At 30.9% G+C, this 45697-nt stretch carries 49 protein-coding genes and 1 pseudogene (1 of these 50 running past the window's edge); 5 read left to right on the top strand and 45 right to left on the bottom strand.

The window, feature by feature from the left end:
• A protein-coding gene (locus GOQ27_RS13325; RefSeq protein WP_203367365.1) for a TetR/AcrR family transcriptional regulator crosses the window boundary here: on the bottom strand, positions 1-532 show its 5' portion. It extends 59 nt beyond the left edge of the window; only the first 532 of its 591 coding nucleotides appear in the window; it begins with the start codon at positions 530-532; the stop codon falls past the left edge of the window.
• A 305-nt stretch (positions 533-837) separates the two neighbouring features.
• Between GOQ27_RS13325 and GOQ27_RS13330 the strand changes: the two genes are divergently transcribed.
• The gene (locus tag GOQ27_RS13330; protein WP_203367366.1) at positions 838-1188 is read left to right on the top strand and encodes a hypothetical protein; all 351 of its coding nucleotides are present in this window, start codon (positions 838-840) and stop codon (positions 1186-1188) included.
• Between the two features lie 617 nt (positions 1189-1805).
• Here GOQ27_RS13330 and GOQ27_RS13335 read toward each other — a convergent pair.
• From GOQ27_RS13335 to GOQ27_RS13435, 21 genes are all read right to left on the bottom strand, one after another.
• Entirely contained in the window at positions 1806-3335 is a 1530-nt protein-coding gene (locus GOQ27_RS13335; RefSeq protein ID WP_203367367.1) for a recombinase family protein, read from the bottom strand.
• Complete coding sequence (locus tag GOQ27_RS13340) at positions 3335-3508, bottom strand: hypothetical protein (protein ID WP_203367368.1); 174 nt, start codon at positions 3506-3508, stop codon at positions 3335-3337. The genes GOQ27_RS13335 and GOQ27_RS13340 overlap by 1 nt, the downstream gene beginning before the upstream one ends.
• Positions 3509-3700: 192 nt before the next feature.
• On the bottom strand, positions 3701-4279 hold the full coding sequence (locus GOQ27_RS13345; protein WP_203367369.1) for a recombinase family protein: 579 nt from the start codon (positions 4277-4279) through the stop codon (positions 3701-3703).
• Positions 4280-4383: 104 nt separating this feature from the next.
• Complete coding sequence (locus GOQ27_RS13350) at positions 4384-4887, bottom strand: hypothetical protein (protein ID WP_203367370.1); 504 nt, start codon at positions 4885-4887, stop codon at positions 4384-4386.
• 31 nt (positions 4888-4918) lie between these two features.
• Entirely contained in the window at positions 4919-5410 is a 492-nt protein-coding gene (locus GOQ27_RS13355) for a hypothetical protein (RefSeq protein ID WP_203367371.1), read from the bottom strand.
• A gap of 349 nt (positions 5411-5759) precedes the next feature.
• Complete coding sequence (locus GOQ27_RS13360; protein WP_203367372.1) at positions 5760-6098, bottom strand: hypothetical protein; 339 nt, start codon at positions 6096-6098, stop codon at positions 5760-5762.
• Positions 6099-6144: 46 nt separating this feature from the next.
• Positions 6145-6912, bottom strand: a complete 768-nt coding sequence (locus GOQ27_RS13365) for a YfjL-like protein (RefSeq protein ID WP_203367373.1) — start codon at positions 6910-6912, stop codon at positions 6145-6147.
• Between the two features lie 5 nt (positions 6913-6917).
• Complete coding sequence (locus tag GOQ27_RS13370; protein WP_203367374.1) at positions 6918-7418, bottom strand: zf-HC2 domain-containing protein; 501 nt, start codon at positions 7416-7418, stop codon at positions 6918-6920.
• A 26-nt stretch (positions 7419-7444) separates the two neighbouring features.
• On the bottom strand, positions 7445-7933 hold the full coding sequence (locus tag GOQ27_RS13375; RefSeq protein WP_203367375.1) for an RNA polymerase sigma factor: 489 nt from the start codon (positions 7931-7933) through the stop codon (positions 7445-7447).
• Positions 7934-8034: 101 nt separating this feature from the next.
• Positions 8035-8352 carry a hypothetical protein gene (locus GOQ27_RS13380; protein ID WP_203367376.1) on the bottom strand — a complete coding sequence of 106 codons (318 nt, stop codon included), beginning with the start codon at positions 8350-8352 and terminating at the stop codon, positions 8035-8037.
• Positions 8353-8370: 18 nt separating this feature from the next.
• Positions 8371-8655, bottom strand: coding sequence for a hypothetical protein (locus tag GOQ27_RS13385; RefSeq protein ID WP_203367377.1), 285 nt, complete (start codon positions 8653-8655; stop codon positions 8371-8373).
• Between the two features lie 186 nt (positions 8656-8841).
• Complete coding sequence (locus tag GOQ27_RS13390) at positions 8842-9126, bottom strand: class I SAM-dependent RNA methyltransferase (protein ID WP_203367378.1); 285 nt, start codon at positions 9124-9126, stop codon at positions 8842-8844.
• A 216-nt stretch (positions 9127-9342) separates the two neighbouring features.
• A complete protein-coding gene (locus tag GOQ27_RS13395; RefSeq protein WP_203367379.1) occupies positions 9343-10224 on the bottom strand; it encodes a VOC family protein in 882 nt (293 codons plus the stop codon).
• Between the two features lie 217 nt (positions 10225-10441).
• Entirely contained in the window at positions 10442-10879 is a 438-nt protein-coding gene (locus GOQ27_RS13400) for a VOC family protein (RefSeq protein ID WP_203367380.1), read from the bottom strand.
• 308 nt (positions 10880-11187) lie between these two features.
• A complete protein-coding gene (locus tag GOQ27_RS13405) occupies positions 11188-11742 on the bottom strand; it encodes a dihydrofolate reductase family protein (protein WP_203367381.1) in 555 nt (184 codons plus the stop codon).
• Between the two features lie 531 nt (positions 11743-12273).
• The gene (locus GOQ27_RS13410; protein ID WP_203367382.1) at positions 12274-12909 is read right to left on the bottom strand and encodes a Vat family streptogramin A O-acetyltransferase; all 636 of its coding nucleotides are present in this window, start codon (positions 12907-12909) and stop codon (positions 12274-12276) included.
• A gap of 52 nt (positions 12910-12961) precedes the next feature.
• Positions 12962-13342 (bottom strand): Vgb family protein, encoded by a 381-nt coding sequence (locus GOQ27_RS13415; protein ID WP_203367383.1) that lies wholly within the window; start codon positions 13340-13342, stop codon positions 12962-12964.
• A gap of 451 nt (positions 13343-13793) precedes the next feature.
• The gene (locus GOQ27_RS13420; protein WP_203367384.1) at positions 13794-14396 is read right to left on the bottom strand and encodes a GNAT family N-acetyltransferase; all 603 of its coding nucleotides are present in this window, start codon (positions 14394-14396) and stop codon (positions 13794-13796) included.
• Positions 14397-14464: 68 nt separating this feature from the next.
• Positions 14465-15067, bottom strand: coding sequence for a TetR/AcrR family transcriptional regulator (locus GOQ27_RS13425; protein WP_203367385.1), 603 nt, complete (start codon positions 15065-15067; stop codon positions 14465-14467).
• Between the two features lie 280 nt (positions 15068-15347).
• Entirely contained in the window at positions 15348-16724 is a 1377-nt protein-coding gene (gene fumC / locus GOQ27_RS13430; RefSeq protein WP_203367386.1) for a class II fumarate hydratase, read from the bottom strand.
• Between the two features lie 40 nt (positions 16725-16764).
• On the bottom strand, positions 16765-17934 hold the full coding sequence (locus GOQ27_RS13435; protein WP_203367387.1) for an NAD(P)-dependent malic enzyme: 1170 nt from the start codon (positions 17932-17934) through the stop codon (positions 16765-16767).
• A 363-nt stretch (positions 17935-18297) separates the two neighbouring features.
• Between GOQ27_RS13435 and GOQ27_RS13440 the strand changes: the two genes are divergently transcribed.
• Positions 18298-18864: an ATP-binding cassette domain-containing protein gene (locus tag GOQ27_RS13440; RefSeq protein ID WP_203367388.1), complete on the top strand. Its 567-nt coding sequence runs from the start codon at positions 18298-18300 to the stop codon at positions 18862-18864.
• A 72-nt stretch (positions 18865-18936) separates the two neighbouring features.
• Here the strand turns inward: GOQ27_RS13440 and GOQ27_RS13445 are convergent, their stop codons facing one another.
• Both GOQ27_RS13445 and GOQ27_RS13450 read right to left on the bottom strand, forming a co-directional pair.
• Entirely contained in the window at positions 18937-19086 is a 150-nt protein-coding gene (locus GOQ27_RS13445) for a hypothetical protein (protein WP_203367389.1), read from the bottom strand.
• Positions 19076-19717 (bottom strand): transposase, encoded by a 642-nt coding sequence (locus GOQ27_RS13450; protein WP_203367390.1) that lies wholly within the window; start codon positions 19715-19717, stop codon positions 19076-19078. The genes GOQ27_RS13445 and GOQ27_RS13450 overlap by 11 nt, the downstream gene beginning before the upstream one ends.
• A 581-nt stretch (positions 19718-20298) precedes the next feature.
• Between GOQ27_RS13450 and GOQ27_RS13455 the strand changes: the two genes are divergently transcribed.
• Positions 20299-20898 (top strand): PadR family transcriptional regulator, encoded by a 600-nt coding sequence (locus tag GOQ27_RS13455; protein ID WP_203367391.1) that lies wholly within the window; start codon positions 20299-20301, stop codon positions 20896-20898.
• Positions 20888-22141 (top strand): acyl-CoA thioesterase/bile acid-CoA:amino acid N-acyltransferase family protein, encoded by a 1254-nt coding sequence (locus GOQ27_RS13460; protein WP_203367392.1) that lies wholly within the window; start codon positions 20888-20890, stop codon positions 22139-22141. The genes GOQ27_RS13455 and GOQ27_RS13460 overlap by 11 nt, the downstream gene beginning before the upstream one ends.
• Positions 22142-22784: 643 nt before the next feature.
• On the opposite strand, the gene GOQ27_RS13465 is transcribed toward GOQ27_RS13460, so the two are convergent.
• The 16 genes and pseudogenes from GOQ27_RS13465 to GOQ27_RS13545 all read right to left on the bottom strand — a co-directional run bounded on the left by GOQ27_RS13465 (position 22785) and on the right by GOQ27_RS13545 (position 38550).
• Complete coding sequence (locus GOQ27_RS13465; RefSeq protein ID WP_203367393.1) at positions 22785-23408, bottom strand: hypothetical protein; 624 nt, start codon at positions 23406-23408, stop codon at positions 22785-22787.
• A gap of 34 nt (positions 23409-23442) precedes the next feature.
• Positions 23443-24159, bottom strand: a complete 717-nt coding sequence (locus GOQ27_RS13470; protein ID WP_484477131.1) for a DEAD/DEAH box helicase — start codon at positions 24157-24159, stop codon at positions 23443-23445.
• Between the two features lie 448 nt (positions 24160-24607).
• On the bottom strand, positions 24608-24775 hold the full coding sequence (locus GOQ27_RS13475) for a hypothetical protein (protein WP_203367394.1): 168 nt from the start codon (positions 24773-24775) through the stop codon (positions 24608-24610).
• A 39-nt stretch (positions 24776-24814) separates the two neighbouring features.
• Positions 24815-26005, bottom strand: a complete 1191-nt coding sequence (locus tag GOQ27_RS13480) for an ABC transporter permease (RefSeq protein WP_203367395.1) — start codon at positions 26003-26005, stop codon at positions 24815-24817.
• Positions 25992-27125, bottom strand: coding sequence for an ABC transporter permease (locus GOQ27_RS13485; protein WP_203367396.1), 1134 nt, complete (start codon positions 27123-27125; stop codon positions 25992-25994). The genes GOQ27_RS13480 and GOQ27_RS13485 overlap by 14 nt, the downstream gene beginning before the upstream one ends.
• A 32-nt stretch (positions 27126-27157) precedes the next feature.
• Positions 27158-28090, bottom strand: coding sequence for an ABC transporter ATP-binding protein (locus tag GOQ27_RS13490; protein ID WP_203367397.1), 933 nt, complete (start codon positions 28088-28090; stop codon positions 27158-27160).
• Positions 28091-28167: 77 nt separating this feature from the next.
• The gene (locus GOQ27_RS13495) at positions 28168-28590 is read right to left on the bottom strand and encodes a hypothetical protein (RefSeq protein ID WP_203367398.1); all 423 of its coding nucleotides are present in this window, start codon (positions 28588-28590) and stop codon (positions 28168-28170) included.
• Entirely contained in the window at positions 28580-28801 is a 222-nt protein-coding gene (locus tag GOQ27_RS13500) for a helix-turn-helix transcriptional regulator (RefSeq protein ID WP_484477130.1), read from the bottom strand. Before GOQ27_RS13500 ends, GOQ27_RS13495 begins: the two co-directional genes overlap by 11 nt.
• Before the next feature lie 593 nt (positions 28802-29394).
• Positions 29395-29913, bottom strand: a complete 519-nt coding sequence (locus tag GOQ27_RS13505) for a hypothetical protein (RefSeq protein ID WP_203367400.1) — start codon at positions 29911-29913, stop codon at positions 29395-29397.
• A 102-nt stretch (positions 29914-30015) separates the two neighbouring features.
• Positions 30016-31353, bottom strand: a pseudogene (locus GOQ27_RS17215) (serine hydrolase domain-containing protein).
• Positions 31354-31938: 585 nt separating this feature from the next.
• The gene (locus GOQ27_RS13520; RefSeq protein WP_203367403.1) at positions 31939-32859 is read right to left on the bottom strand and encodes a Fic family protein; all 921 of its coding nucleotides are present in this window, start codon (positions 32857-32859) and stop codon (positions 31939-31941) included.
• 493 nt (positions 32860-33352) lie between these two features.
• Positions 33353-33907 (bottom strand): flavodoxin domain-containing protein, encoded by a 555-nt coding sequence (locus GOQ27_RS13525; RefSeq protein WP_203367404.1) that lies wholly within the window; start codon positions 33905-33907, stop codon positions 33353-33355.
• A gap of 429 nt (positions 33908-34336) precedes the next feature.
• Positions 34337-35404: a serine hydrolase domain-containing protein gene (locus GOQ27_RS13530; RefSeq protein ID WP_203367405.1), complete on the bottom strand. Its 1068-nt coding sequence runs from the start codon at positions 35402-35404 to the stop codon at positions 34337-34339.
• A gap of 687 nt (positions 35405-36091) precedes the next feature.
• Positions 36092-37459: a 23S rRNA (uracil(1939)-C(5))-methyltransferase RlmD gene (gene rlmD, locus GOQ27_RS13535; RefSeq protein WP_203367406.1), complete on the bottom strand. Its 1368-nt coding sequence runs from the start codon at positions 37457-37459 to the stop codon at positions 36092-36094.
• A 131-nt stretch (positions 37460-37590) separates the two neighbouring features.
• Complete coding sequence (locus GOQ27_RS13540) at positions 37591-38067, bottom strand: pyridoxamine 5'-phosphate oxidase family protein (protein ID WP_203367407.1); 477 nt, start codon at positions 38065-38067, stop codon at positions 37591-37593.
• A 96-nt stretch (positions 38068-38163) separates the two neighbouring features.
• On the bottom strand, positions 38164-38550 hold the full coding sequence (locus GOQ27_RS13545) for an ATP-binding protein (protein WP_203367408.1): 387 nt from the start codon (positions 38548-38550) through the stop codon (positions 38164-38166).
• A 206-nt stretch (positions 38551-38756) separates the two neighbouring features.
• Here GOQ27_RS13545 and rd point away from each other — a divergent pair, with 206 nt between their 5' ends.
• Positions 38757-38918: a rubredoxin gene (rd, locus tag GOQ27_RS13550; protein WP_203367409.1), complete on the top strand. Its 162-nt coding sequence runs from the start codon at positions 38757-38759 to the stop codon at positions 38916-38918.
• 51 nt (positions 38919-38969) lie between these two features.
• Here rd and yihA read toward each other — a convergent pair whose 3' ends face one another.
• The 5 genes from yihA to tig all read right to left on the bottom strand — a co-directional run bounded on the left by yihA (position 38970) and on the right by tig (position 45314).
• Complete coding sequence (yihA, locus tag GOQ27_RS13555; protein ID WP_203367410.1) at positions 38970-39560, bottom strand: ribosome biogenesis GTP-binding protein YihA/YsxC; 591 nt, start codon at positions 39558-39560, stop codon at positions 38970-38972.
• Positions 39560-41887: an endopeptidase La gene (lon, locus tag GOQ27_RS13560; protein ID WP_203367411.1), complete on the bottom strand. Its 2328-nt coding sequence runs from the start codon at positions 41885-41887 to the stop codon at positions 39560-39562. The genes yihA and lon overlap by 1 nt, the downstream gene beginning before the upstream one ends.
• 223 nt (positions 41888-42110) lie before the next feature.
• Positions 42111-43388 carry an ATP-dependent Clp protease ATP-binding subunit ClpX gene (clpX, locus tag GOQ27_RS13565; RefSeq protein WP_203367412.1) on the bottom strand — a complete coding sequence of 426 codons (1278 nt, stop codon included), beginning with the start codon at positions 43386-43388 and terminating at the stop codon, positions 42111-42113.
• Between the two features lie 20 nt (positions 43389-43408).
• On the bottom strand, positions 43409-43993 hold the full coding sequence (clpP, locus tag GOQ27_RS13570; RefSeq protein ID WP_203367413.1) for an ATP-dependent Clp endopeptidase proteolytic subunit ClpP: 585 nt from the start codon (positions 43991-43993) through the stop codon (positions 43409-43411).
• A gap of 34 nt (positions 43994-44027) precedes the next feature.
• Complete coding sequence (tig, locus tag GOQ27_RS13575; protein ID WP_203367414.1) at positions 44028-45314, bottom strand: trigger factor; 1287 nt, start codon at positions 45312-45314, stop codon at positions 44028-44030.
• Between the last annotated feature and the right edge of the window lie 383 nt (positions 45315-45697).

Genomic DNA, 45697 nt, shown 5'->3' on the forward strand with positions numbered 1-45697 from the left:
ACCTTTGATCTCTTATAGATTGAAATTGAGAACTAGTAACTTTCTCTTTTAACATATTGATATAAAACAATACTGCTTCTGTACAGATTGATCTGTCAATACAACCTTCTTCTTGTCCCTGTGAAATTAATTTTTTGAAAAAAGGGAGTGTCGTTTCCTTATAAAAACGTTCTAAAAATTCTTTAACCACTGGCTCCTCAAAAAAAGTGGGGTTAATAGCAGCAAAAGAAAACTTTCTTTCATATTCATCGGTTTTAAACAAGATTTGCTCTATTTTTTCAACAAATGGAAGATCGCTTTCTAAAATCCTTTCAAAAATTTTTATACTATCTATTAACATTTCATTCAATACTGCCTTTATCAGTCCCTCTTTTGTATCGAAATATTTATATATAGTGACTTTTGATACATTGGCTTTTTTAGCTATTTCATCTACACTTACCTTTTCTGTCCCGTATTTAGTAAAAAGCACAAAGGCAGCCTCTGTAATATCCTTCGATTTGCGCTTTCTTCTTTGATTAACTCCATCCATTTTAAATCACCTCAAATATATAATACATAAAAATATGAACTTTTGCAAACAGTATAGTTCATTTAGTATTGACAATTAATAAATTAAATATTATAATGTACTAAAATAACTAAACTAGTTCATTTAGTTCATTTCATAAAAGGAAGAGAGTGATAAAAATGGATTTTTCAACTATACTTGATTGGGCTTTTGAACGACACTTAAATCCACTAAGCTGGTATATCCGTCCAATATTTTTGATTGTATTTTGCTATTTTCTTTATAAGAAAAGTTGGAAGGGCTCAATTATAACATTTTTATTGATGATGAGCAGCATGGTTTGGTTTCCCGCACCAGAAGTAATTAGTCCCCAAATGCAAGAAGTATTGGAATTCGAAAAGATGCTTTTAAGTAGTCCCTTTACAGCTATTGCAACTTTATTCGTTCTTATTGCTTTCATGCTTTCAATTGTAATTGTTTTTTGGAAGCATTCATTGAAAATTGGGGTCATAATCCTTAATCTTACTGTTATCGGAAAAGTCGTTTTTGCATATCTATTTACTGGTGACAGTGGAGCTGGAACTTTAGGAACTGCTTTTTGGGGATTAGTTTTAATTAATGGCATAGCTGCTATTATCTTTTACTATAACAAACGCAGAAAAAACCAAATTGAATAGGTATCCAAGCTATCTCACCGTTAATAATGCCGGGAAACTTTCTTGTTTCTCGGCATTATTCATTAATTTTCATACATTCCGCTAATTCATAGATTAATTCTTCCTCCATCCAAAAACAAATCCTCTGCAGGGACATAGGAACAAGGGGACAGGTTTATTGTCCCAATCAAATTCTATGAATTACACTTTTGGGTATGCCCGTTACTCTTTCCAATTGCCTATAGGATTGTAAGGAGTACTTCTCCTTTTGAGTCTATTGTATTTATATTTTCTTTCTCGACATAAACAAATCTGCAAAATCCTATACCTTAACGCAAGTATCAATAGTTCTGCGTAAAAGTTAACACCCCACTAAACAAAAAGTTACCTCAAACTTGTAGTCTTAAGTAACATAAAACACACTTAAATATTTACCTAAAATCTTTCTAACCTTTTAATTTTCAACCTATTTCTTCTCTATCAACACAACCGTCTCAAGCAGTTGTTTCACTCCTTCGCAAGCAGTGTTACGACTTCAACGTGGGGTGAGTGCTATATGTAGAAAACTATTTTTATTTATCTTATTTAATTAAATCATACCGAAAGAGCCTTGGAAATCCAAGACCCTTTGTAACCATCTACCCCATAAGTTCTTTCATGACCTTTTCTGAACCATTGAATTTGTAGTATATTTTTACTATACCATTATCTGATATAACTATCTTATCTACAAATCTATTCAGTACTTCACGATTTATACTGTCCAATCTTACTTTCTCATCTACTGATGCTTTGAGTTTACTTAAAAGATTTTCATCTATTTCCTCATCTAACTCTTTTAAGATCTCTAGCTTTCTTTGCTTTAATTTATTTAACTCATTACCTTTTGAACCTGTTATTAAATCATAATCTGACTTTGTTATTTCTTCAGCTATTAATTTTTCAAGTGCCTTAGATTTAAACTTTGCTATATTATCTATCTTACTTTCTATAACCCTTAATTCTTTTTCTGCTCTCAATCTATTCTTAGTTATTCTTTCTTTTATATTTGTATATAACCCTTTATTACTTAAGTTTTTAGATAGCTTTTTTAGGTCATCTTTGATTACATCTACAAGTTCGTCTTCTATAACTAATTTAGCACTACAAGCTTTTTTTCCATGTTTATCATGTTTATCATATCTACCACATATATAGCCATGTCGGTTCTCTTTGAAATGAAATCCCCCACCACAATCTTCACAATATATTAACCTCGTAAATAAGTTAACATTGAGATGTGGTCTACTACTTTTACTTTTATCATCTGGTGTCTTTCTTCTGCGTGAATCTATTAAAGACTGTACCGAATCAAAATCTTCTTTACTAATTATAGGTTCATGAGTGCCTAATACAATTGAATGTTCTTTTTCTGTGAGAACCTTTCTTTTTTTATTTACTGCACTTATAGTTTCTTCTCTGTTTTGGTCTAAATACCCTAAATAGTGGGGATTTTCTAATGTTTTTCTTACTGTTGAACCATGCCATAGTGGACTTGCATTTTTCTTTCCTAATACTTCTGATGGTGTTCTGATTCTATCATTGTATAATCCCCTTGCAATTGCATCAAATCCCTTACCCCCAAGATATTCTCTAAAAATCCTACGTACAATTTCTGGTGTTTCATTATCTGCTATATTTAATTTACCATCTATCTTTATATAACCATATGGTGCACTTCCATTATATTTTCCATTTTTAGCTCTTGTCTTTAGTGTCATCTTTATTCTTTGTGATGTTCTTTCTACTTCTTGTTCATATACCCAAGCATATAACCCAAACATTTGGGTATCTCCTTTTAAGGTATCAATAGCACCATCTAGTGTTATAAGATGTACACTGTTATTTTCCAATAATTCTTTTAACTTCATAGAAAGACCTTGGTTCCTTGCTAAACGACTTAGTTCCTTTGCTAGTATAATATCAAATTTACCTGCTTGAGCATCATCCAACATTAGTTGATAATTCTTTCTATTCTCAACTGTACCCGTCTTTTTATCTTCATAAAACTTGTATATCTCCCAGCCTTTTTCTTTGACATAATTCTCAAAGAACTGTTTCTGATAAAGAGGAGAGTCTTGCTGCCCCTCTTTATCACTTGATACTCTAACATAAACTGCTGCTCGCATTAAGCCACCTCCTTATCAGAAGGTTGCTCTTGCATCTCTACTGAAAGTTCTTCATCTAACACTGTATCAATTGTAGCTCTAAAATACGCAGTAAACATATCCTCCACTCTACAATTGCTGGTGTCAGTGAAGAATCTCTCCACTTTTAGAATTGTCTTAGCTTGTTTTTTCATTTCAGTTTCCTCCTAGATTATCGACTTCACTTAATCTAGAAGTAACTGTCTCTATTTTAGTAAAATTTCCTAATTACTTTAAATAATTAGGAAATCCAAAACCTTTTATTTAAGAAAACTTCTTAATATCAGAACAAATGGGAATCTTTAGCTATAAAATTTGCTCTAATACTGATATCAGAGCCTTTAGTATCAATCAATCCCTAATTTATTTTTTCTTTTAGCTCTTACTAAAGTACTTTTTGAAATACCCGTCATCTGTTCTACTTGTTTATATGTATGATGTTCTAATAACTGTAGAGCATGCTCTATCTGAATCTTGTTAAACTTTAATGGTCTACCCTCTTTAAAGTTTTTTGATTGCCTAGCTATCATCTTACCCTCTTGTGTTCTTTCTACAATCATATCTCTTTCAAATTCTGCAAAAGAAAAAAATATATTTCTTATTAATCTACTTGACGGTGTATTATCCATGATTCCAACATTCAGAATATGAACCTTTATGCCATCATCTATTAACATATTAACTAACTCACTACCTCTAGTAAGAGACCTTGCAATTCTATCTAGTTTTGTAACTATTAATATATCTCCCTCTTTTATCTCTGATAAAAGAATCTTTAAATTCGGTCTATCTAAATTCTTACCTGTTACACTATCACTATATACTACCTCTGCTCCATGTTCTTTAAGTATTTTTTCTTGACTTTCTAAGGAATTTCCATCCTTTACTTGACCGCTTGTACTGACCCTTGCATACCCATAAACCATTCCTTTTCCCCCTTACTTTTGACTATAACTTATGATTATCTTATTTCTTCTAACTTGTGTAATGGATTCATTAGCACCTAAACTTAAAAGTTCTGACACTAAATTTATCTATCTATCTTTTTTCTACTTGCCCCAAATGCTTTTAGCAGTCTATAAAACTGTGTTCTATGTACATTTAGTTCACTTAATGCCTCTACTTCTGATATACTTTTATCCATATATTTTTTTACTACTTCCAAGAATTCTGCTGGATACTTTTTATCCAATTTTTGCTTCCTACTAGTCATGTCAATAATGCTGCTTAGTAAATATCCCAAGGCTGGTACATCTTCAACATCTTCTGTACTAAATAGTCCATCTTTTGTTCTAATTACCATTCCTTTTTCTAAGGCTAAATTTATTGCTTCCTTTATTTCTTCTACTGATGTAAAGGCATTTTCTATACTCTCTATTTCAATTTCTTCCTTACTATCGCTTGCTCTTATTACATCAATCAAAGTCTTTCTTTCTCTTTCACCTGAAATCACAGTAATAGTTTCAACCTTACTACTATATTTAATAGCTTGTTCATATTCTGAGTAATTTCTAACTACTAGGAATCTCTTCATCCCTTCTACCCCCTTATATAACTTATCTACCTTATTTACCATAACTGAACTGACTCTTGATTAAAACTTCTGAAATTATTCTTATACTATCTTTTACATCCTCATAAACATTTTGAGAAAACCTAGACATATCTTCATATACTGTAATCCCTGAGTAATTTTCTGACATACTATAGACCACCTTATCTCCAAATACATAACATTTTCCATAAACTAATTTTTCATTGATGCTATTTAATACCCCAAATAAATAACTTTTACAATCTAACTCTAGGTTATTACATACTACTTCCATTTCAATTCGCTTCTTATCTATATCAATTACATAGATATACTCATAATCAAAATCTATAGCCTTAGCTTGGATTGACAAAGAATCATAGAAACAACTATGAAAATCTCCCGACCAATCTACTACTGTATGCATAGCTCCTAGAATCTCATAATCTCTATAATGTTTTGTCAAGCTACTAACATCCTTGTTATGTTTGATTATTTCTTCTAACCTCTTTGAATATCGCATTGTTTTATACCCTCCCATACATTATTAAAATTTCTCCTCTACCTTTATTAGTCCCTTAGCCTCCATATATGCATATATATGATTACATGTGTCAAAATTCTATTTTCTTTGATACATACAGTATTTGTGCATAAAAATAAGGCGCCTTAGTTACAAGACACCTTAATAAACCTTGCTTAATAGCAAGAAAATTTATTTACTTATAATGTTGCTAATATTTATTAACCACCAACCAACACCGCCACCAATAATGAATATTCCAAAATTATATTTTCTTTTAAGTTCACCATAGTAAACAATTATTGATTAATCATATTTAAATCAACTAAATTTCTTTCTTATTAGTATACTAACTATTATTATTTATATTGTTATTATATATTTGCATCATTTGTTTTTTCTTAACAAGTAGAAGTATAAGAAGAGCTACCTGACTGGCAACTAACATTCCTATCCCTAGTATTAAACCTCCAAAAAATATAAATTCATTAACTCCCCAAGAAAAGAAAAACCATCCTAATATTACACAGAATCCTATAGAAAAATTAATTACACTTACAATCAAAGTTTGTGAACCAAACAATCCTGTCTTTTTAATCATTTTAGAATCAAAAATATAACCAATTGACCAAGCAAAAATCATAAATCCTATATAAATCATTAATGCTATATCACTTCTTTCCAACATCACACTTACCCTCCTGTAGCAATTACAGTTTTAATTCAGTTTATAGCTATTTATTTTCTCCCTTAATAAAAACACTGATTCCACCAACACTATCACTATTTTTAGCCTCTTTAAGAAGAGTTATAAGTTCACCACTTTGAATATCAGCAGGAGTAACCCCGTTTACCATTACAAGCGTGCCATTATTTTCAGCATATAAACCATATTTTTTAAAATTATAACCATTATTTACAAATGCCTTATGTGCATCAGTTAAAACCTTTGCAATGCCTTCTAAAGAGTTAGCACCTAAATCAAGCCGAATTGTAACCTCTGTATCCAAGAGCAATGATTTGTCAAATTTCATATCAAGTTCTAAAACATCATTAGCATTTTCATATACTTCTTTATCATACATCACCATTGTAGTGTTGTTTTCGTACCCAAGTTCTTTAGCAACAATCTCTTTTGCAATAGTAGAGTATTCATCTGAAAGCCTTTCTAATGTATTAAACATCCCTAATACATGGATTTTGTAGTCATCCCTCTGAACTTTACCGTCTCTATAATATATAGCAAATTTAGTATCAATACTGGTTCTAGATTCAGCTCTGGCCACATACGATGCATCCTTAAAGTTATACCTTGCTTCTGCTATTATAAGGTCCAAAGCAGAATAATTTTCATCCACATATTTCTCTATAGCCCTATTCGCCATCATTGCTGATATTGGATTACCTACAAAAGCATTTGTAATAAAAAGAATACCACTAATAAGTGCTATTGCTACTACTCCTGCAACTATCTTTAATATAATCTTATTTGTATTTTTCATTTTATTCACCTTTCTTTTCTAAATGCAAATTTTAGAAGCATTGCAATAATTACTCCTAGTCCGACTAAAACCGTATATATTAAACTGAAATATAATCCACTATATAGTGCAATCCATTCAAATCCACCTGATATTATGCCCGTTACAGTTTGCCATAAATATGTGAGTAGGAAAATTGCAGTGGGAGCCAAATACCATTTCCTTTTAAATACAGCAAGGGAAGCCCCTCCAATAATAGGCATTATGAGCAAGTTATAAAACATCCCCATAGAGTTTGAAAGGGCAACACCAATAATAGCACCTACTACAAGAACTGTGAGTTGTGTTATAAAAATACTACGTTTGATAGCAAAAATTACTTTTTCATCTTTTATTGATGTCTGTTCCACACTATTAGATTTGAAGATATCAAACTCAGCTTTACAACTTTTACACCTTTTAATATGTTCAGTAACGATTACTATGCTATCATCACTTGCTACACCATCTTTTACAAGCGGCATCAAGTCGAGAATTACATTACAAGATATATTCAACTCAGTCCCTCCTTTTCTAAGATTGTTTTAATCCATTTTTTTGTACGAAAATCAATAACCCTTGCTGAGCCTTCTGATATATTTACCTCATATCCAATTTCACTAAAGCTATAACCCTCTACCCGCATATTCACTATTTTTTGAGTACGCTCATCTTTCTCCGATAATAGACTCTTGATTCTATATACTATTTCTTTTGTAATCAGTCTTTCTGCTATACTATCTGATATATATAGTTCCAAAAGGTCATTATATTCAACTGTATGTTTTTCTTTCCTCACCCTTTGAAGCCACAAGTTTCTAGCTATAGAAAAAAGCCATGTTTTCAAGGAAGATTGTCCTTTAAAGTTTCCGATAGATGATATAGCACTTACAAAGGTTTCCGATAGTAAATCTTCTGAAAGGTTAGGATTATGAGTTAAAGAAAGTAAATATCTGTAAACATCCTGCTTATAAGTCATATATAGATTCTCTATTTTCTCCACTTAAATCCTCCTTTCATATATTAGTCACATTTTTTATTGAAACGTTACATAATTTTTAAAAAATTATTTCCTTTGTATCAATAACCTCATACCTTATAAAGTCAAAATGGTATTTTACCAGACTTTAGTTCTTGGTCAATTATTTTTTCTTTTTCTTTTCGTGTTGGTATGCCTAAAAACTGCTCTTTTACCTTTTTTCTGTTTTGTTCTGTATTATACATCAATGATACTGGTCTTACAATCTTTATTGTAGTAGACATATTTTCAAGATAGGATACTTGTTTACATATAGGACATATAAATTCCATCCTACCTACTATACCCTTTCTTATAAGCCCTATTGCCTTTTTACAATGATGGCAATATATTGAATCAAAATCTGCTCTATCTAATGTCACTTTTTTATTGGAATTCATCATTATCTACCTCTTATAATATTAATAATCAATACCTGATATAAGTACATCTTCATTTGATGATTCATATTCTTCTTGAAATTCAAGTTGTAGATATAATACTTTCTCATACCATGTCTTATATACATCTAGCTTCTCTTCTAAGGTTTCAACATCTTCTATATCTATTTCATAGTTACATCTAAGTGTTGCTATATGAAAAGTATCATCATATTGATTTCTAATCATCATTTCAACCTTTTTAATTTCCTTTTTTATGTGTTCTACTTGTACCTCTATCAGTTCTTTCTCTATATAAGATTTCATATGGCACCTTCTTTCTATTCTTTTTTACTTATCTATTACAAATTAAGTATCTTGCCCTATATTAATATCTCCTCCTCTGGTTGTTTATGTCCACCTTATATTCATGTCTCATTTTCTACTTTATTTTAGATACATTTTAAAAGCTATCTCTTTTTCCTATAAAGAGATAGCTTTTATCTAACCATATTATTTAGTTATTCTCTTTAACAACACACAGCATTCAACATGGGGAGTATGAGGAAACATATCCATACATTTTACCTTTTTCACTTCATAGCCCAATTCTTTAAATTCCTGTAAGTCCTCTACTAAGGATGTGGTTTTACAGTATACATATAGTAACCTTGGAGAATTAAAGTCTGCTATGAACTCACAATTATCTAGATTGTTTAATACCGCATTGTCTCTAGCCTTTTCTACGGCTTCTTCTACTAACTCTATTCCTACTACCTTATTGGCTACAGGAGCCATTATTTGAAATTAAGGTGATATTTCTACTATATAATCCAGTATGTATGACTTTCACATTTATTTATCACTTTTACTCTATCAGAATTTTAAAATGGTATCAATCTAATAAAAGGCAAAACAACTCATTTTTAGTTATAAATACAATAATTTTGCCACCCATTTGTAACAACGAGTGGCAAAGCAAATACTTTTTATTAGTATGGTCTTTCCTTTAATCTATATTTCTAACCGTGCATTATCAAGAGCTTTCAAATCAAGTTTTTTCATTATTAAGAATGCCTCGGTGACACGTTTTTTTTCTTCTTCTGTACCCTCCATTAGCACTTCGTTCATATTATAGGGTACAATCTGCCAGGATAATCCAAATTGATCTTTAACCCATCCACACTGTTCAGCCTCTGGAACAAAGGATAGTTTATCCCAAAAATAATCAATTTCCTCTTGATTTTTACATAATACCATGAAAGAAAAAGATTCATTAAAAGTAAAATCTCCTCCATATCCATGATCCATAACTATGAATTTATTTCCATTAAGATCAACCTCTCCATAGTTTATCCTTGCTCTTTTATCATTTGCCTCTCCTTCTGCATAGTGATTGACAAATCCTTTGTTAGATTGTTTAAAAATTGAAACATAGTAATCAATAGCTTCTTCTGCCCGACCACATACATCTCCTGCAAATAGTAGTACTGGTGATATTTTTTGATGCTGTTCAATATTATCAACTAGCATTAACTGCCAACTGAGGCCATACTTGTCCTCAACCCATGCATAATATTTGCTAAATGGGTATTCATCCAAAGGCATAAGATCTGTTCCCGACGATAGACTTTTATATAGTCTATCAACTTCTTCTTTACTGTCACATACTACCATTAAAGACACCGATGGATTAAATTTAAAGTATGGACCTGCGCTGATTGCTGAAAACTTAATATTAGCTAGTTGAAAATCTACCATTTCTGAGTCACCCGATGGTGTATCTGTAATCTTTGTAGTGTTAATTATCCTCGAATTTTCAAATATGCTCACATAAAATTCAGCAGCTTCTAAAGCCTTATTGTCAAACCATAAATGTGGAACTATCTTTTGCATAATTTACCTCCTTATCTTATCTATTTTGTGTAAATCTGATCTTATCTTCCTTAGCATTGCCCTTACCCCTATTAAATCATTACTAAAATCTCAATTTATCTAATAGTATAATTATATCATTTCAAAACGATTTTACAGAATATTCTTACAATAATATTCAAAAAAATGAAGCAAAAGGAACCGTCCCTTTTGTTTAAAGCCTGACCCTTTATGTTTTTTAATTGATTTCCTCAGCCAGCTCCAAAATAATTCCTTCTGGCCCACGAATGTAGCATAATTTATAAGCGTTTTTGTAGTTCTGTATCTCACCAATAAGTCCTGCTCCTTTCTTTTTCAATTTGGTAACAAGAGCTTCAATATCATCAACAGCAAATGCAATATGCCGAATACCCAGAGTATTTGCCAAAGGACACTGTATGCCTTTTTCATCTAATGGAGTGTGAAATTTTACTAGTTCTATATTAGTGTCACCGTCTGGCATTCGCAACATTACAACTTCCTCTTTCACGTTTTGAAGCCCTATTATCCGCTCCACCCACTCGCCTTCTACTTCTCCTTCCCCAAGCATTTCAAGTCCAAAGTCAAGAAAAAATGCTTTCGCAGCAGGAAGATCATTGACAATTATACCCACATGATCTATTCTACGAATCTTCATATCTCATACCTCCTTGTTCTTAAGTTTATTACATATATCTCCTAAGTAATTCTTCTAGATTGCCCATCTGCTTGGTACTCCTCTCAGACAGCATACTAAGCTTTGAATCTATCATTTCCTATTTTCCTTATCGAGCTTATTACAAATCAAACTATTTTATAAATTGAATTCTTATATCGATAGAACTTATGATATTAAAGTAGTAGAAAGTTTCCCTACAAATATAAAATACACACATAAATGGGGTAATTGTGGTGAAACCAAATGGAGTACCCTCTTTTGTATATTTCCCAGATCTGGCCTTAAACTCACTTCTTAGTATATTGCAATAAAACATTTCCAGACTGAAACGCTTCAGCTTTTAAAAGTTTAAGATTCAGCTGACTCTGTAACCCCTGGAATAAAGATATTCCTTGACCCAAAACCAAAGGATTCACAATAATTCTAAATTCATCTATAAGGTCATATTTTATGAAAGCATTGGCGAGTTTGGAACTTCCTAAAATAGCCATATCTTTTCCAGATAGTTGCTTTAGTTCCGTGATTTCTTCAACCAAAATATCACTGAATAGTTTGGTATTATTCCAAGTTACTTTATCAAGGGTTTTGGAGAATACAATCTTAGATAGGGAGTTCATATATTTAGCTATCCTTGGGTCATTCTCGATTGCATAGGTCGTTGGCCAGTAGCTTTGCATTAGCTCGTATGTAACTCGACCAAACAAGAGAGTATCTAAAGAACTTAAAAAATTCAACGCATAATGGTTATATTCTTCATCTACATTATGCCAGCTGATGTCTCCTTTAGGTCCTGCAAAGCGTCCGTCAACAGTAATCATAGACTGTAAAATTATTTTTCTCATACTATTTCCTCCAACCAGAAGTTATTTTATATTTATTTAATTCATGGATGTCTGTTATTAAAAACTTACCCTATCTGAGATCCTATGAAACGAAAATTATAACAAATTAATTTATTAACAACACCCAATCCTTAACTCAATTTTCATAATTCCTACGTAAATATAGACCCAAAAATAATAATCCCCTAAACACTCATCTAGGGGATTATTATTTACACTTCAATATTTATCTGAAAGTTTCTAAATCATTAATTCCAACCTATTTCTTCTCTATCAACACGACCGTCTCAAGCAGTCGCTTCCTTGCCAATCGTAGCTTTTAGCTACTCTTGGGAAAACTTTGCATGAGACGTACATCTACTTCTTCAGTCGTAACACTCCTTCACAAGCAGTGTTACGACTTCAACATGTGTTTTGATAGAATAATAATACAAATACTCAGATAATAGGTGTTAGACCCCCTAAGCCCCTTTGAATTTAGAGGCTTGTTTCCTGAAAATAAGATATACGTAAGTCTCGCTAATTTTTAGTTCAATCATATATCAGATGATCTAACCCATCCTTTGATGTTAGTATTTTAAGATTATTTAATATTTTCTCTTCATCCCAGTTCCACCATTTAAACTTTAATAATAATTCAATTTTTTCATCACTAAAACGTTTTTTAATAAATTTTGCTGGATTACCACCATATATTGTATATGCTTTAACATTTTTTACTACAGTTGAGTTAGCAGCAATAATCGCACCATCACCTACTTTAACTCCCGGCATAATAGTTACATTTTGACCTATCCATACATCATTACCTATCACTGTATCTCCCTTAAAAGGCAACTGTTCTACTGCTGGAGTGACTTTTTCCCAACCACCTCCAAATATATTAAAGGGGTAGGTTGTTATGCCATCCATTCTATGATTTGCTCCATTCATAATGAATTTAACGCCCTCTGCTATTGCACAAAATTTACCTATGATTAGCTTATCTCCTAGAAATTCATAATGATGCTCTATATTATCGTAAAATTTCTCAGGAGACTTTTTATTATCACTATAATAAGTATATTCTCCAATTTCTACGTTGGGTCGTTTAGGTAGATTACTTATATAACAAACCGTTTTGATATTTTCATTTGGATATAGCTTTTTCTTATCTGGTCCTGTCATAGGATATACACTCCCTTTCATCCTTTAATATTTTTCTTTATCATCTCATATTTTAGTAAACTAACTGCCCTATTTTATCTGACTCTTCAGAAAACCATATTGCTCCGTATGGTTCAAGTACAAGTCCATGTGGCTCTGACACTGGTGTAGGTATTTGGTATTCTGTAATTTCTCCGTATGGCGTAATCCTACCAATTTTATTACTTCCCCACTCTGTAAACCAGAGATCTCCATCTTTACCTGAAGTAATTGCATGTGGCTTAGCATTTTTTGTTGGTAAGGGATATTCAACAAATTCTCCCGATGTAGTAATTCTTCCTATTCTGTTACCTGCATTTTCTGTAAACCATATAGCTCCATCAGGTCCTACAGTAATTCCATAAGGTCCTGATTTCTCTATTGGAAGATTATATTCACTTATCTTTATATTCATATACTTATCATCTTTTCATGTCTTTAAAAAACAAAAAAACCTTTCCAACTATAAAGTTTCGGAAAGGTTTTAAGTATCATCATATATATTTAACACAAAACAACTATACTGAATCAAGAATAGTATGATAGTGCTTTATAGAAACAAGTTAAATATGACATATTTATAATCCTATCCAAAACACATAGTAGTTTAGAATAACTCAAAATAACATATCCTAATATCAAGAGATATGTCCACTCTTACCTATACTACTGTAAATGTTAAAAATTGAATAAGATTATATAATCATTTTAACTAATCACCTCAAAGTTTTTATTTTAATACACTTTTATTATAAAACTTTTGGATAATATAAGTCAAGAATTATGTCATTGAGATTTAATTTTATAAGCATTTTCTCCTAACCATAGTTATTTTTGTTAACTGTCACATTTTAATTCTATCCTGTTTACTTATTGGAGACATACAATTCCATATAAATCCTATTCTTAAAACCTTTCAGCTTTGAAAAACGTTCTTTTTTTCGCTCGAATTCTGTAAAACCCAATTTTTTATATAATCGATGAGCAACCTCATTTGTATCTGTAACTTCTAGAATATAACGATTATAATTCTCATTCTCTAATACGTACCTCATCAGAGCAGTTGAAACACCTCTACCTCTCGCTTTAACTGTGGTAGCAACACATTCAATATAAGCTGTATCATCTTGGCAATACAATTTTTTATTAAACTCATCTTTCATAAAATGATAAGCCATACTCCCTTTCACATAGCCAAATGAGTGTCTCAAAATTGTTTTATCAATTGTTAATGCTCGATTCTGGTTATTGGAACAAGCCAGAATTCCAACAATATCACCTTCTAAAGTGGCAAAGTAAAAAACATCTGGACAGATCATTTTCTGAAACGCTTCAATTAACTTTTCCTGGTTGTTTGAGAGAAAAGCTAAGTCTTTCTCGTATCCATCTACAAAAACGGTTGCAATCTCACGAGATACATCTTCTTTAAACTCTCTCATCGGTCTTACTCTAATTTCATAACTTTTCATATGGATTCCTCCTTGATATTTAACTGACTGTTCAGTTTATTAACATTTCTTTTAAAATTCCTTATATTTTAAGGGGTACTATTGGATATTCCTTTTAGAAAGATATCTATTGCATACTGATAAAGCATAAGAAATTGTTTATCACTATAACCAAAGAATTGTGTAATGCTTAAACCTGTGAGTGTACTGTATAAAATATAAGCTAAATCATCAGGTGATTGATTACGTTTAAATTCTTTACGGCACATACCCTCGTCAATGATTTGATAAAAAACTTCATATTCTGGTTTTATCAAATCAAATATCTTATCTCTCATCATTTTGTCTATATTCTCAGTGGCCATGTATTCTGGAACTGTATGTGATAAAGGATTTCGCATGTCTGAAGCATAGTATTTTGCAAGAAGGTAAAGTTTTTCGATTGACGTTTCTACCTTATTCGCATGATCTTCCCATTTTTTTCTCCAAACCTCTGAAGTTTTTTCTACCGTATATAGGAACAACTCTTCTTTGCTTTTAAAGTGATAATAGATGCTCCCTTTGCTTACCTCACTAAACTTACGAATATCTTCCATTGAAGTTCCTACATAACCTTTTTGTTCAAATATAATTTTTGCCTTTTCAGCAATCAGTTCCTTAGTTTTTTCACCTTGTCCTCTTGGTCGAGCCATAAATTCTTCTCCTTTATCTTTATTATTGTTATTTAACTGACCGTTCGTTTTATTAATAATTATAGAACAAGATATCTTTAAATTCAAGTCATTTTAAATAAACAATTGATTTTCTCTATTCAACATGAATGGATGGATTGTTAAACACAATTTAAAACCGTTCTTTTTGCTTTTCTTGGATTATAATATAGAAGTTATTTACTACTAGAAAATAAGAAAAGGTATTTAAAAATGAAATCCCCCAAACTCTTAGTCTGAGGGAATACTTATATATATGTTTTTATTCTTGGGGAGAAATCATTTTTTCAGGATTCACAATTGAATCGAACTCTTCTTCTGTCAACAAATTAAGCTCAATTGCGGCTTCTTTAAGTGTGATACCCTCTTTATGAGCTTTCTTTGCTATTAATCCAGCATTATCATAGCCAATATGAGGATTAAGTGCAGTAACAAGCATAAGAGAGTTTCTTAAATTATGTTCTATATTCTCTATATTAGGAACTATTCCTTTACAGCAATTATTGTTAAATGACTTAATCGAATCTGTGAGTAGTCCAACGCTTTGTAAAAAGTTATATATTATTACAGGCATAAATACATTAAGTTGAAAATTACCTTGGGAAGCTGCAAATCCAATTGTCATATCATTTCCTAATACCTGACAAACAACCATCGTAAGGGCTTCTGACTGGGTAGGATTTACTTTGCCTGGCATAATTGAACTTCCTGGTTCATTTGCAGGTATTCCTATCTCCCCTATACCACATCTTGGTCCGCTGGAAAGCCATCTAACATCATTGGCAATTTTCATTAAATCAGATGCCAGAGCTTTTAAAGCACCATGGGCAAAAACAATCTCATCCTTGCTAGTAAGAGAATGGAATTTATTCGTTGCTGTTATGAAGGTCTTGCCTGTTATATTACTAATCTCCTGAGCTACTTTCACAGCAAATTGAGGATGGGTGTTTAATCCTGTTCCAACTGCTGTTCCTCCAAGGGCTATTTCTCTTAGTTCTTCAATAGATTTTATTATCATACCCTTTGATTTTTCAATCATTCTAAGCCAACCACTTATTTCCTGACCTAAAGTCAGAGGTGTAGCATCCTGTAGATGGGTTCTTCCAGTTTTTATTATATGTGAGTTTTCTTTTATAAGTCTATTAAACGTTTTTTCTAGATCTTCTAATGCAGGTATCAATCTATCCTCTAAGGATATAATTACTGCTATATGCATTGCTGTAGGAAATGTATCATTTGAGCTTTGAGATTTATTTACATGATCATTTGGATGAATGAGTTTTTCTCCAATAATTTCATTCCCTCTATTAGCAATGACTTCATTAATATTCATATTTGACTGTGTTCCACTGCCAGTTTGCCATACCACAAGAGGAAAATGCTCATCAAGACAACCTTCAACTATTTCATCAGTTGTTTGTACAATGCCTTCCATTATTCTTGAATCTAACAATCCGAGTTTATTATTAGTAATAGCAGCTGCTTTTTTTAGTATTGCAAAGGCCTTAATAATCTCAATAGGCATTTTTTCTTCTCCGATTTTGAAATTTTGAAAACTCCTTTGGGTTTGTGCCCCCCAGTATTTGTCTTTAGGTACCTTTAATTCTCCCAATGAATCTTTTTCTATTCTATAATTCATTTTTCCCCTCCTAATTATATATAGTTTTTATTTTTAACTATTATATTCTAGCAACTCCAGATTCTATGGCAGCTTTCTTAACTGCATCTGCTATCTTTTCCATATAACCTTCGTCAAATGCTCTCGGAAGTATAAAGTCAACATTAAGTTTATCTCCTACAGATTCAGCCAAGGCTAAAGCTGCTGACCGCTTCATTTCTTCGTTAATATCAGATGCCCTTACATCTAATGCACCTCTAAATATACCGGGGAATGCAAGTACATTGTTCACCTGATTTGGAAAATCAGATCTACCAGTGCCAATTACAAATGCACCGGCTTCTTTTGCTAAATCTGGCATTATCTCTGGTGTAGGATTTGCCATTGGTAATACTATTGCTTTCTTAGCCATTGAGGAAACCATCCCTTTAGTAACTACATTTGGTGCAGACACTCCAATAAAAATATCTGCGCCTTCCATGGCATCTGCAAGAGTTCCATCTTTATTATCCTTGTTTGTTAATTCAGAAAGTTCTTTTTTATATTTGTCTAAGTTTCTTCTATTGCGGCTTATAATACCTGTCCTATCACACATCAATATATCTTTGATTCCAAAACTAATTAAAAGCTTTGCAATTGAATTACCGGCAGCTCCCGAACCATTTATAACAGCGGTTACATTTTCTATCTTTTTCTTTCCTAATTTTAAGGCATTAATTATTGCGGCTGTTGTAACTATAGCTGTGCCATGTTGATCATCATGAAAAATAGGTATATCCATTACTTCTTTAAGCTTTGCTTCGATTTCAAAGCATCGAGGTGCAGCAATATCTTCAAGGTTTATCCCTCCAAATACAGGTTCCATAAGCTTTATAGTTCTAACTATTTCATCTACATCTTTAGTATTAAGACATATGGGAAAAGCATCAACATCTCCAAATTCTTTGAAAAGTACACATTTCCCCTCCATAACAGGAATTGATGCATCTGCTCCAATATCCCCCAGGCCTAATACAGCTGTACCATCTGATACTACTGCAATAAGATTAGATTTAGATGTATAATCATAAACCTTTTGAGGAGTATTGTGAATCTCTCTACAAGGTTCAGCCACCCCTGGAGTATATGCAGTAGACAAATCTTCCTTTGTTTTTACTGGTACCTTACTATTAACAGTGATTTTCCCAACAAGATCCTTATGTAGTTCTAAAGCAGCTTTATTATAATCCATGACTTTATAACCTCCCATACTTTTTATCTAATCTCTATTATGCATTCTTCCCCCACATTATACCATACAATTATAAGAATATTCCTACTAAAGAAACACTGCCTCAAACTTATTAGTCTAAGGCAGTGTTTCTTTCCTGTAATTTCTTGTTTTGTTTAATTCAATTATATTACAGTTGGTTCCACTATGGTATTTTTTATTAGTTCAATTTTATTTTACAATGAAGCTAAATTTTCAAAAAATAACGAATTATGGTATTGACAAAAATGTATAATTTCTATAATTAATATTAGCGAATCATCCTGTAATTCAAATCACTAAACCTTGACTATGATGTATAAGTTTTTACCTTAACCGCCTACTATGAAAGGAATGATATTTATAATGATTAGTTTAAAAAACATTTCTAAAATTTATAAGAAAGAAAAAGCTTTAGATAATATTAGTTTTGACATCGGAGAAAATCAAATAATTGGTTTAGTTGGAGAAAACGGGGCTGGCAAAACCGCCATCATGAAAATCATAACTGGATTAATAAAAGAATATGAAGGTGAATTTCAATTAAAAAACAATTTAAGAATTTCTAAATTAATTGATTGTCCTGGTTTTTATAAAAATTATGATGCTATGAAAAATTTAAGAATATTAGGAGATTATAATAACGTTTTAGAAGAAGATATAAATGAAATATATAATTTATTTAGCCTAGATGATTTTGGAACCAAAAAACTTTCACAATATTCTTTAGGAATGAAGCAGCGTTTAGCTATTGCTTTTGCTTTTTTAGGAAACCCGTATTTAATTATTTTAGATGAACCCCTAAACGGATTGGACCCTAAAAAAACTATTGAAATAATAAACATTATGAAGAATATATTTATGTTATTAATCTTGTTGAGCCAAATAATCAGCTATACGAGTACTTTATAGACAACAATATTGAGATATTGGAAAATACAAATAAAGCAGCGGGAACGGTTCTTTCTGCTTCATATAAGTTAGCTATTTACTTAAACTTACACGATGTACAATATTATTACTAACACCTAAAAGCCCCGAAATTTGTCTGTGTGATAATCTACTACATTTTAATAATTCTTTTATTATTTCATCTAAATAGTCTGACTTATGCTTAACTTCCTTAAAACTCAATAATACCTTTTTCCTGAAAATATCTTTCTATAAATTGTTGAGCTTGATGTATCCTTAATCTTTGAATATCCTCTTTAAGATCTAAATATTCATTGTTATCATCTTGATAATGGAACTCAGTAAATTTTTTAATACTATTTGAAACATAGCCTAATATAAATTTCTTTTGTTGGCTGCAAATAACATTATTCTTATTTATATATTCATTATAACTACTCCATTCATATTCACTGGGATTTTTAATCATATTAGCTTTAACTGGATTATTATGTACATAACGTATAACCTGGAATAGATGTGTATCATTTAATATAACTTCACTTTTAAATCGATCCTGAAATACATGACCAATTCTATCCATATGCTTATTAAACTTCATAGCATATCTTATATTAATTCTTTTTATTGCTAAAGTAAGATTGTCTATTTTACCTTTAAGTACTAGATGAACATGATTATCCATAATACAATATGCTACTACCTCAATTAACTCTTCTATTGCTTGTACTTTTAAAATATTTATGAAGAAAATTTTTCCTTTTTCATCTCTAAATATAGCTTCTTTATTGATTCCTCTCATCATAACATGATAATATTCAGTAGGACTTATAACTCTTGCCGTTCTTGACATAATACTCACCCTAATTATTATTTTTATAATGAAACCCATGCACCATATTAATTTAATTATACCATTTTATGTATGTATGTGGAATGTATTGTCTGATTATTTTGATTGTCATAGTATTTATTTTTATTATACAGTGTACTACCTAAGCAAAAAGAACCGTCCCCTCTGCTTTTTTAAAATCATCAACCTCTTTGACAAACTGAAAATCATCTGTAACCCTAGTAAATGAAGCTGTTTAAAAGATTAAGTCTTTTATTCCTATAGCGCATTCCACATGCGTTAGCTTGTGCCATTTTACAAATGGAAGTTGGTATTTTAACCTTATAACAAAACTATCCTCGTGGGGTAAACAGCTATTTTTTAACCTTTATCATCTAGTAAAGACTCAATATTAAAATAATATTTCAGCTATATGTATTGATTTTACAACATTATCCTTGCAACTGTTTTGATTTGATGTTGAACTTTAAGAAAATATTGTATTGAATAGGTAAATACAATTGACATTTGATTATAGCCATGATACAATTTATTCAAAATTGAATATTCTAATTTGAATAAATGTTGAAGGAGGAAATGAATTGATAAAATTAATGCTACTAGGTTTATTACAACAAAGAGATCTAACAGGCTATGAAATAATACAATATTTAAATTTGAGTCATGCAGAAAGCTGGGCAGGTATTAAAATAGGCTCAATCTATTATGCTCTTAATAAAATGGAAGAAAGTGAACTAATAAAGGTTCAATGCATTGAAAATGTTGGAAATCGTTCACGAACATTTTATTCGATTACTGAAAAAGGGGAACACTTTTTTGAAAGCGAACTAGAAGATACTCTCAGTGAAGTTGACCTTAATTTTCCTAATTCTTTATACACTGCTGTAACTTTTTTAGGAGAATTACCCTACGAAAAAGCAATAAAAGCTATTAATATTCATATTAATAATCTAGAAAAAGAGTTGTTAAATTGGAAAGTTGCTGAGAAAGCAAAAGAAAAAGTACAATCAAAAACATTACCTAGTTATATGAAAGCTCTGTTAAAAAATGGTTGTACCCATATAGAGGTAAACATAGAATTTTTAAAAGAGATAAAGGAGCTGTTGCTTAAAGAATCATTTGAGGTTCACTTACCTCCATTAAACAAAATAGGAAAAGGAGAAAAAGATTATGAATCCTAAAATAACTTTATCATCAACTAATCAACTAATTGACCAAAGTCTAAAGCTTCAAATTACAGGATTAAAACCTAATCAACAGGTAAAGATACAAGCAGAAATGAAAGACGATGTAAAAAGAACATGGCATTCCTTTGGAATTTTCACAGCTGATTACGAAGGGAATATTGATTTAGATACAACAGCACCTAACGAAGGTTCATACACTGGTTGTGACCCTAATGGTTTGCTATGGTCTATGCAGATAAAGGACAGTAATAGTTCATTTCCTCCTATATTTTTTAAAATGAGTACTCAGTCTCATAAGGTGAGTTTTTATTTGTTAATAGAAGAAAAAATAAAATATAAAAGTGAAGTACAAATTAACTTTACTAATTCTGATACTGAACAAATCGTTGTTCAAAATTCAATAGTAGGAAAACTCTTTAAATCTAAAGAAAAAAATAATCTACCAGCTGTAATTGTAGTTGGGGGATCTACAGGTGGACTCTTTTGGACAGAGCAGATGGCAGCTTTACTTAGTAGTAAAGGATATGCAGCTCTTGCTTTAAATTACTTTGATGTTCAAAATGACAATTTACCAAGTGAACTCATTGAAATTAAAATAGAATACTTCAAAAAAGCACTGGACTGGCTTAAAAGCAAACCTGAGATTGACAAAAATAATATAAGTATAATGGGTATTTCTAAAGGTGGTGAGCTATCATTATTGTTTGGTTCATTTTTTTCTAAGCATTTAACTTCCATAATTACTTACGTTCCTTCTTCCCATGTATTTGAAGGAATTTCAATGGAAGTTCATCAGACAAAATCATCATGGACTTATAAAAACACCCCTATTGAATTTGTACAATACCCATCGAATACAAAATTCTCAAAAAATATGAATCCTATTGACATACGTATAATTCATGATAATGCATTAAATTCAGCTACTTCTAAACAATTAGATAGTGCTCGTATTCCAATTGAAAATATAGCATGTCCTATTCTTATGATTTCAGGCGAAAGAGATACCACTTGGCCATCCTCAAAAATGTGCAGAGATATGATCCAAAATTTAGAAGAAAATAATAATCCTTATCAATCAAAGCATCTCAATTTTTGCAATATGGGTCACACTTTCTTTCTCCCTAATATCCCCCCTATGATTGATCATCCATCAGTAAATGTACAAAATGCTGCAAGTGCTAATAAAAAAGCTTGGGAGGCAACATTGAACTTTTTGGATAAACATACAAATTAAATCATTTGAAATCTCAGCATAATCAATACAAGTAAAAATAATGCACCGAAATTTTGGTGCATTTGTTTTTATTTCTGAGATATTTTAAAAACGGTTGACACAATATCATAAATCTAATCAGAGTAAAAAATTTTAAATAATTTTCTATATATATATATCCTGGTATGAAAGAATTATCTAAGCCAGTATTAAAAAATATTTCATATTCCATTTGTACTAAGATTGGGACTTCCCTTATACTTAGTATTAATAGAACATTATTTTGAGACCATAATAATTGTCTATTTATGAAAAATGAAAAAAGATCAAAGTTTCTATCTTTAAAACTTTGACCTTTTCATATCTACATTTAAACTATTCGCAGAGCAATGCAAACTTCCAATTCACCAATCGGCACTTTATTTCTAAAATCATCGCCATCTTTTGCGAATTTAAAATCGTCTGTAACTCTTGTAAATAAAGCTATTTCGTAGATTTTACTCTTTGTATTCCTACAACGCACTCCACATGTGTTTTGATAGAAAAACGATACTAATATGCATTAATATTGATTTTGCGTAAAGATGTATCCCCTAAAAGGAAGGGAGGCTACCTTTCTAATTTTATCAACTAATGGGAACTACATTGCTTCATTTGAAAGTATTTACTTAGCCACATTACTACTCTCCATGCCCATGATAAAAGCAGGAAATATTAATGACCATCCAAATAGATTCATCAATACACCAATTCCAACAGAACCTATCGTTAAACCGCAGTTTAGAAGGTATAAAATTGGAATATATAAAATAAAAATCATAAGAACACTCGGTATCATAGCTACAAACTTAAAGATATCATTTTTTGCCAGTAATTGAACAAAGCAAAATAGAATTGAAAATGCTGCTGGAAGTACAAAAACATATGCTGCACCTACAAGGTATATACTTGCAAGTATAGCCATAATTAGATTTAAAGCTATTCCTGCCAACATAAACTCCACTCCACTGTTATCCTTTCCTTTGAATCTGTTACTTGCAAAGCTAAAAACAAATATCGCTCCCACCATAACTGCCAAGTATATTAAATTGGTATTAGGAATGTGTGGCAGGTATATCAAAATGAATTTCAGTCCGTTAATCTTAGCTAAAATATAAGGAACTGATGTTGAAAATAATGCAAGAAATATTAATGTGAAGAAGGTTGCAATTGTATTTAAAAGGATTTTTTCAACTTTAAGTTTTCCCTTTTTATATGCCAAAATTGTCAGGGCAATAAAACTGATCATTACAATAATAAGTAGTACATTTGCTGTATTTTCACTATATCTTATCGCAAGTATATTTAAGATTTGCTAGTTCATCATAAACTTCCTCTACCTTTTTCTGTGTATTACAAAATATGATACAACTCTCTGGGTTTTCTACTATTGTTATATCCCTTAGAAGTTGAATTTTAGCGCTTTCACCTACAGTATATCTTTGTTGAGATATACTATCTGCCTCGGGATTTTTATTTTCTATTTCTACATACATAGAATTTTTCGTGTATTTTTCACATAAGAATTCTATGTCTTTAGGCATTGTAGCTGACAATAACATGGTAACCCGTTCTTTGGGTAAACTTATTATTATGGCCTCTATCTGCTCTACAAATCCCATATTAAGCATTTCATCTACTTCATCTATTACAAGATATTTTACTTTTGATGTATCAAATGTGTCTTTTTCGATATGATCTATAATACGCCCAGGTGTACCAGCAACCACATGGTTTTTATTCTTAAGTTCCTTTTCTTGTTTTTGGAAAGGTGACTTCCCATAAATTGCCGATACTTTAACCCTTTTAAATCTGCCAATATTAAAAATATCTTCCTTGACCTGAATAGCAAGTTCCCTTGTTGGTGCAATCACTAATGATTGAGGTTTATTTTCATCCCAATCTATTAATTCACAGATAGGAATTCCAAATGCTGCTGTTTTTCCGCTTCCAGTTTGAGACTTTACTATTATATCCTTTTGATCTAATATAGCTGGTATAACCTGTTTTTACACGGTTGTAGGAGTTTTAAAATTTAACATACTAATTGCTTTTAGTATCTCACTACTTAATGAGTAATCCTTAAAATTCACTTTTATCATTTAGTCATCCCTTTATATAATGTTTTTACTTCTATTTTTGTTGCCAATCGGAATTTTATTATCCTTACATATTCAATGACAAACTTTTTTTGTTATAATGTTTGATCAATATTTTAAGTTATATGCAGGACTACTACCGTTTCAACATGGCTTGAGAGGATAGAACGAATGTCATTAGGGCCATCAGAACAAGGGAACATATCAACTGCATTTTTTAGCACTATCGGTATGTGGGAATAAATCAATCAGCTATAGTCCCCTACGACATCTATCCTAATAGAGTTTGATAATAAAATCTTTTGAAAGAACCTAATTGGCATAGCTTGTATTGCCAAGTAATTAATTTTTAATTACTTTTAGAAAATAATTTTTTCCCTATCATAGAACCAATAAAAACAAATGACACTGAAACCAATACATTTAAGTGGATGCTAACATCTAGTATTTGCCTAAATATAAAGCTTAATATTACAGCAAAAACAATTGAAAAAATAAATATTTTAATTTCTTTCATCATTATTACTCTCCCTTTCTTTAGATAATTGGATTTGCTCTACTGGCTGTGGAATCTAGAGTATTTTACCTTAGAAATTATAAAAGTAAAAGCAAAAATTCCAATTCCAAAAGCACAAACCGTTAATATTTGCCAACCAATTGGTATTAAATAGTCACTTGATACAATGTCTAAATTTTGTATATTATCATTTGCCTTTATATACCAATATATTGGTGTAAACTGTGCCACTTTTATTATCTTTGAACTCATCAACTCCAAGGGTATAAATAGACCACCTATAAAAGTCATGCTAAGTATTATTATTGCTACTAAGGAATTAAATGTGTTTTTATTTCTAACATTTTTACCAATTAAAAATCCAATTGATAAACAGGTTATTGCAAAGCACAGGGCATTAATTGAAAATAATATTGTCTTTGGTAATGAAAATTGATGTCTGAAAAAAACAATGCTAATTAACATACCAAGCCCCCAGCAAAATAAAACATAAGATATATTTCCTAAAAATAACTGAAAATTTCGATTTGATATAGATAGTGAGGAAATATTGTTTCTTTTAATTATTTCTGGCTTATTAAAAACCATCATGCTCATTCCTACGCCACTTACGATTGAAAAAAGTAAATAAAGGCCAAGAAAGTTATAATGATTTATCATATTTCTTGTTACTTCAAGTAAAACATTACTATCACCATGTACTTCAACATTTATATATTTTGATAAATCATCCTTTACTCTTTCTACTATTTGAGCTTGGTCATCTTCATCCATATAACTAGCGTATATTTTGGCTTTATTGAGGAATTTATTTATATGACTTTGCACATAAAAAGCTTCTAGCGAATCTGGTTTTGACATTTGTTCAATTGTTAAGCTATTATCTTTAAAGAATTTTTTTGTAAATCCGTAAGGAATTCTTATTGCAGCTTGTATTTCATTTGAAAAAAGAGCATTCTGAATATCTTCTCTATTATCGACTACAGTAACTATTTCTGCATGCTGCGAAAGGTAACTTTTCATCCCTTCTACTAGTTCTGTATTATTTTCATTGGTCATGTCTTCATTCAAAAAAGCAATTTCTACTTCAATATCAGTAAATGAATTAACATCTGATGTTAAATCTGAATGGCTATATAATAAACTTAACCCTAAGTAGGCAACTAGCAGAATTGCTATAGACAGAAATTTTCTTTTAATTATTTTATGATATGTTTTAAATACTTGCATACTTAACCCTCCTAACAGTTAAATATGTTATCGCACTAAAAAAAAATGTAAGAGAAGACATAAGTACAACATTTCTAGCAAGAATTGCATAGTTATCAAAGTAGTATAAAGAAAGTAGTCCGTCATTTACTAATTTAATAGGGTTAATGCAGGCTAGAAATGGCAATTTACTCTCTAAAATTTCGTTTATCTGCGATACTGTAATTACATATCCTATTCCTATAACTGAATTAATAATGGTTACTTGTGTGTCTTCATCTTTTTTTATAACTGCACCGATGAAAGAACCTAAAGAAATTGCCATTGCACTACCAACAGCTGTTGTTAGAAAAACAAGCCCTATTGGTTTTAACAATTCGACGTTTAAAACAGTAGACATGAATATAAGTTGAAAAGTTATAATTCCCAGCTGAATAATCCAAGATACAAAAAAGTCGATAGCTAAAATATGTAATTTTTTTTGAGGAATAAGACCCATCCTTGCACCTATTGAAGACAAATCTGCTTGTGACAAAGTTATTATCCTTAAGCCCCAAAAAGAAGCATATAAACAAGACATTGCAATTAAAGAATAATAAATCATAATGCTAAAATCTGTATTATCGCTTTCTGAAAGTGGCACATCTTCAATAAAGTTATTGGTCAACAAATCTATATTTTCTAATGCACTTGGGTTATTAGACAGTATCGTTTCCATGGTAGAGTTAATTTGGATGTATTCATCTAAAAGAGCTTTAATTAGACTTTGTTCAGTACCTGATCTTTTAACTATTAATTTTAGTTCATCTTCAATCTTAACGTACCCATCTATTTTGTTATCCTCTAACAATTGTTCTGATTCTTCTAGTGATCTAATAGATATGTTATAAATGGATTGACTATTGTTTTCGTAAGATTCAATAATTGAATTGACATAATTTTTAAACCTTATGTCTTGACGGTAGCCATCGTTATCAACAACTGAAAATTCCACTTTCATAAATTCTTCTTGTGGATTTATGTTAATTAAAACAATATGAAATAAAACTGCAAGTATAACTGGAAACATAAATGCCCAAAAAATAATAGCTTTGTCTCTTATTAGACATATGAATTTATATTTTAGTACATGTAGTAACATGATATGTCTCCCCCCTTTTTTGAATTTATTTATTAGTCTCTCAGTTTTTTACCTGTAAATTTTAAGAATACATCATTTAAAGTAGGTACCTCTGATTGAATACTACCGAACTCTATATTTCGATCTTTTAAGTACTCCAAAATAGTTAAAACATTTATATCACTTTTACTCAATGATATGAATATTTTGCCATTATCATATTTTGCAGATATTACAAAAGGGATTTTTTGTATTTCAGCTATTTCTTCTTCAGAGACTTTTGAGTTTTCAATAATCAACCTTTTATTAAATTCTAACTTATTTTTTAACTCCTCCTTGCTTCCTAATGCAATTATGGAACCTTTATCAACTATACCTATACGAGTGCATATCTGTTCTACTTCTTCCATATAATGAGATGTATAAATTATAGTAGCACCACTACTATTTAGTTTTTGAATGCCTTCAAGTATATAGTTCCTACTTTGTGGGTCAACTCCAACTGTTGGTTCATCAAAAATAATAAGCTTTGGTTTATGAGAGATTCCACATGCTATATTTAATCTCCTTAACAATCCTCCTGAAAGTTCTTTGGGGTAACGTTTTCTATAATCTTTTATTTTAACAAATTCCATTGCTTCCTCTACCAAATCTTTTTTCTCATTTATATTTTTTATGTACAGACCACAGAAGTAATCAATGTTTTCATAAACAGTTAACTCATCAAACACTGCAACTTCTTGCATCACAGCACCGATTTTTCTTTTAATTTCATAAGCCTCTGGTTTCATTTTTTCCCCAAATAGTTCAATATTTCCACTTTCATATTTTAAAAGAGAAAGAATGCAATTAATTGTAGTTGTCTTACCAGAACCATTTGGTCCTAAAATTCCAAATATTTCTCCTTCTTTGATTTCCAAACTCAAATTATTAACAGCAGTTACATTTTTATATTTTTTTAATAAGTTCTCTACTTTAACAACCATTTTATGATTCTCCTCTCGTTAATTCCTACCTTTAAACAGTCTTACCCTAAAAATATTCATTTTCTAATCATGGTGCTCTACGTATTGCTTTTTTCCCACAAATGAATAATAATCTTATATAGAAAAAATAGAAAAAGAGTACCAAAAAAAGTCACTGTGAAACCGCCCAATATACGTTTAATATCCATCCCTATCTTTGAAAAAACAATAATCGCTGATAGTATGCCTGTCAATAATGGAACTAAAAATACAAAGTATCGTTGCTCTTTTTTGTTCATTGAAACAGGATACGTGATGGGAATCCCTTTAATCGCTAAAGCAAAAAATTGTGCTAACGATGCAATAAACCAAACTAAAAAGAAGTCAAGTGTATCCATAAGGGTTTGATCCAAGACAAACCACCGATACAATAGCACTGCAAATATACCAAACCAAAAAATCGTATAGCCAATACTTTTCGCTATTTTAACATCTGCATTTACTCTCTCATCATTTTTCATTTACATCCTCCTCTAACCAAAATAGTTGATCAAGAGACTTATTTAGAACTTGGCATAATTTAAGCCCTAAAGCTATTGTGGGATTATATTTCTCTTTCTCTATAAGCCCTATTGTTTGCCTTGTTACCCCTACTTTTTCAGCAAGTTCTTCTTGAGTGAGTTGTTTCTCATTACGGTTTTGTTTAACACTGTTCTTAATTATATAAATCACCTCGATTTTGAATAAATAAATGCAAAATATATATTCCATCTGATTGTAATATATATTTTGCATTTAGTCAAATAAAAAGTAATACAATTTTCGAATGGAATCAAAAAACGATGACAGGCACTAAGTTAATAAGTTATTAAATATTCAGACAATATCCTCAGTCTATATTCATGAATTCTAATACCAAGATTAAACCTCTAGGCATCCATGTTTGCCTAGAGGTTTTTACTAACTAAAACATCGTATTAACTTTCGCCCTTGCAAGCCTTGCCACACACTCAGTCGTAGAATGTTTCCAATCGCACTTCGCTTCACTCGTACTCTTGGACATTCCTGACATGAAACGTACATCTGCTTCTTCAGTCCCTTTACTCCTTCACAAGCAGTGTTACCGTCTCCACATAGCTTGAGAGGACAGAATGAATGTCCTTCGAGTTATCAGTACAAGGGAACATATCTATAGCATTTTTAGCAATATCGGTAGGAGGGAATATATCGAGTAGCTATAGTCCCATTTCCAAATGGGTTTTGGTAGAAAAGTTGATATTACTTTTTAAAAAAATATGGAGTCCCCCCTATGCCCATTCACTTTCTTAAACCTCTGCTTTAACAAATGTAAAGACGTGAATGTCTGTAAATAGTATGGCTTGATTTCCTACTGTGAATATAAAATCATATTGATCGTACAAAGGATCATCAATATAAATTCTTTTTTCTAAATATTTAATTGTATTTTCCTTACTAATTCTATTTTTTATGTCTCTAATTGATATTTTAAATTGTTTTAAAAAGTTCTCTTTATTATCTTTGTTAAATTCGAGAAAATATACAGGTTCTTTATTCCTAAGCACAAAATTTTCAATCATATTATCCTCTCTGAATTTTAAAGAAACTTCCTTATAATACATTAGTTCTTTTTCATTTTTTAGCCATTTAATAAAATCATTTTCTTCTAATAAATGAGCATGGCTTCTATATACATAAACTCCTTCTGCTGAATTAATTGCATCAATAACTATTTCAGTAGTATTATTTATATCATAGTCCTGCCAAACTGAAAAATCAGTAATGTAAAGCTCTTTTATATCATGATACTTTTCATATGTACTCATAAAGTTTACTCATCCTTTCATTTAAAATCCTAATATTCAAACTCTATACCTGTAGCCTAACTGTAAAGTTGTTCTATAGGTCTGTTATTCCCCCTCTTGATTCTAATCATTTGACATTATAGATAAAATTTCCTTAGCTATAGAATTAAAATCGATGTCACTTGTATTGGTTAATAAAAAGAAACCCGCATTTTTATCTTCTACAATTCCTATAAAACAACTAAAACCCATTGTCTGACCGTTATGCCAAATTATTGTGTAATCTTCAATAAAGTTTTTATCTATTATCCAACCCAACCCCATACTTTCATGCTCATCTATTTCGAAAAATGCTTCTTTCGATAAAGCTATAAAATCATCTTTATTACCTATAACTGCTTTAAGAAAACTTAACATATCTTCTCCTGATGACCTAATTCCACCTGCACCTGCCATACCGTTTTCTAAATTTAGTGGTGACGCGATTAACCCGAAACTTAAACTCCCCACTCTATTGTATTTATAAAAGCCTCTATTATAGGAATCTTTGTGATTTTCAGTAAGGTTTACTATTGTGTTTTCTAACTTAAGTCTATCCAGAATAACTTTTTTAAGGTTTTCTTCATAAGTTAATCCTTCTTTATCAGATAACAAAAACCCTAGTAGCCCCATACCAACATTAGAATAATCCGAGTTTCAACCTATTTCACTGGTGACTTCCATGGTTTCCATATAGTCGAATATCCTTTTCTCAGTAAATTTATAGTATGGATTTGTCCCTAAAAGTCCAGCAGAAATATTGATTATTATATCTCGAGGATTCGATATGACTCGAGGTAAGGATGAAGTATGAGTAGCTAAATTTTCTAAGGTTATCTGCTTGTATAATTCCTTGTTTTTATATATTTCTTCGGGTAATAAGGTGTTAATAGGTTGGTTTTCCACTATACTATCAGTTAAGATAGCATCTGCTAGCATCATTCCTGTAAATACTTTGCTAATAGATCCTATCTCGTATAATGTTTTTTCATTTACTTTTTCATTTCTTAAAAAATCTCTATTGGTCTTATATCCATAGGTGTATATTTGTGATCCACTTTCATCAACTATACCTATCACCAAACTGGGTATATCATTGTTTTCAATGTAATTTTGTATTGCTACTTTATATGGTTTATTACTTTTATCCTCATCATTTACTCTTTCTAGCATAGGTTCGTTGTACCATGAAAGATTTAGTCTTGCTGTAAATATAATTACTATTATTAATCCAAATGATAATCTAACTATACCATTAACTTTAGTCCGAGTAATTTTCTCATTATTTGGGTATGGTTTTTTCTTTTTTTCAGCATGTTTTACAGCTACTCCTTTAGGATTAACAATTCTTTTGATACCTTTATAAAAAAACGAATCAATTATCCCGTAAATTAAGGCCAAAATAGGTAAGTATTTTAACATGCACTTTCACCCCTTTCCTACTCTTTCATCTATTAGAAAATCTATATCTCACTTTGATAGCAACTTTTTCATATCCGACTATACAAATCACTGTTTTTTAACACCATATCTCTATCCCTACATTAAACTTATTTACTTTTTTTGTATGCTTGTCATCCATCTACTGGTTTCTTAGGATCCTTTGGGAATATCCCAAGCCAACCTAGATTCATAAACTCCCTCTATTTTTTCTTCACAGATTAAAATCTGAACAGGACATTCTCATATCCCACATTTTTCCGAAGGCTCTTTTTCTTTGATATAGCCCTTTTTTTCATCCTCACAGTAATTAGTTTACAATACTATTCTAGTCTTAGAAGCTAAAAATAACAATTATCAAATGGAAAATATTGTTATAAATTAACATTTAAAACATTGTTGACAGCACTACATCTTTTGCTAAACGGTTGAACCCTTAAAGCAAAACTACATTTTTAGTGGTGAGTACAATCCAGCTCTTTCTACCTATCTTCTTCAAACACATATGTATTAAGCCGTCTGCTTTAGGTATAAAAACCTGATATAATCAACTATTTCGCCTTATTTTTAATCTAATACAGATAACCACAGCTCTGCCGACTCTATCACAAGTTCTGATACCAGTTCTATGAATGGCTCATAATTCATAGTTGTATGGGCCATATCAAGAACATCATAGTATCTTGCCCGCTCCTCATTCTTTATTATAATAGGAGGGTATCCATTTCTCATTAACTCAAAATTAAGAAGCAGTCTTGCAGTTCTTCCATACCCGTCAATGAATGGATGAATTTTCACAAACTCTCCATGTAACAATGTCGCTCTCACCACTGGATGAAACTCTTTCCATTCATTCTGATATTCTACAATAAGTTTTTGCATCAAATATCCAACTTGATAATGTTTAGGTGGTATATGTTTCGCTCCACTTATTACAACATTCTCACTTCGGTATTTACCAGCATTGATATTATCTATTTCTTTCAATATCAGAGCATGAATGTTTTTTATATTCCATTCAGAAAGTGGTTCTTTATTAGAAATAAGATCTTCTACAAAGAGTATTGCTTGTCGATGATTAATTGTTTCTAGATGTTCAACCATGGTTTTCCCACCAATGGTAATTCCTTCAAGAACAACTTTTGTCTCTGATAATGTTAGAGTATTTCCTTCTATTGCATTACTATGATATGTCCATTCAACAATGATTTTCTCTTGCAGCGATTTAGAAAGTCCTTTGGAAAAAGGTCTGTGCTCATCAATAGAGTGTTTAAGTGAATCAATATAACTGAAGTCAAATTCTAATCCAATGTAGTTCTTCTTATTTATTTCTCTTGCGTCCACAGGTTTAACAGCATCAAAAGGTATGGACCAATTACGGCCAATTTTTATTACTCCTTCGATACGACCTTCATTGCATAGCACTCGGATTCTACGATCACTTATTCCCCATTTTTCACTTGCTTCCTTTGAACTTATATACTTCATCAATATCACCTCATCAATATAGTATACCGTTATCGGAATATTGACAATATTCCGATAACGGTATAACGAAAGGATTATCTTCTCTTTTATTTCTGCTGCGCATTGTATAAAAAGTATCACTTGATTTTATTGTCATCCTGAACGGAGTGAAGGATCTTAGGTTCTAAAATACAGATTCTTCGTCGCGAACTCCTCAGAATGACAGAACCAATACTTCATAATTTTCTACAACTACTCATTAATATATTCTGCTATATCATTCAACTATCTATGCAAAACTCCACACAGTAATACAACCTTTAAAAGCATATATTTATTTCCATCGACTTAAAACAGTCTGTCTCCATAGTACCTAAAACCCTTAATTTCATCCATTATTTTCGCTCTATCAACACCACTGTCTCCACGTAGGTTTTGAAATAAATCTAATAATAATTAGCGAAATAAATAGAGGGTTATCCCCTATCATACATTATTATTGAAAAAAGCGCATCTAATTTTCTTTAGATGAAGGTCTATTAAGTAGTTGGTTTAAATAGTCAATCATAGGCTTTATATATTCACTACTAGAATGATCGTATGATTTTGAAATAGCTTTACGAGTTCCCTCTTCTATATCTGATTTATTATTTTTAAATTCTAGTACTCTGTTATAAGTTCTCATTATAGTTTTATCAAGTAAGCCCATTTTTTCATAATTAATTCCGCTCTGAAAATAGTAAAATTTAATGCTATTTAGCTCATTTACTGAAAAATTATTCATTTCTATTGTTGAAAAAATCTCTTTGCTATAAGGTGCTCCCCCTGTTGCAAAAACAACAATCTTTTTACTACTCAAATCCAATACTTTCTTTTTAAATTCCTTTACTCCTTGTATATGACCAGCGTGCATACCAGCTCCATAAATAATAATATCATATCTATTCAAATCAACATTATTAACCTGATCAAAAGGTATTGTCTGACAAGTAATCACTTCAGTAATCCAATCTACATATTTTTTTGTAAACCCAGTCTTGGTTTTATATATTATTAGTATAGATTCCATGTTACCACCCTCATTTTTTATCCCTATATATTTTTATCTATAATAAATCCCCATTACACTGAATTCATCAGTAAATTGCTCTCACTTTTAAACATCACAATAAGATGAATTACAATATCTGTTGAAGTTTCTTTCTTGCAAAATCTATCGTTTAGAAAAACTTTTTGACCATGAATATACATAGTTGCATGAGCAATTTGATCATTATTACATTCTTGTGAATAATCACGATTATAAACAATACTTTCTCCTTTAGTACTAAAACTCTTTTCATAAAAAGTAATTGCTTCTCTATCATCCCAACTGGTTCAATATTCACTATCACCCTATCTGAAATAACCACAACTATCACAAATGTATTATATAAAAACGAACTTATGAGAAAAGCAACTTATAAGTACCCTTAGTTTTTATAAGACAAAACATGACTTATAAAACCGATTTAATAACTTTTAAAATAGCTTTTGTAACAGCAGAATGTCCTGCACCATTTATCTGATTTGTAGTACCGGTAAAATATAAATCCGTATCAGGATTATACCATGCAAAGGAACCAGTTTGTCCCCAAAACCCTACAATCTCTGTTATTCGTTTAAATGGAGAAATTACTCTAGGAATAAAGAGTTTTTCCAATCCTATTCCATAATAGAAAAGACTAGGTGGAGGTAATATGAAATTCCACTTTTTCAAGTCTTCTATACTGTCTTTTGGAAAAAAGTGTCCATTAAAAAACTCTTTTAAAAAGATCATTGATTCCTCTGCTGTAGAAACAATACCTCCTTCCGATGTTACTGATACCATGTAATTCGGAAGCCATAATTTTTTTGACTTATAATAAAAAGGAACAGGCTTATTGTCAGAGGGATCTTTATAAGCATAGGTATTCTTAAAATTAAGCTCATCAAATATGTACTCTTTAAATACTTCACTAATATTCTTCTGTGTAATTGTTTCAATAATTTTGCTAATAAGTTGATAGTTAGTGTCAGAATATGCTGCTTTCCCTTTTTTTCCTGGTACAAAATTAGGTATAAGCTCTTTGACTAAGTTTATTGTTTTATCTAGATTCCATGATTCATCTTTGCCATCTAGGAGTTCTGAAGCAGAGGTTTTTCCATCGGATTGTTTATGAAAAAAGTAATCTGGTATTCCAGAGGTATTTGAAATAAGATGTTTAATGGTAATCTCATTGGAATAGTCAACACCTTTTAAAACATGAAGTCCTTCCATGAACTCATCAGATAAATATTTTGAAATTTTATCATGAAGATTTATTCTTCCTTCCTTTATAAGCTTCATAATAACTGCTGTTATGTATAGTTTCGTGACACTAGCAATAAAATATTGGCTATCCTTTTTCATCTCCCCAGCGGCTCCTGTCCAGCAAAAACTGTTATCCCCGCTTTCAACGCAAAGTACCGCACTAAAAACGTCTTTTTTATTTCCAATCTCTTCAACAACATTATTAAGAAATTCTTCTTTTATTCTCAACCCCATTGTTACTCCCCTTTTAAAAAATAAAATTATAGAATTTTACATCTATACTAATTATTATAACCTTAATACTATAATATGTATATGTCATATCAAGGTCAATTGTATGATTATCTCTCAACGGGTAGTAGAATTATAATGCTAAAACGTAGTTATAATGCAATATCCTCACTAAAGACCCCTTTTAGATTAGGAGGTATTAATTAATTATTAAAATGTCATCTTATTGATTTCTAAATCCTACCTTACTAGAATAGGGGTAAGCATAATTAATAAAGTAATTAATACATTAATATATCGCTTTATATTTACTCCCTATATCCTTAGTATTCATTTTAGTAGTAGAAAGTTAAAAACGTCTTATATAAAACTTAAATTTATCTTAAATTAAATATTTTTTATAACTTTTCACAAAGGTCATTCCTATTTCTATCAGAAAAAATCACTAAGTCTAATGTATTCATTTTGAAGTTTTGTTTATTATATGTTTTTTATTTCTAAAATAATATTTCTATTATTACAGTAACAAATCCTCTTTCTAATTTTCACCGGTATAAAGGAATTTCTTATTTGATATACTTTTTATATTCTTCATAAAAGTAAAATACCTCTATAAAAAAAATTCCTCAAACATCAGTCTGAGGAAACATATATTTTACTATTAAGTTCATTTAAAACCTCTTAAAAGCTTTAAATTAACCTATTTTTCTCTATCAAGCAAACCGTCTCCACATGCGGCGTATGAGGGAACATATCCATACACTTTACCTTTTTCACTTCATATCCTAATTCCTTAAATTCTTGTAAGTCCTCTGCTAGAGATGTAGGTTTACAGGATACATATACTATTCTTGGGGAATTAAAGTCTGCTATTTTCTTTATAGCTTTAGTGTGGACTCCACTTCTTGGAGGATCCAATATAATTAAGTCAGGAGCTTCTTTAAGGTTATCTATTTCTACCAGTACGTCTCCTGCTATAAACTCACAATTATTTAGATCATTTAACACTGCATTATCCTTTGCTTTTTCAACTGCTTCTTCTACTATTTCTATTCCTACTACTTTTTTAGCTACTGGAGCCATTATTTGAGCTATTGTACCAGTACCACAGTATAGATCAAATACCGTTTTATTATCTGTTTCTCCTGCATATTCTCTTACTATTTCATAGAGTCTTTCTGCTCCTAGAGAATTTGTTTGGAAAAATGAGAATGCGGATATATTAAAGGAAAGTCCTAATAATTCCTCAGTTATATAGTCATCTCCGTATAGTACCCTTGTCTCATCACTTTGTACTGTATCGGCTAAACCATCATTTATAGTATGAAGAAATCCTTTTAATTTCCCTATATATTGTATTTCTTTTAGTTCATCTATTAACTCCGCTAAATCCAATTCTTTTTGAGAACTTGTAACAAGGTTTACTAGTATTTCTCCTGTATTAGCTGCCTTTCTTATAACTAAATGCCTTAATACTCCTTCGTGTCTCATTTTATGATAGAAGGGTACTTCTTTTTCTTTGAAATATTCTAATACAGTAGTTAATATATCTGTAAAATCCTCATCTACTATTTGACAATGAGGCACTGATAAAATTTCATAGAATTTTCCCTTTTGATGCATACCAAGACTTAATGGACCATCTTTATATTCATCTCCAAAGGTAAACTCCATCTTATTTCTATATTCCCAAGACTTAGGACTTCTCTCGATTCCTTCAAACTCAAAATTATCTATATCTGCCTTTTGTAATATCTCTAATACTTGGTTTTTCTTCATATCCAATTGATCTTCATAAGTAAGATTTTGATAACTGCATCCTCCACAGTCCCAAAAATGAACACACCTTGGTTCTATTTCTTTTTCATCTCTCTCTAACACCTCTAAAAGTCTTGCTTCTATTTTATTTTTTCTGTCTTTTTTAACTCTAGCCATTACCTTCTGTCCTGCTATTGTATCTTTTATAATAACTTTTTTTCCGTTATATTCTCCAATTCCTTTATTAGGAAATTCTACATTCTCTATTTTGACTTCAAACTCTTTTTTCTTTTTTCCCATATTACTACTCCTTTCAATATCATATATAACCACGAACTGTATTTTAAAACTTAAATATAAGTATATTATATTATGCCAATAAAACAAAGAAAAAAATACAGATGGATTAACATCTGTATTGAATATATTTATTAAAAATCTGCATCTTTTGTTTGTACTTCCCCATTCTTTAAAATTTGTTTTGTTCTATTCCCTTCTTGTAATGAATCTAAGTATACTATCTCTTCAGGAATTACTTTAATTATCTTAATATCTTCATGTTGTTCTAAGAGATGTTTATCATAGATGTATTTCTTTGCTTCTTCCATGATACTACTATCTTTAGTACTTGTTATTGCCTTACCAAAAACCTGTAGACCTTTTATTCTTTTGTAGTCAATATACTCAGTGTTTACTAAAAAACATACATTATTATTCTTTTCTATTGCTCTAAATTTATCTCCTCCTGCTGATAGAATATAGATATCCATATCATTTCCAGTAAAGTATATAACAGGACTACTACGAGGATAATCCCCTAATACTGTTGCTAGAGTTCCTGATCGGTGTTCATTTAATACATCATGTATTTCTCTTGTCAACTCATTTTTAGATAATTTATTATTCAAAATATCATCTCCTTTAAAAGTACTCTTTTATATTATTTAATAAAGGAGAATTTACTATTCATAAATTCAAAAAATAAAAACTCCCCAACTGGAGAGTTATAAGTATTTTATCGAGATTACTCGATTATCTTGAACGTAAAATTCATCACTCAACCCATCAACTATTTTAAGTCCTCTACCACCTAAGGTTAAAGCTGTAGGATCATAATTATCTCTTTCATATTTAAATCCTTCTCCTTCATCCTTTATTTCTATTTTTAGGTGTTTTTCAGAGACTTCTATTAATAGGTTTACGAGTCTTTCTCTCTCTTCTTTGTTACCATGTCTTATACCATTACAAATCAGTTCATCTAAAATAAGTCTTGCATCAAATAATAATGAATCATCTGGAAGCAGTGACTGAAGATTTTTTTGTATGTTTTTTAAATCTTCTTGTATATCTAGTAGATCACTGATTAATGATTTTTCAATGATATAGCTCAATGTCATCACACCATTCTGTTTTATATTTTCTTTTTTTATTTGTCTATTATTTATTTACCCCTGGATATATATAATAATCTATTTATAGTTGTTTTTTTTATTAAAAATAAATATAATATAATTATCATTTTGATGTTTAAAAAACTCAGGATGTGGGTAATATTAGAATTAGTTACATAATAATTTTTATGAAAGGGGTTTTTTTAATGCAAAAGTATGTATGTATGCCATGTGGTTGGGTTTATGACCCAGAAGTAGGAGATCCAGATGGAGGTATTGCTCCTGGTACTGCTTTCGAAGATATTCCAGAGGATTGGGTATGCCCAGTTTGTGGTGCTGGAAAAGATATGTTCGAACCAGAGGAATAATATAATTTAGTAATCAAAGGCTTCCTTATATAAGGAAGCCTTTCTTATTGTCTATCCTATTTCTAATACTTCATCAAATAACTGCCATACCTTATCTTTATTCTGCTTCTTTGTAGCAGAGAAAGGTATTATCAAGCTTCTATCCTCTACACCTAATTCTCTAAGTATAACAGATACTTGTTTAGCTTGCTGATTTTTTGATAATTTATCTGCTTTTGTAGCTATTACAATGCCAGTACATCCAATAGACTTTATCCAATCATACATCATTTTATCATGCTCTCCAGGAGAATGACGGATATCTACTAATAAAACAACTTCCCTTAGGGACTGTCTCTTTGTAAGATATCTATTGATCATCTCAGCCCATTTTTCTCTTTCTTTTCTAGAAACTCTTGCATATCCATAACCAGGAAGGTCTACAAATCTAAATTCATCATTTATATTATAGAAATTTAATGTCTGAGTCTTTCCAGGCTGACCGCTGGTTCTTGCTAGATTTTTTCTATTTATTAATGTATTTATTAAAGAAGATTTTCCCACATTAGATCTTCCCGCTAATGCTATCTCCGGTACTCCTTCAGGTGGATATTGTTCTTCTTTTACAGCGGTTATTATTATTTCAGCCTTTTTTACTAACATTACTTTTCCCCCTTAACTAATGCATGATCTAGTACCTCATCCATAGTTTTTACAAAAACAAATTCAATATTTTTCTTTATCTTATCTGGTATTTCATCCATATCTTTTTTATTGTCCCATGGTAATAACACTTTTTTAATACCTAATCTATTAGCAGCTAATACTTTTTCTTTTACTCCACCTATAGGTAATACTCTGCCTCTTAAGGTTATTTCTCCAGTCATAGCTACATCACCATTTACTGGTATATCAGTCAGTGCAGATATAACAGCAGTAGCCATAGTAATACCAGCTGATGGTCCATCTTTTGGTATTGCTCCTTCTGGAACATGAATATGAAGATCTCTTTTAGTATGGAAGTCCTTATCTATTTCTAATTCTTCTACCTTTGATCTTATATAACTTATTCCTGTTACTGCAGATTCCTTCATTACATCTCCTAATTTACCTGTTAACTGAAGTTTACCTTTACCTGGCATAGGAGTTACTTCTATAGATAATGTTTCTCCTCCTACTGCTGTCCAAGCTAGACCTGTTGCCAGTCCTATTTGATCTTCTCTTTCAGTTTCTGATCTTCTAAACTTAGGAGTCCCTAAATAATTAGATAGAGTTCTAGTATTCACCTTTACACTCTTGATATTCTCTTCAACTATTCTTTTAGCTACTTTTCTCATTACATTTGCTATATTTCTTTCTAAATTTCTAACTCCAGCTTCTCGAGTATAGTTTTCAATTATAGCTTCTAATGTATTATCGGATAAAGAAACATTCTTCTCCTTTAATCCATGTTCTTTTCTTTGTTTTGGAACTAAGTACCTTTTTGCAATTTCTACCTTTTCTTCTTCTGTATATCCTGATATCCTGATTACTTCCATCCTATCTAATAAAGGTCTTGGTATATTATTTAATGAATTAGCTGTTGTTATAAACATTACCTTTGATAAATCAAAAGGTGCTTCTAAGAAATGATCAGTAAAAGTATTATTTTGTTCAGGATCTAATACTTCGAGTAATGCTGATGCAGGGTCTCCCCTAAAGTCACTATTTAATTTATCTATCTCATCAAATAAGAACACAGGATTTTTAGAGCCAGCCTTCTTCATAGATGATACTATTCTTCCAGGTATTGCTCCTACATAAGTTCTTCTATGACCTCTTATTTCTGCTTCATCTCTTACTCCACCTAAAGACATTCTCACAAATTTTCTATTTATAGCCTTTGCTATGGATTTAGCTATTGAGGTTTTACCTACTCCAGGAGGTCCTACTAGACATAGGATTGGTCCCTTCATGTTTTTAGCTAATTTTCTTATAGCTAAATATTCTAATATTCTTTCCTTAACATCTTCTAATCCATAATGATCCTTCTCTAATATCTCTCTAGATTTTTTGATATCCAAACGATCCTTAGTTTCAGTATCCCAAGGTAGCTCTATTATCCATTCAAGATAATTTCTTATAACCCCAGTTTCTGCTGATGAAGGAGATAATCTCCTAAGTCTTTCTGCTTCTTTTATTGACTTCTCTTTTACTTCTTCAGGCATATTTATTTCTTGTATTTTCTCTATATACTCATCAACTTCTGCCTCTAGACCCTCTTCTTCACCTAGTTCTTTTTGAATAGCTTTGATTTGTTCTTTAAGATAATATTCCTTTTGAACCTTATTAATTTGACTTTTAACTCTGTTGTTTATTTCTTCTTCTATCTCTAAAACTTCTATTTCTTCTTCTAATATTATATGAAGCACTTCTAGTCTTGCATAGGGATTAAATGCTTCTAATATTTTTTGCTTATCCTCTGGTTTTAATTGAATATAGGAGGATATAACATCAGCTAATCTACCAGGTTCGTTTATCTCAGATATAGAAACTAATACATCGGGAGATACTTTATTTCCTGCCTTTATGTATTCCTCGAAATTGTCTATGACCATTCTCATCATAGCCTTCATTTCTTTATTTGCTTCAACTTCTTTTTCATATACGAATTCTTCTATCTCTGCTTCAAAATATGGCTCTTCTTGTATTATCTCTCTTACTTTACCTCTATTTATTCCCTCTACTAATACACGAATTGTGTCTCCAGGAAGCTTTAACATCTGTTTTATTTTACATACTGTTCCTACCTCATAAAAATCATCTACAGTAGGCATATCTATCCTAGCTTCCTTTTGAGATGTTAAGAAAATCATTGAATCATTTACCATTGCTTCCTCTAATGCATTCACTGATTTATCTCTACCTACATCAAAATGTATTACCATATAAGGAAATATCGACAGTCCTCTTAAGGGTATTAATGGTATCGTCCTCTTATTACTTTTCACCTTATACTTATCCACCCTATCATCTCCTTTAATTCTTTTGTAATCTTAAATATATTATTAAACTTAAGCCATTTTTTTATTATTAAATTTCCCGTAACTAATATTATAATAATAATACCTGTTTACTGCAATAGTATACTATCAAAGATTCTCTAATAAATTACATACCCTAAAATCTTAAACTATATCAAAAGCCGAGGGATAACTCCCTCGGCTTCCATATTTAAGAAGCTGTTTCTTCTTTATCTTTATCTTTTTCTAACTTCTTTTTTCTCTTTTCTGATAAAACTAATGTTGGTTCAGATTTATTTTGAATTGTATCCTTTGTTACAAGGCACTTTTCAATATCTTCCCTGGATGGTATATCATACATTATATCTAGCATTATTTCTTCTAGAATTCCTCTTAACCCTCTAGCACCAGTTTTTCTTTCAATAGCTTTCTTAGCAACTAATTCTAGAGATTCTTCATCAAATTCTAGTTCTACTCCATCCATATTGAATAGTTCTTTATATTGTTTAACTAATGCATTTTTAGGTTTAGTTAATATTTCAATTAGTGCTTCTTCATCTAATTGACTTAAAGATACTATAACTGGAAGTCTACCTACAAACTCTGGAATTAGTCCATATCTAAGTAAATCCTCTGGTTGGATTAACTTAAGTACTTCACCGATATCTTTAATTTCTCTACTTTGGATATCAGCTCCGAATCCCATTGCTTTTTTACCTACTCTTTGTTGTATCACTTTATCAATACCATCAAAAGCTCCTCCAACAATGAATAATATATTAGTAGTATCTATCTGTATAAACTCTTGGTGAGGATGTTTTCTTCCACCTTGTGGTGGAACACTAGCTACTGTACCTTCAAGGATTTTTAACAGTGCTTGCTGTACACCTTCTCCACTAACATCTCTAGTAATAGATGGATTATCAGATTTTCTGGCAATTTTATCAATCTCATCTATATAGATAATACCTTTTTCAGCCTTTTCTATATCATAATCTGCTGATTGAATAAGCTTAAGTAAGATATTCTCTACATCTTCTCCTACATATCCAGCTTCAGTAAGACTTGTTGCATCAGCAATAGCAAAAGGTACTTTTAGTATTCTTGCTAATGTTTGAGCTAATAACGTCTTACCAGAACCTGTAGGTCCAAGCATTAATATATTACTTTTTTGAAGTTCAATCTCTTCATTAGTCTTCTTTTTGTTTATTCTTTTGTAATGGTTATATACTGCTACAGCTAAAGCTCTTTTTGCTCTATCTTGCTTAATTACATAATCATCAAGAATTTCATTTATCTCTGATGGTTTTGGTAAATCACCCATCTCAAAATCTGCTGTTTCTTCAAATTCTTCATCTATTATTTCTTGGCACAATTCTATACATTCATCACAAATATATACATTAGGCCCTGCAATTAATCTTCTTACTTGATCTTGAGATTTCCCACAAAAGGAGCATTTCAGCTGTTTGTCATCGAACCTTGCCATTAAGACACCTCTCTCAAAAGTTATTTCCTAGAACTGATAACCTCATCAATTAACCCATATTCTTTTGCATCTTCAGCAGACATAAAGTTATCTCTATCTGTATCTCGTGATATCTTGTCTAGTGGCTGGCCTGTTCTATCTGCTAGTATTTCGTTTAGTTTATCTCTCATCTTTAAGATTCTTTCTGCATGAATCTTAATGTCTGCTGCTTGACCTCTTGTTCCGCCTAATGGTTGATGGATCATCACTTCAGAATTTGGTAAAGCATATCTTTTACCTTTTTCTCCGGCAGCTAATAAGAATGCTCCCATACTTGCACACATACCAACACATATTGTTGATACATCTGGCTTTATATATTGCATTGTATCATAAATCGCAAATCCAGAAGTAATTGAACCTCCAGGACTATTAATATAAAGTTGAATGTCCTTATCTGGATCATCCGCTTCTAAAAATAGTAACTGAGCCACTACTAAACTTGCTGTAGTATCATTAATTTCATCACTTATAAATATTATTCTTTCTTTTAATAATCTAGAATAAATATCATAAGATCTTTCTCCTCTGTTTGTTTGTTCTACCACCATAGGTACTAAAGCCATAACAAATCCCTCCTGGTACAATTTTATTATCTACTTATGATAATTTAGCATTTTCTACTAAAAACTCAACAGTCTTAGTTTTAATTATACCCATCTTAATAGATTCTAAATCTTCATCTCTTAGATTACTTTTGAATTTATCTACTTCTTGATTATATTGCTCTGCATACTTTTTAAGCTCAACTTCTACATCTTCATCAGATACTTCAAAGTTTTCCTTTTTACCTATAGCTTCTAATACTAAATCACCTTTAACCATTCTTTCTGCATCTGGTTTTAACTGCTCTTTTAAGTCTTCAATTTTAGTATTTGTTAATTCTAAATATTTATCTAAATCTAATCCTTGATATCTTAATCTATAATCAAGGTTTCTTATTTCATTTTCCATTTGAGATTCTATCATTGCTTCTGGAATCTCAACTTCTGCATTTTCTACTACTTTTTCTATAACATTATTTTCCAACTCAGCTTTTTCCTTATTTTTAGCTTCATCTTCTAATTTACCTTTAATATCTGCCTTTAATTCATCTAATGTATCGAATTCACTAACATCTTTTGCGAACTCATCATCAAGTTCTGGTAATTCTTTTACTTTGATTTCATGAATTGTTACATCAAACTTTGCTTCTTTTCCTTTTAATTCTTCTGCTTGATAATCTTCAGGGAAAGTTACCTTAACTTCTACCTTATCTCCCTTATTCTTTCCTACTAATTGCTCTTCAAATCCTGGTATGAATTGTCCTGATCCAATTTCTAGAGTTTGATTTTCAGCTGTTCCGCCTTCAAACTGCTCTCCATTAACATATCCAGCATAATCAATAGTTACAGTATCTCCTTCTTCAACTGCTCTATCTTCAACTTCTATAAGTCTAGCATTTCTCTCTTGCATAGATTTTAATTCATTTTCTACATCTTCTTCTGATACATTATACTCGTTCTTTTCTACTTCTATTCCTTTGTACTCCCCTAATTTAACTTCAGGCTTTACTGTAACTTCAGCAGTAAATACTACTGGTTCACCTTTTTCTAACTTTTCAATATCTATATCTGGTCTGTCTACAGGCTCAATTTTAGTTTCTTCTATAGCACCTTCGTATGCTTCAGGAAGTACAATGTTTATTGCATCTTCATAGAAAACTCCTTCTCCAAATCTAGACTCTATAATCTTTTTAGGCACCTTGCCCTTTCTAAATCCAGGAATATTAAATTTCCCTCTGTTTTTTAAGTACGCTTTCTGTACTGCATCTTCAAATGTTTTATACTCTACTTCAAATTTTAAAGTAACTTTGTTGTTTTCCTTTTTCTCTACTGTTGAATTCATCTTTGTTCCTCCTTAAAAATGATATATCTATTTTTACCCGATGACTTACAATTCTATATAATTCTCCCCCAAATGAAGAGTTTAGAAGTTGTATAGTCCCTGGATAACACGTCTTTTCATCCAGATGATAAATTTTTTCTGAATTAAGTCTTAGTTTATACCTCTATTCTATTCCTAAATGTTGCATAATCTTTTATATTACTTAAAGTTAACCATTTAATTATACCATAAACATATTATTACAAAAAGATTGAATTTTATTTTTTGCCCACATAATAAAAAAACCAATGGATATACCATTGGCTTAGTATTTTGATGTCAATGGTGCGGGAGAAGGGACTCGAACCCCCACGTCAATGACACTAGATCCTAAGTCTAGCGCG

The organism is Anaeromonas frigoriresistens (assembly GCF_016820655.1).
Taxonomy (GTDB): domain Bacteria; phylum Bacillota; class Clostridia; order Tissierellales; family SIT17; genus Anaeromonas; species Anaeromonas frigoriresistens.

Coding starts and splice junctions, on each gene's coding strand:
- GOQ27_RS13420 (WP_203367384.1), bottom strand. CDS start 14,396: ATGAAAAGTTATGAAATTAGAGTAAGACCGATGAGAGAGTTTAAAGAA.
- GOQ27_RS13365 (WP_203367373.1), bottom strand. CDS start 6,912: ATGAAAAATACAAATAAGATTATATTAAAGATAGTTGCAGGAGTAGTA.
- GOQ27_RS13385 (WP_203367377.1), bottom strand. CDS start 8,655: ATGAAATCTTATATAGAGAAAGAACTGATAGAGGTACAAGTAGAACAC.
- GOQ27_RS13390 (WP_203367378.1), bottom strand. CDS start 9,126: ATGGCTCCTGTAGCCAATAAGGTAGTAGGAATAGAGTTAGTAGAAGAA.
- GOQ27_RS13495 (WP_203367398.1), bottom strand. CDS start 28,590: ATGAAAAATGATGAGAGAGTAAATGCAGATGTTAAAATAGCGAAAAGT.
- GOQ27_RS13520 (WP_203367403.1), bottom strand. CDS start 32,859: ATGAAGTATATAAGTTCAAAGGAAGCAAGTGAAAAATGGGGAATAAGT.
- GOQ27_RS13530 (WP_203367405.1), bottom strand. CDS start 35,404: ATGGGGTTGAGAATAAAAGAAGAATTTCTTAATAATGTTGTTGAAGAG.
- GOQ27_RS13480 (WP_203367395.1), bottom strand. CDS start 26,005: ATGCAAGTATTTAAAACATATCATAAAATAATTAAAAGAAAATTTCTG.
- rd (WP_203367409.1), top strand. CDS start 38,757: ATGCAAAAGTATGTATGTATGCCATGTGGTTGGGTTTATGACCCAGAA.
- GOQ27_RS13450 (WP_203367390.1), bottom strand. CDS start 19,717: ATGTCAAGAACGGCAAGAGTTATAAGTCCTACTGAATATTATCATGTT.
- GOQ27_RS13410 (WP_203367382.1), bottom strand. CDS start 12,909: ATGACAGGACCAGATAAGAAAAAGCTATATCCAAATGAAAATATCAAA.
- GOQ27_RS13355 (WP_203367371.1), bottom strand. CDS start 5,410: ATGCGATATTCAAAGAGGTTAGAAGAAATAATCAAACATAACAAGGAT.
- GOQ27_RS13400 (WP_203367380.1), bottom strand. CDS start 10,879: ATGAAGATTCGTAGAATAGATCATGTGGGTATAATTGTCAATGATCTT.
- GOQ27_RS13485 (WP_203367396.1), bottom strand. CDS start 27,125: ATGTTACTACATGTACTAAAATATAAATTCATATGTCTAATAAGAGAC.
- GOQ27_RS13415 (WP_203367383.1), bottom strand. CDS start 13,342: ATGAATATAAAGATAAGTGAATATAATCTTCCAATAGAGAAATCAGGA.
- GOQ27_RS13340 (WP_203367368.1), bottom strand. CDS start 3,508: ATGAAAAAACAAGCTAAGACAATTCTAAAAGTGGAGAGATTCTTCACT.
- yihA (WP_203367410.1), bottom strand. CDS start 39,560: ATGTTAGTAAAAAAGGCTGAAATAATAATAACCGCTGTAAAAGAAGAA.
- GOQ27_RS13350 (WP_203367370.1), bottom strand. CDS start 4,887: ATGAAGAGATTCCTAGTAGTTAGAAATTACTCAGAATATGAACAAGCT.
- GOQ27_RS13345 (WP_203367369.1), bottom strand. CDS start 4,279: ATGGTTTATGGGTATGCAAGGGTCAGTACAAGCGGTCAAGTAAAGGAT.
- GOQ27_RS13505 (WP_203367400.1), bottom strand. CDS start 29,913: ATGAGTACATATGAAAAGTATCATGATATAAAAGAGCTTTACATTACT.
- GOQ27_RS13330 (WP_203367366.1), top strand. CDS start 838: ATGAGCAGCATGGTTTGGTTTCCCGCACCAGAAGTAATTAGTCCCCAA.
- GOQ27_RS13490 (WP_203367397.1), bottom strand. CDS start 28,090: ATGGTTGTTAAAGTAGAGAACTTATTAAAAAAATATAAAAATGTAACT.
- GOQ27_RS13465 (WP_203367393.1), bottom strand. CDS start 23,408: ATGATCAGTTTTATTGCCCTGACAATTTTGGCATATAAAAAGGGAAAA.
- GOQ27_RS13380 (WP_203367376.1), bottom strand. CDS start 8,352: ATGATGAATTCCAATAAAAAAGTGACATTAGATAGAGCAGATTTTGAT.
- GOQ27_RS13395 (WP_203367379.1), bottom strand. CDS start 10,224: ATGCAAAAGATAGTTCCACATTTATGGTTTGACAATAAGGCTTTAGAA.
- clpP (WP_203367413.1), bottom strand. CDS start 43,993: ATGGCTTTAGTACCTATGGTGGTAGAACAAACAAACAGAGGAGAAAGA.
- GOQ27_RS13405 (WP_203367381.1), bottom strand. CDS start 11,742: ATGAGAAAAATAATTTTACAGTCTATGATTACTGTTGACGGACGCTTT.
- tig (WP_203367414.1), bottom strand. CDS start 45,314: ATGAATTCAACAGTAGAGAAAAAGGAAAACAACAAAGTTACTTTAAAA.
- GOQ27_RS13475 (WP_203367394.1), bottom strand. CDS start 24,775: ATGAAAGAAATTAAAATATTTATTTTTTCAATTGTTTTTGCTGTAATA.
- GOQ27_RS13360 (WP_203367372.1), bottom strand. CDS start 6,098: ATGTTGGAAAGAAGTGATATAGCATTAATGATTTATATAGGATTTATG.
- GOQ27_RS13440 (WP_203367388.1), top strand. CDS start 18,298: ATGAAAGGAATGATATTTATAATGATTAGTTTAAAAAACATTTCTAAA.
- fumC (WP_203367386.1), bottom strand. CDS start 16,724: ATGAATTATAGAATAGAAAAAGATTCATTGGGAGAATTAAAGGTACCT.
- GOQ27_RS13525 (WP_203367404.1), bottom strand. CDS start 33,907: ATGGAATCTATACTAATAATATATAAAACCAAGACTGGGTTTACAAAA.
- GOQ27_RS13435 (WP_203367387.1), bottom strand. CDS start 17,934: ATGGATTATAATAAAGCTGCTTTAGAACTACATAAGGATCTTGTTGGG.
- rlmD (WP_203367406.1), bottom strand. CDS start 37,459: ATGGGAAAAAAGAAAAAAGAGTTTGAAGTCAAAATAGAGAATGTAGAA.
- clpX (WP_203367412.1), bottom strand. CDS start 43,388: ATGGCAAGGTTCGATGACAAACAGCTGAAATGCTCCTTTTGTGGGAAA.
- GOQ27_RS13425 (WP_203367385.1), bottom strand. CDS start 15,067: ATGGCTCGACCAAGAGGACAAGGTGAAAAAACTAAGGAACTGATTGCT.
- GOQ27_RS13460 (WP_203367392.1), top strand. CDS start 20,888: ATGAATCCTAAAATAACTTTATCATCAACTAATCAACTAATTGACCAA.
- GOQ27_RS13335 (WP_203367367.1), bottom strand. CDS start 3,335: ATGCGAGCAGCAGTTTATGTTAGAGTATCAAGTGATAAAGAGGGGCAG.